Genomic DNA, 57,671 nt, shown 5'->3' with positions numbered 1-57,671 from the left:
TCAGGCATGAATCAACTGTTCTATGTGTACGCGGTGGCCCGGCCCGTCGGCGACGCGGCGACCTTCGCGGCAGCGGGCGTCGGCGGCGCTCCGGCGCGGTTCGTCGAGCACCGCGCTCTGGCCGCCGTGGTGAGCCACGTGCGGGTCGAGGACTTCGAGGAAGCGCCACTGCGCGAGCACCTGGAGGATCTCGCCTGGCTGGCGGACACGGCCCGCGCGCACGAGTCGGTGGTCGGCGCCGTCAGCGGCATCACGAGTGTGGTGCCGCTGCGGCTGGCCACCGTGTGCCGCGACGAGAGCGGGGTGCGCCGGTTGCTCGACGAGGGGCACGACCGCTTCACGGCGAGCCTCGCCAGGCTCGACGGCAGGGTCGAATGGGGCGTGAAACTGTACGCCGACCCCGATACGGAACCAGAACCGGAGCCGTCCGCCGCTCCCGCACGCCCGGAGGTGGCATCTTCCGGCCGCGACTATCTGCGGCGGCGGCTGCGGAGCCGGCAGACCCGGGAGAAGAGCTGGGCGCACGCGGATGCTCTCGCGCAGCGACTGCACGCGGAGCTGGCCCGGTGCGCGGAGGGGCAACGGCTGCATCGGCCGCAGAGCGGCCAGTTGGCCCAAGCGCCCGGCGTCAACGTCCTCAACGCCGCGTTCCTCGTGCGGCGCGAGGAGAGCGACGCCTTCGTCGGGCTCTTCGAGCAACTCGCCCCGCAGGAGGCGGGCGTTCGTGCCGAACTGACCGGCCCGTGGGCGCCGTACTCCTTCGCCGACGAGCCTGAACGGCAGCAGCGGGACAGCCGGGAGCAGCAGGGAGTACGCGAGGGACGGACAGGGACATGACCGTGGCCGACGACACCTCGCCCCTCGCCCGTCGGGAGCTCGCCCTCGTCGACCTGCTGGACAGACTGCTCGCCGGCGGCGTGGTCATCGCGGGGGACATCACGCTGCGGATCGCGGACGTGGATCTCGTACGGATCGACCTGAAGGCACTGATCACTTCGGTCGGTCCCCGGGTGCCCTCACCGTGGTCTTCGTGGGAGGAGGACGGATGAGCGGGACGGCGCGCCGCCGGGTGGAGCTCGACCCGGACACCGTGGAGCGCGACCTCGCCAGACTGGTGCTGACGGTGGTCGAACTGCTGCGGCAGCTGATGGAGCGGCAGGCCCTGCGGCGGGTCGACACCGGAGAGCTCACCGAGGACCAGGAGGAACGCATCGGCATGACGCTGATGCTGCTCGAGGACCGGATGGACGTGCTGCGGGACAAGTTCGGCCTGGAGCCGGGCGACCTGAACATCGACCTCGGCCCTCTGGGCCCCCTTCTCCCCCGCGGCGGATGAAGGCCGGCCGGTGGCCGACGGGTCATCAGTTCCGTGTCCCGCAGCGTCCGCGTGCGGCGCTCACGTCAGCAGGAACGCCATGGCCGTGGCAGCGCCGACGCCGGAACCGGCGGCGGTCCGGGCGACGGAGTGGTGGCTGAGCGCGACGCGTGACCAGCACACGGCGAGGACGAAGACGTACGCGGTGATCCACCACGGGGTGTGCACGGTCGCGAGCAGTGCCGTGACGGCGGAGGCGACCGCCGAGTCGACGCTGATCTTCCAGGCGCTGTTCACCACGAGGAGAACGACGGTCATCACCCACAGTGCCGGAATCGCGAGGAGATTGCCGGCGGGGGCGTTCCCGAGGACCATCACCAGGGAGCGGAGACCGATGGAGCCGAGGATCACGATGAAGATCGGGGCGCGCTGTCCGCGGTCCACGACATGCGGGTCGCCCCAGGTGCCCCTCTCCGGCGTTCCCGCTCGATGCAGGCGGCGGGAACGATTCCCGCGCACAGCGTCCAGCAGGCCCCACGGAAGACCCGTCCAGTTGCCGGCCGCGGCGAATCCCAGGCCGAGCATGCCGGCGAGCAGGACGTTTGCGGGGCCGCAGCACATCCGCGATCCACCGGGCGACGTCGGTGGTCTTCTGCGTGGCGCCGGCGGACGTGCCGGTTCCTTCAGGGCGGGGGCGGGAGGCCGTCTGCCGTCACAGCCGGCGGCCAGGATCGTAACCGCCGCCCCGGTGCCGTATCGGCTCCGGTCAGGGCAGCGGCGACACGCGCAGGCGCCGCCTGCTCACGCCTCCTGAGGCCCGACCCGCTGCAGACGCGGTAGGCCGCGAGCTGCGAAATCCGAACTGTTGATTCGGAAGATTTCGGGCACTCGACCGCTATGAACAGTCACACCCCGGATCCCGACCCGAGGAACACATCCGGCATCCCCCCAGGCAGCGGCGTGCCACCGGGCGAGACGCCGCCCGGTGAGGGCAGTACCGGCTCCGAGACCGGCCCGCGCGGTGACCTGTCCCGCGGCTGGGCCAAGGGGCCGCTGATCGCCATCGGAATCGTCGTCGCGCTCTTCGCAGCGTTCTTCCTCGCCTATGCCCTGATCATGATCCTTTGACGGGCGCCCCGCGCGCCCCGCCGGGTCCGGTACTCCGCGATGCTGCGCCCGAGCACGCCCGAAGACTCCCCAGAAAGGTAAGACGCCATGTCCGACGAAGCAGCTCAGCGTGACCAGGCGCGGGGTGACGACGTCTACCAGCCGGAGAACTCCGACGTGCAGAACCGCCCGAGCGGTGATCTCGACCTGGAGAACGTCATCGGCGAGCGCGGGCTGGACGACACGATGGCGGAGGGGTACTCACCGCCGGAGCGTCCGCTGGGCGTGGAGAAGTACGGCACCACCGGGGAGGAGCAGATGCGCGGCGAGACGCTCGACCAGCGCCTCGCCCAGGAGGACCCGGACGTGGAGGTGCCCGACGGCAACGGCATCGGCGATCTGGTGGACGGCGACGGCGAGCCGGTCGACAAGGAGGCGGGGGAGACGCGGGCGGGGCGTCTCACTGCCGCGTACGACCCCGCCCCCAGGCGGCCCAGCGACGTGGTGGCCGTTGACGTGGGCATCGACGGCGGTGCCGCCTCGGCCGAGGAGGCCGCGATGCACGTCACCTACGACACGGACATGGAGGACCGGTAGTCGGCGCCGTGGTCCTCGCCGGAATCCTCCGACGACGCAGCGCCTGACCAGCGACGGAAGGTGCGAGGCATGCTTTTCCACGACCGCAGGGAGGCGGGCCGGGAACTCGCCGGCCATCTCGCCCGGCGCATGGACGAAGGAACGCTCGCCAGCCCCTTCGTGCTGGCGCTGCCCCGCGGCGGCGTACCGGTCGGCGACGAGATCGCCAGAGCTCTCGGCGCGCCACTGGACGTCATGGTGGCGCGGAAGATCGGCGCGCCCTACAACCCCGAGGTGGGCATCGGCGCGCTGGCCGGCGAGGGGCCTCCGCTGTTCGACGAGCGCTCGCTCGCCATGCTCGACCTGACGGCCGACCGGCTGGCTCCGCAGGTCGCCAGGGAGCGCACGGAGATGCACCGGCGCGAGGATCTCTACCGCGGAGGACGCCCCGCCCCGGAGGTGAGCGGCAGGACGGTCGTCGTCGTGGACGACGGACTGGCGACGGGCGTAACGGCCCGTGCGGCGCTGCGCGCGGTCCGCGGCATGGGGCCCGGCAGGCTGCTGCTCGCCGTTCCGGTGGGTTCGCGGGAAGCCGCCGACGCGCTCGCCGCGGAGGCGGACGAAGTGCTGTGTCCCCACCGGCCGCCGCTGTTCCACTCGGTGGGGCAGTGGTACGAGGACTTCGACCAGGTCGGTGACGAGGAAGTAGTCGCCATACTGCGGGGATACGCCGCAGCTCGCTGATGGCGCAGGGCGGTACGGGAAACGAAGGAGCGGGGCGGTTCAAGTAACAGGCCCACGGTCGCGGGCTTGTTCCCGTATGCCAGGTTGTCAAACGCGCCCTTGGACACGGACTTCGGGGACATTGCCCCCATCCGGCCCGCAACGCCCGCCCGGCGGGGATTTCTGATCCCCCCGAATTCATCAAAGGCCTTGGGCATCATCATCTGCATTGGCATGCTTGAGCGACCCGCGGTCCGGTTGGGCGCATGATGGTCCACGCCCCTGCTTTGCGCGGTTCGCCCAGCTCATGGCGGAGGTGTAGAAAGAGCTTATGGCCGGACGCTACGGCCGCCCGCGCTCGGTTCTTCGGATGCGAACTGTCGCAGGTCAGGTCTTTCTCCTGCAGGTGGCGATCGTGGTGTTGCTCGTCGCCGCGGCCATGGCGGCGCTGGTGTTCCAGTCACGCGCCGACAGCGAGCGCGAGGCCCGCAACCGGTCGGTCGCCGTGGCCGAGACCTTCGCCCACTCCCCCGGGATCGAGGAGGCGCTGGCAAGTCCGGATCCCACCGCGGTGCTTCAGCCGAAGGCCGAAGTCGCCCGTAAGCGTTCCGGTGTGGACTTCATCGTCGTGATGAGCACCGAGGGCATCCGCTACACGCACCCGCTGACGGACCGGATCGGGAAGAAGTTCGTCGGCAATCTCGCCCCGGCCCAGGACGGCAAGGTCATCACCGAGAAGATCATCGGCACGATCGGGCCGCTCGTCCAGGCCGTCGTCCCGGTCACCGACAGCAAGGGAACGGTGGTGGGCCTGGTCTCGGCCGGCATCACCATCGAACGCGTGAGCGGTGTGGTGGAGGAGCAGTTTCCTCTGCTGTTCGGCGCTGCGGGCGGCGTGCTGCTGCTGACCACGGGGGGCACGGCGCTGGTGAGCAGCAGGCTGCGCCGCCAGACGCATGGGCTCGGCCCCGCCGAGATGACCCGGATGTACGAACATCACGACGCTGTGCTGCATGCGGTGCGCGAGGGGGTCATCATCGTGAGCGGCGACGGCCTGCTGCTGCTCGCCAACGACGAGGCGCGCAGGCTGCTGGACCTGCCGCCGGACGTGGACGGCTCCCCGGTCAACGAACTGGGTCTCGATCCGCTCACGTCGCATCTGCTGTCCTCCGGAAGGAACGTGACGGACGAGGTGTTCCCCGTGGGGGAGCGTCTGATCGCCGTCAACCAGCGCTCGACGGACCAGCACGGCGGGCCGCCGGGCAGCGTCGCCACCCTGCGGGACACCACGGAGTTGCGGTCCCTGACCGGTCGTGCCGATATTGCACGGGGGCGGCTCAGGCTCCTGTACGACGCGGGCACGGAGATCGGCACCACCCTCGATGTGGTGCGCACGTGCGAGGAGCTCGCCGAGTTCGCCGTGTCCCGGTTCGCCGACTTCGCGACCGTGGACCTGGTGGAGGCCGTGCTGCGCGGCGAGGAGCCGACCGCCGCGGGCGCCGACACCGACATGCGGCGTACGGCGTTCGCCGGCCCGGCGGAGACGGCGCTCTACCCGCTGGGGCAGGTGATCCGCTTCGTGCCGACCACGCCGATGGGTACCGGTCTCGGCAGGGGCGAGGCGGTCCTGCAGGCGGATCTCACGGCCCTCGGAGGGTGGCAGGAGCAGGATCCGGTACGGGCGCACAAGCTGCTCGAGTACGGAATCCACTCCATGATCGCGGTTCCGCTCCGGGCTCGAGGCGTGGTTCTGGGCGTGGCCATGTTCTGGCGTGCGCAGCACCCGGAGCCGTTCGAGGAGGAGGATCTTTCGCTCGCGGAGGAGCTGGTCGCCCGCGCCGCGGTCAGCGTCGACAACGCCCGCCGCTACTCGCGTGAGCACACGATGGCGGTCACGCTGCAGCGCAGCCTCCTCCCGCGGACTCTGCCGGAGCAGAACGCCCTCGACGTCGCCTACCGCTACCGCCCCGCGCTGGCCGGACTCGGCGGGCTGGGCGGCGTGGGCGGGGACTGGTTCGACATCATCCCGCTGCCCGGGGCCCGGGTGGCGCTCGTCGTCGGGGATGTCGTGGGCCATGGGCTGCACGCCGCCGCGACCATGGGCCGGCTGCGTACCGCGGTCCACAACTTCTCCAGCCTGGACCTGCCGCCCGACGAGCTGATGTTCCACCTCGACGAGCTGGTGGCACGCATCGACCAGGACGAGACCGACGACGCTGCGGACGCCGGCGTCACTGGCGCCACCTGCATCTACGCTATCTACGACGCGGTGTCGGGGACCTGCAGCATGGCTAGGGCCGGTCATCTGCAGCCGGTCGTCGTGCACCCGGACGGCACGGCCGAATTCCCGGACGTGCCCGGTGGGCCGCCGCTGGGTCTGGGCGGTCTGCCGTTCGAGACGCTCGAAGTGCGGCTGCTGGAGGACAGCCGCCTGGTGCTCTACACGGACGGCCTCGTCGAGGACCGGGAGCGGGAGATCGACGAGGGCCTGGAGCTGCTGCGCCGCACTCTGGCCGAGCATGCCGGTTCCGACCCCGAGGAGACGTGTGAGGCGGTGCTCGGCGCGCTCGTGCCCGAGAATCCCCGCGACGACATCGCGCTGCTCGTGGGACGTACGCGTGTGCTGGACTCGGGCCAGGTCGCGGAGTGGGACGTGCCGCCGGACCCGTCGGCGGTGCGGCGGGTACGGGCCGCGGTGGCGGAGAAGCTCGCGGAGTGGGGTCTGGACGAGGAGGCCTTCACCACGGAGCTGATCCTGAGCGAGCTGGTCACCAACTCGATCCGTTACGCCTCCGGAGAGATCCGGGTGCGGCTCATCCGCGACAGGGCGCTGATCTGCGAGGTCTCCGACCAGAGCAGTACATCGCCACATCTGCGGCAGGCGGCCATCACGGACGAGGGGGGCCGCGGGCTGTTCCTGGTCGCCCAGTTCGCCGAACGCTGGGGGACGCGGTACACGGCTGACGGGAAGGTCATCTGGACGGAACAGCCCCTGCCCGCCGAGCCGCCGCCTGCTCGGGCGCCCGACCCCGTCGAATGACGTGCGTCCCGCGGGCGGCGGGACACGCACGTGCGACGGCTCAGCTCCGGCCGGCCCGGAAGCGGCGGTGGAGTTCGTGCACCTGCTCTGCGAGCTCCGGCACCGGTCCGGCCATCTCGAGGCCGGGGACGACGTCCTGGTCGGCAGGGCGGCCACCGGGGACGGCCCGACTCCCAGGTCGGCGAGCCAGCCGCCGAGCTGTACGGAGGAGACGGCGTACACGATGCGTCCGAGGCCGACCCAGCCGTGCGCGGCGCTGCGCTCCGGTGCTCGGCATGGCCGCTCCCTTCACCCTTCACCCGGCTGCTGCGCGCCGGCAGGCACCGACCCGCTTTGTCAGGTTACGCCGCATTTCTGGGCGTCGGGAACTCGCCGGGAGATCGGCAGGGTGGCGAGGGGGCAGGCATGTGACCTGCGAACGGCTGTACAGCGTGAGGGACTTGGACGGATACCGTCGCCGGTCACCGGTCTCCGGTCTCCGGGTGCCGGTCACCGAGGACGACATCGCGGCGGACTTCACTCGATCGGAAACAGCAGCTCCGGGCGGTCCCACATGACGGCCGGCGGTCGGGCCTCGACCGTGCCGGTGCGATGCGCGCCCACGCTCAGGTAGAAGCCCTCCGCGGGCGGGTGGGCGACGACCCGCACCGCGTCCAGACCGGCCGAGCGGGCCCGGTCGGTCATGTGCTCCACCAAGAGCCGGCCGACGCCCCGCCCCTGGGCGTCGTCGGCGACGAACATGAGGTCCAGCTCCGGAGGCGACAGCACCAGGGCGTAGAAGCCGAGCACCTTTTCGCTCCCGTCCGCGGCAACGAACACGTCGTGGGTCTCGATGTAGTCCGGACCCACCCGGTATCCGGCGATCATCGGGGCGTAGCGCCCCTCATAGGCGCTCGACCCACGCACCAGCCGGGTGAGCCGCTTCGCGTCCCGCGCGACCGCACGCCGGATCCGCGGGGCGTCGGGGCGCATGGGCGGCCGCTGGGGCCCGTCCGCCGATGTAAGGGCTGAACTCATACATGGAGTATGACGCACCACCGGTCCGAACGGGATTCCCCGGCGATGCCGACCGCCGGGTCACGCCACGACGGGGTAGGCCCCCTGGAACTCCAGCCGGGCATCCGCCCCTTCGCCGATACGGGTGAGGACGTCGTCGAGTGCCATGAACTCCTGCCACACCTCCCGGCCGCTCGTCCCGGCCAGGTGTGTGACCAGCAGATCTTCGAGGTCCGGGACCCGCTTGTTCTTCCACACCTTGTCGGCGACCGCGACCACCAGGTCCTCGACACCGGACCCCGTCGGCAGCTGGGACCAGCTTGCGTGGGTCGCCGCGAAGCGGGCCAGGTCGGGGGCGACGCCGTGGTCCAGGAGCAGTTGCCGGCCGACCTCCTCGTGCCGGCCGCCGGCACCTGACAGCTCCGCGGTGTGGACCGCCTTGCCCACGTCATGGGTGGCGGCACCGAAGAGGACTGCCCGCCGGTCGTAGCGCAGCCGCCGGTGGTGTCCGTCCAGCCAGTCGGCCAGCTGGTACGCCACGTCGTGGACGGCGCGCAGATGCGCCGCCAGTCTTGGAGGCGCGGCCAGTTTCCGCAACAGGTCGGCCGCCTCCGGCGGCAGGGGACGCAACGGCGGGTCGCGGGGGTCATGGAGGGCACGGGCCAGCAGGTCGTCAGCGGTCACCGCGACAGATTACGCGCAGACCGGGAAGCGGGCGGGGCTCGCATTCCGCAGCCGGGCCGGTGCGGCCCACGTTCCACTCGACACCCAGGAGTGTGGTGACCTTCTGCACGGCGGGAAGCTTGCAGGCGATCGCCCACCGGGGCGCCCGGGAGCCGGAGCCGGCGGCGGCCTGGTCCTGTGCGAGGTCCGTCTTGATCACGATCCCGTCTGTCCCGAACGGCAAGTCGGGGCGGGCCGCGGCGATCTCCTCGATCCGAGCCTGGATGTCGTCGGCCGTGACCAGGGTGCGCGGCGCGACAGCCGTGCCCGCGGCGGTGTGTGCACGCCGAGCCCGGCGATGTATTCCATGACGCGGCTGTGCGCCCACTCGCCGTCCGCCACTGACAACGCCCCGGACCACGACGCCTGCGGCATATGCCGAAGGCACCACCGGATCGAGTGTTGCCAAACGGCTTACGGCCCCTCGCTCCCTGTGCAACAGTCGTAACCGGTCCCTGTTCCAGACCCTGGCCGTGGCCCGCCTGTATCGGAGTACGACATGCCGTCCCATGTGTTCGCGGACCGTCCCGCACAGCCGCCCGAGCGCGGAACCGTAGACGCACTGATCACCCGGACGCGCAGACTGCGCGGAGACGTCGACGCGGTGCGCCCCGACCCGGAAGTGGCGGAGGACGACCCGCAGGAGCGATGGCGGCGCGCCCTGTGCGACCTGGCGCTCCATCACCTCGATGACCTCGGCGCCCACTTGGGGCAGCTGGCGGACGGACTCCCGCAGGAGACGGCGGAGGAGATCGCCGACGAACTCGCCGAGTACGAGGCGGACCGCGCCGCGGACGGCACCGGCTCGCTGCTCACCCGCGTCGGCAGCGCCGAATGGAACCTCCTCACCGACGAGGTCAGGTGGTCCGACGAGCTGTTCCGCATCCTGGGCCGTGACCCCAGAAGCGGACCGATGTCCCTGGACGAGATGCCCTCCCTCGTCTTCGCGGAGGACCAGCCGCTGCTGACCGCGATGGTGACGGACTGTCTGGTCGACGGCCGGCCCATCGACGGCGAGTTCCGTCTTGTGCGGCCCGACGGGCGCGTCCGCACCGTGCACATGATGGGCGAGCCCGTGCTCGACGCCGACGGGTCCACCGCGGCCATGTGGGCCGTTCTACGGGACGTCAGCGAGCTGCGCCGCAGCCAGCGGGCGGTGCGGGAGACCCGGGACTGGCTGCAGCGGCAGCAGCACATGGAGCAGACGGAGCGACGGCTCGCGGTCGAAATGCAGGAAGCCGTGCTGCCCCCGTGGCGCGGATCGCTGCAGTTCCCGCACGACGGCCGGACCTCACTGGACGTCGCGGCGCACTACCTCCCTTCCGCGAGCGACGCGCTCATCGGTGGCGACTGGTACGACGCCCTGCAACTGCCCGCCGGCGACTCACTTCTGAGCGTCGGCGACCTGACCGGCCACGGGGTGTCCGCGACCTCCGCCATGGCGATGCTGCTGGGTGCTCTGCGCGGGATGGCCGTGGCGGGCATCCGGCCGGGTCCGCTGATGATGCACCTCAACCAACTGCTCGAGACGGCTCCGCAGCCCGCTCTGGGCAGTGCGGTGTGCTGCCGCTACGCGCCCGGGACCAGGACACTCTCGTGGGCGCAGGCCGGACACCCTTCCCCGCTGCTGTTCCGCGACGGGGCAGGGCAGGCGCTCACGGCGCCGGACGGCGTGCTGCTCGGTGCCACCAGCGGAGCGGCCTACGAGCAGGCCGAACTGACCCTGCAGCCCGGTGATCTGCTGGTCCTGCACACCGACGGGCTGACACGCACGAGCGCGACGTCCGACGGCGGTGCGGACCGACTGACAGCTTTGGCAGCGCGGTTCGCCCGTGCCAGGGATGCTCAGGAATGCGTCCGTGTGATCGTCGAGGAGTTCGGTGAGCAGGAGCGTGAGGGCAACGCCTGTGTGATGGTGGCGAGGGTCACCGCCTGACCCCGCGCGAGTCGGTCCGAGGCAGTGTGTCGGTACGAAAGGCGTCGGTACGAAAGCCGGGTACAGGTACGAAACCCGGTGTCGAGTCCGAACCCTCTGTCGTGCGGAGCCACAGCCCCGGAGGGCTGCTAGGGCGTGTTTCGAAAGTGGCGCCGTCCGCCCGCAGGGCGGGGCTCGCGGCGTCTGGTGCGTGCAATCGCAAGGCGGAGGATCATCCTCGTACTGGACGTACTTGGATGACTCCGACAACGCAGCGAGTGTGCGTGCCAGGCGTCGTGGGCCAGGCGGGACTTTCGAAACACGCCCTAGTGCTGGGCTCTGCGCATCTTCGTCGAAGGACTGCGGGGCATCGCGACCTCGATCTCCTCCCGCAGGTCCTCGATCTTGTCGTAGCCGGCGTACTGCCCGGTCAGCCGATACATCTCCCGCAGCCTGTCCCAGGTCCGGTGCGAGGAGGTCTCCCCCATCGACACCAGCGCGAGCCGGGCGTAACGGTCGGCCTGTTCGGGGTCGTCCGCGATGAAGCACGCGGAGGCCAGCGAGATGTAGTCGAAGATCTTCGAACGCTGCCTGCCGCCCTCGCGCAGCTGAAGCGCCTGCTTGGCGTGGTTCTGCGCGATGCTCGCGGCCGAGGGGTCGTGGTCGGCGAGTGTGCGGTACGCCAGGGCCTGCATGCCGTGGAGGTCCGCCTCGTCGAACATCTGCATCCAACTGGGCGGCGGCACATCCCCCTTGTCGGAGACGAACAGCTCTTCGGCCTCGCCGAGCGTGCGGCGCATGGCCTGGCCGCGGCCCATGGAGGCCTGCGCCCAGGCCTCGATGGTGTGCAGCATCGCCCGGGTACGGGGCAGGGTCTGCTCCCCGGATCCGGACTTGGCGAGCTTCATGAGGTCCAGCGCGTCGTCGGGACGGCCGAGGTGGACCATCTGGCGCGCAGCCCGGGAGAGGGCCTCGCCCGCGCGAGGGCGGTCGCCGCCCTCGCGGGCCGCGTGTGCGGCGATGACGAAGTACTTCTGGGCCGTCGGCTCGAGGCCGACGTCGTGCGACATCCAGCCCGCGAGGACGGCCAGGTTGGCGGCAACGCCCCACAGGCGCCGCTGGAGGTGGTCGGGGTGGCGGTAGGCGAGCATGCCGCCGACCTCGTTGAGCTGTCCCACCACTGCCTTGCGCTGCAGGCCGCCGCCGCGGGCAGCGTCCCAGGCGCGGAACACCTCGACGGAACGCTCCAGCGCCTCGATCTCCTGCGACCCGATGGGGGCCGCTTCGTAACGGTCGTACCCAGCGGGGTCGGCGTGCAGGGGATCGGAGGTGCGGACGGCATCCTGGGAGATCGCCGGATCGGTCTTGAGCCAGTCGTGCATGGCGCTGCTGAGTGCTGAGCCCGCGGCGAGTGCCGCGCCCGCGCCCACCAGGCCGCGTCGGTTGAGCATGAGGTCCATTCCCGTGAATTCGGTGAGGACCGCCGCCGTACGGTCGGGCGCCCAGGGCAGACCGTCAGGGTTGTCTGCGCCCTGGACGTCCCGCCGTCTTCCCGCTCGCCCGCTTCGTGCGAACCCGAGGTCCTCGATGGTCACGACACGACCGAGTCGCTCGGTGAACAGAGCTGCCAGCACCTTGGGCACGGGATCGCGCGGGGTCTCCCCCAAGTCGATCCAGCGCCGCACCCGCGAGGTGTCGGTCGCCAGCTGCGGGTGGCCCATGGCCGCCGCCTGCCGGTTCACGAGTCTTGCGAGTTCGCCCTTGGACCAGCCGGCCAGGCCGAAGAGGTCGCTCAGGCGGGTGTTGGGTTCTCTGCTCACGTCAAGCCCCCAGGTTCTCGGCTGAGTTGACAGTAACCCGCTGTCATGGGGCGGGCGACTATTCGCCAGGGTTCGCCAGGGTCCGCCAGATGGTCTGCCACCCGCGACGCGGTGTCAGGTAGGAACGCGCCACCTCGCCCCGTCTGCCGGGGCACATTCCCCAGGGTGTTTCCTCTGGCATATGGGGCGGGGCGCGCACGCAACTTGTCGGCACACGAAGGGATCTGTATCTCCCATGTACACAGCATCGTCCTCCGTGTCCGCCCCGCCCCGGCTGCAGCAGCGCACCGCGTTCCCGGCCGGCACCGGACCGTATCTGGACCCCACTCACGCCGGCCGGGCTCGAAGGCCGGCCGGCGTGGTCGGCCAGCCCCTCAGCGGGAGAATCGACTTGTCCGGTCCCCAGGGCGCACAGCTGCGCAAGGCTGTGGCGTCGGTGCACCGGATCTGCCCGGAGTTCAATCCGGTGCAGGTGCTGCGCCGCAGCGGACGATCCGTCCTGATCGTGGGCACGACGGGGCGTACCACAGCGGTTGCCAAATGCTTACTGGACCACTCGCCGGCATGGGCCGAGCGGCTGCGGCACGAAATAGCTTCGTACCGCGCTTTCGTACGGCACCGCCCACCGGTCCGGGTCCCGCGGCTCATCGCCGCGGACCCGGAGAACTGCACCCTGGTGATCGAGCGGATGCCCGGAAGGGCCGCGGCACTGACCCGACACCCGCAGGAGGCGCCCCCGCGCGCGGACGTGCGGGCGGCGCTGGGCGCGATCGCCCGGCTCAACACCTGGCGGCCACCGGCGGGGATGTTCGACGCCCCGCTCGACTACGGCTCCCGGATCTCGCGGTACCACGAGCTGGGGCTGTTCACCGACCGGGACCTCGGTGACCTGCAGAAGCTGCTGCACGGTCTGGCGCAGGCCGGAGGCCGGCACGGCATGGGGCAGTTCTGTCACGGTGACGCGCTGCTCTCCAACATCCTGCTGTCGCCGACGGGTCCTGTGCTCGTCGACTGGGAGCACGCCGGCTGGTATCTGCCTGGCTACGACCTAGCGACGCTGTGGGCGGTGCTGGGCGACGCTCCGGTGGCGCGCCGTCAGATCAGCCAGCTGGCACAGCAGTCGGGCACCGCCGCCAGGGACGCCTTCCTGGTGAACCTGATGCTGGTGCTCACTCGGGAGATCCGTACGTACGAGACAGCCGTGCAGCGCACGATGCGCGAGGCGTCGCCGGTCTCCGGCGGGCAGACGCAGGGCACCGGTCCGACGGCGGGTGAGGAACAGCGACTGCTCCTGAGGCGGCTGCACGACGACTGCGCAATGGCCCGACGGGCCGTGCGTGCGGCGGTCGGCACACGCTGACCGGCCCGACACAGAGGGGGAAGCGCGCTGCGCGCCCGGTGCCGACACACCCGGCGCGCAGCGCCCTGTGCTCTTTGTCCCGTTCTAGGATCGGCGGCACGTGATCCAGGTCCGGACCGCTGTGGGTGCAGCGCGACGAAAGAGCCCGTATGCAGCCGCCGCATCCCCACGACCTCGCATCGCTCAAGGCATTCATCGAGCGTGAGGTCGTCAGTCTCCGGGCGGATGTGCGGAACAAGACGGACCCGGCGCCCGAGCCCGGTCCGGCCCCAGCCCCCGACACAGCGGGGCAGCCGGTGCAGTGTGCCTACGGCCAGGGCAGCGGGCGGGGGCACGCTCGCCGGGACGCGGGCGAGGACCACGGCCCCTGGGGCTGTGTTCCACGCTGCCCGCCATCCCGGTCTCCGCCGCGCTACTGGCCCCGGTGCGGGACGAGCGGAGTGAGGTCACCGACTTCACCATCCGGGCCGGTAACCACGTCCGTTCGGCTTCGTGGCTCCTCTCTCCGGATCAGCAGGTGGGCGAGCGGTCCACCGCGGCGCGGACCGGCGCCTCCTCGAGCGGACCATCGGCTGCGCTGAGCGATGTCCTGCTGCCGTACACGGACGGGGTGGTGGAGCGACGGGACAACAGGGACATCACCGACGGGATCAACGCGCTGACGCAGTCGCTGACCGCCTGCCGGGGTGTTCTCCGCAGCAGATCGTGGACCGGCTGGCGGAGAAGTCCTCCGTGCGGCCCATGACGACGACGCGTGTCTGCCGGCGGTACAAGTCGACTGAGAGGATCGGACATTGGTCCACGCCACTGACGCGCCGCAGGCCCGGCGCCGCTGTCGCGAAACTCATCGACACGCATGCTGACGTGCAAATTCCTTCGCTCGAAGCGTGATTGACGGATCGTCCGTAAGCCGATACCCATGGGTCGTGTCCCGGCCCGCAGGTCCCGTCGCGCATCACTCGTCACTGGAGGCTGCATTGCAAGGATTCGCTCCCGCACGTCAGAGAAGCGCCCGACGTCGCGCGTGGACGGCCGGTGGCGCGGTGGCGTGCGCCGCCCTGTTGCTTCCCCTGGTTTCTGCCGGGCCGTCCGCCACTGCGGAGCGGGCGTCGGCCGATGGGCTGCAGCGGGACTTCGCCGCGGCGGCCGCCGAGTACCACGTGCCCCAGAGTGTGCTGCTCGGTGTGTCGTATCTGCAGTCCCGCTGGGACGCGCACGGTGGCGCGGCAAGCGTAACCGGCGGTTACGGTCCGATGCATCTGACGGACGCGCGGACCGCGCTGGCGGAGGAGCCCCACCATGCGCACGGGACGGAGGACGCCCGCGGCGACGACAGGCGGCCCGCACGCACGGTGACCGCGGCGGCGCTGCCCGAGCCCGGTGCGCTGCCGCCGCGACTGCGGACGCTGGGGCAGGCGGCGGAGGTCTCCGGTATCGGCTCGGAGCAGCTGCGGGACAACGCCGCGGCCAACGTACGGGGCGGCGCGGCCCTGCTCGCCGCTGCCCAGCGGGAGCTGGGCGTCCCGGCGAGCGAGGACCCGGCGGACTGGTACGGCGCCGTCGCCAGGTTCTCCGGCGCGGACGACGTGGCGACGGCGACGACGTACGCCGACGATGTGTTCGACGTCATCCGCACCGGCCAGTCCCGCACGACGGACAGCGGTCAGCGCGTGGAGCTCACCGCGGACCCGGCGGTTTCACCGAAGCGGTCGCAGGTCCGGCAGCTGGGGCTGCGCACCGCGGACGCGGGCAAGGCCGAGTGCCCGCCAACGGTGGCGTGCGAGTGGGTCCCGGCGCCGTACGAGGAGTTCGGCGAGGGCGACTACGGCAACCACGACAAGGCCGACCGCCCGGCGTCACAGTCGGTCGACTACATCGTCGTCCATGACACGGAGGCGTCCTGGGACACCACTTTGCGCCTGGTGCAGGACCCGACGTATGTGTCCTGGCAGTACTCGCTGCGCTCGTCGGACGGTCACATCGCCCAGCACGTGCCGCTCGACGACGTCGCCTGGCACGCGGGCAACTGGTTCGTGAACGCCAAGTCGGTGGGCCTGGAGCACGAGGGCTTCCTGGTGTCACCGGATGCCTGGTACACGGAGGCGATGTACCGCACGTCGGCTCGGCTGGTGAAGTATCTGGCCAAGCGGTTCGACATTCCGCTGGACCGTCAGCACGTACTGGGCCACGACACCGTGCCGGGCACGACGGCGGCGACGATCCGCGGGATGCACACGGACCCGGGTCCGTACTGGGACTGGGCGCACTACTTCCAGCTCCTCGGCAAGCCGTTCATCCCGCACGGCGGCACACAGAGCACGGTGGTCACCATCCGTCCCGACTACACCGGGCACCAGCCGCTCTACACGGGCTGTGTGAAGGCCGGTGAGGCGTGTATGCCGCACGGTTCGGGTGCAGTGCGGCTGCACACGGCGCCGAGCGAGGACGCTCCGCTCGTCAAGGACGTCGGTCTGCGGCCCGGCGGCCAGGACTCGACGACGGGGGTGAACGACACGGGAGCGCGCGCGTCGACGGGTCAGCAGTACGCGGTGGCCGAGCTCCGGGGCGACTGGACGGCGGTCTGGTACCTGGGCCAGAAGGCCTGGTTCCACAACCCCCGTACGCAGCCCACCGCGGTGGGTGCGCGGGAGCCGGTGCTGACGCCGAGGGAGGGACTCGCGGATGTGCCGGTCTACGGCAGGGCGTACCCGGAGGCCTCCGCGTACCCTGCGGGGGTTCCGGTGCAGGCGGTCTCGCCGCTGCCGTACAAGCTGCTCGCGGGCCAGAAGTACGTGGTCGGTGACCGCGTGCCGGGTGAGTACCTCTACGCGACGACGTTCGACACCGCGGGCCACCAGGTGGTACGGGGTGAGGAGATGTACTACGAGATCCAGTTCGGGCATCGGGTGGCGTTCGTGAAGGCGTCCGATGTCCGGGTGCTGAACTAGGGCCTCTCAGCCGCGGGGTGCCACCGGTCGTGGGGTCCGGTGGCACTCCACCCCTTCCTCCGTTTATGCGACTAATTAGCGTAATGCGTGGGCCGTCTGGGCGAGGGGTAGGGCTGGGCCGTCATGATCCTCCGCGCCCGCGGGCGCGGCTGCTCACGAAAGGCCCTGGCGCACATGGCACAGCCCTTCGTACTGCCGGACTTCTACGTTGCCCATCCGGCACGCCTCAACCCGCATGTCGAGGAGGCACGGCGGCACACCAGAGAATGGGCTCGCCGGATGGGGATGCTGGAGGGGTCCGGCATCTGGGAGGAGAGCGATCTCGAGGCGCACGACTACGCCTTGTTGTGCGCGTACACCCACCCGGACTGCGACGCGGACGCCCTCGGTCTCGTCACCGACTGGTATGTGTGGGTCTTCTTCTTCGACGACCACTTCCTTGAGGTCTTCAAACGCAGCCAGGACCTGGCGGGCGGCAAGGCGTATCTGGACCGGCTGCCGGCGTTCATGCCGATGGACCTCTCGCAGGGAACGCCCGAGCCGACGAATCCGGTCGAGGCCGGACTCGCCGATCTGTGGGCGCGGACGGTGCCGGGCATGTCCCCGGCATGGCGTGCCCGGTTCACGGAGGCCACGGAGAACCTGCTCAACGAGTCGATGTGGGAGCTCGTCAACATCGACGCGGGCCGGGTCGCCAACCCGCTCGAGTACATCGAGATGCGCCGGAAGGTCGGCGGCGCGCCCTGGTCCGCCGGTCTGGTGGAGTACGCCGCCCAGGCGGAGGTGCCCGAGCCGGTCGCCCACTCCCGCCCGCTGCGGGTGCTGCGCGACTCCTTCTCGGACGCCGTCCATCTGCGCAACGACCTGTTCTCGTACCAGCGCGAGGTGGAGGACGAGGGGGAGAACAGCAACGGCGTGCTGGTTCTCGAGCGGTTCCTGCGCTGCTCGACACAGGAGGCGGCCGAAGTGGTCAACGACCTGCTGACATCGCGGGTTCAGCAGTTCGAGAACACCGCGCTCACCGAAATGCCCGCGCTGTGCCTGGAAAAGGGGCTGACGCCGGCGGAGTGTGCAGCGGTAGCCGCCTACACCAAGGGACTTCAGGACTGGCAGTCCGGCGGTCACGAGTGGCACATGCGCTCCAGCCGCTACATGAACGAGGGTGCGCGGGCGGCGGACGCGCCGTCGTCCGTGGCCGGTGTGCTGGGCACGTCGGCGCTCGACATCCGTACCCTGTTCGGCCGTCCGGCTGCCGCACGACTGCGCACGCTGACGCACCGGCCGCGTGCGGTGGGAGGCTCCCTGCTCCCGGAATTCGACCTGCCGTTCCCGTTGTCGCTGAGCCCGCACCTGGACGACGCACGTGCCAAGTCGATCGCCTGGGCGGGCCGTACGGGTCTGTTGAACGACATCTGGGACGAAGCGAAGGTGACGGGTTTCGACCTGGCGCTGTGCGCGGCGGGACTCGATCCCGACGCCACGCCGGAAGAGCTCGAACTCAGCGCCGAGTGGCTGACCTGGGGTACGTACGGCGACGACTACTATCCGATCGTCTTCGGAGCTCCGCGCGATCTGGCGGGCGCCAGGCTCTGCAACGAACGGCTCAAGGCCTGCATGCCGGTGGACGATCCCGAGGCCGGTGCCGCCGAGGCGGTCGCACCTCTGGAGCGCAGCCTCGCCGACCTGTGGGCGCGCACGGCGGGGCCGATGTCGGCGTACGCCCGCCGGTCCTTGCGCAACGCCATCGATGTCATGATCGACAGCTGGTTGTGGGAGTTGCACAACCAGGCCCAGCACCGGGTTCCCGATCCGGTCGACTACATGGAGATGCGCCGGCTGACCTTCGGCTCGGATCTCACGATGAGTCTGTGCCGGCTGCGCCACGAGGGCGAACTCCCGGCCGAGGTGTATGCGAGCGGTCCGGTGCGCGCCCTGGAGAACGCGGCCATGGACTACGCGTGTCTGCTCAACGACCTCTTCTCGTACCAGAAGGAGATCGAGTTCGAGGGCGAAGTACACAACGCGGTCCTGGTGGTGCAGACGTTCTTCGACTGCGACTATCCGACGGCCGCCGCGATGACCGACGATCTGATGCGGTCCAGGCTGCAGCAGTTCCTTCACGTGAAGGAGCATGAACTGCCGCTGGTGTGCGAGGAGTTCGGCCTCGACGGCAAGGCCAGGGCGACACTCGACACGTATGTGGGGGAGCTCGAGGACTGGCTTGCGGGCATCCTCAACTGGCACCGCAAGGTGCGTCGTTACAAGGAGGAGGATCTGCGGGGCGGTGCTGCCCCGCGGCGGCTCGGTGCCCCTGCGGGGCTCGGTACGTCGGCGGCCCGGCTGTCACTGTCGCTGCCGGCTCAGCAGGCGGCGGCCAAGGTGTAGCGCTGCCCGGCCCCGACCGCGAAGCACCCGCTTGCCGGCGCCGGAAGATCGTGGAGCGCAGGGCCGACCGGTGCGGCCCTCCGTGAGGACGATGCGGCGGGCCGCGCCACCTGCCCGGGTGAGGTGAGCACGCCAGAAGTCCGATGACGGATACGACAAGGCGCACAACAAAACTGCCCGGGGAGCGGCCCCGGGCAGTCGGCCGGCGGCAGGCCCTCAGCCCTGCTGGAACAGCTCCGCGGGCAGGGGCTTGAGCAGTGCGTAGAGGTCGTCGGTGATCGGCCGGTCCCAGCTGGCGATCGTGACGAGCACATTGTCGCTGCGGTCGAACTGCACGCAGGAGATGCGGCTTTCCGAGAGCTTCAGCCGGCGCACGATCAGCAGGTTGTCCCCCTGCATGACCGGCGTGTCCTCGACCCCGGTCACATGGACCGGCTCCTCGTTCTCCAGAGCAACGAGCAGCTGACCCACCTCGAAGGGGATCTCCCCCTCCTCCACCTCGCGGGCGGGCGAGCCCTCCGGCAGATTGCCGATGATCATCGCGGGGCCGCGGCCGCCGAACAGGTCGTAGCGGAGGAAGACCCCCTGGCAGCTGCCGTCCGGGGCGGGCAGCAGGCCGGCGCCGAGATTGCCGGGCCAGTCCCCCGGATCCATGGCCAGGACATCGAAGTCCGGGCCCGCGGGTGTGGCGGCGCTGCGGCGGCGGAGGAAGGACATAACCGCAATGGTACGGGTACGGCCCCACTCGTCGGAGCCAGGCCCCGGGCCCTTTGAACGCATCGGCTCCGCTCGCCGTATCCCTGTGAACACCGATGCCCATGGCACCGATGTCCGTGAGGAGCAGTGTCCGCGAGATTCCGTACCGACGTGAGGATCAGTCCATGAACGACCCCACCACTCCTCCCCTTCAGGCCCTCCCGGACGGCGAGGCGGAACTCCGTCTGGTCGTCCGGCTCCACTGGGAGGACGTCGCCGCGCTCGGGCAGGAGGCGGGCCGGCTGGCCGCACAGATGCAACGACCCGTGAGCCTCGACGAGGCCGCGGGGCACCGGCTCCGGACCCGGTCCGCCGGCCGCGCCAAACCGGCGACCGCGCCGCCGCCCGCTCCTGCCGGGAGCCAGCATCTACCGCCGACTGCGTCGTCCGTCTCCTCGCTCACGGCCCGTACACCCGGCGAGCACGCTCGGCAGGCCATCGAAAAGATCAACGGAACGGCTGGGCTCGGCCGGGACGTGTCGCCGACCTCCGCCTGAGACAGACGCCCGGCGACTCCCCCTCCCCCGCCGACGGGAGGGGGCGCGGCCCGTGACAGGCGGGCGTGGGCGCTGCCCGTGTCAGGTGAGGTCGAACTCCCCCTCACGCGCGTTGACCACGAAGGCACGCCACTCGGCCGGGGTGAAGATCAGCGACGGGCCCTCCGGGCGGCCGCCGTTGCGCATCGCGATGAAGCCTTCGACGAACGCGATCTGCACATCTCCCGCCCCCTGAGCTCCGGGCTGCCAGTCCGCCTTGCTCAGGTCCAAGTCCGGCTTCTCCCACCCCGAAAACATCTGCGTGGTAGTGGTGGTGGTGCTCTCGGCCACGTCGCTGCTCCTCCCGAGTCGTCTCCCGGGTCAGCCTAGCGACGACACCCCGTCACGGACAGAGCGCCGCACGTGACGGGGTGTCCCGAATCATGCCGTCGGCGGTTCGGCGCCCACCAGCCACATGGAGAAGAACTGCGCCCCGCCGCCGTACGCGTGACCGAGCGCCCGGCGCGCCCCGTCGACCTGGTGCTCGCCCGCCTGTCCGCGGACCTGGAGCGCGGCCTCCGCGAAGCGGATCATGCCGGAGGCCCCGATGGGGTTGGTCGACAGCACGCCGCCGGACGGATTGACGGGCAGTTCCCCGCCGATCTCGGTGATACCGGACTGGGTGAGTTTCCAGCCCTCGCCCTCGGCGGCGAAGCCCAGGTTCTCCAGCCACATGGGCTCGTACCAGGAGAACGGCACGTACATCTCCACGGTGTCGATCTCGCGGCGCGGGTCCGTGATGCCCGCCTGCCGGTAGACGTCGGCCGCGCAGTCCTTGCCGGCCCGCGGAGAGACGAAGTCCTTGCCCGCGAACATGGTGGGCTCGCTGCGCATCGCGCCGCCGTGCACCCACGCGGGCGGATGCGGTGAACGTGCCGCGCCGGGTCGGCCGGTGAGGACCATCGCGCACGCGCCGTCCGAGGAGGGGCAGGTCTCCGAGTAGCGGATCGGGTCCCAAAGCATCGGCGAGGCCTGGACCTTCTCGAGGGTGAGGTCGTGCTCGTGGAGGTGTGCGTAGGGGTTCTTCAGGGCGTTGCGGCGGTCCTTGTAGGCGACGAGGGAGCCCACGGTGTCGGGCGCGCCGGTGCGCCGCATGTAGGCGCGGACGTGCGGGGCGAAGAAGCCGCCCGCGCCGGCGAGCAGCGGCTGCTGGAACGGGATCGGCAGGGACAGACCCCACATGGCATTGGACTCGGACTGTTTCTCGAAGGCCAGCGTGAGCACCGTCGAGTGCCGGCGGGCGGCCACGAGGTTGGCGGCGACGAGGGCCGTGGAGCCGCCGACCGAGCCGGCGGTGTGGACGCGCAGCATCGGCTTGCCGACCGCGCCGAGCGCGTCGGCGAGGTACAGCTCCGGCATCATCACGCCCTCGAAGAAGTCGGGGGCCTTGCCGATGACGACGGCGTCGATGTCGGACCAGGTCAGCCCGGCGTCGTCCAGGGCCCGCAGGGCCGCCTCCCGGACCAGTCCGGCTATCGAGACGTCGCGGCGGGCGGCGACGTGCTTGGTCTGGCCGATGCCGACGACGGCCACGGGCTCCTTGGACATGCGCCTCTTATCGGACATGCGCTTCTCCTTCGCCTCGGTGTGGGCCTTCGCCTCGGTGCGGGCCTCGGGCGCGCCCTGCGCCTTCGCCCTCCAGAACAGCGACCAGGTTCTGCTGCAGACACGGCCCGGAGGTCGCGTGCGCGAGCGCGCGGTCGGACTCGCCGCACTGGATGCGGGCGGCGGCCTCGCCGATCCGGACGAGTCCCGCGGCCATCACCGGATTGGCGGCGAGTGCTCCGCCGGACGGGTTGACCCTCACGCTGTCGTCGAGGTCGAGAGTCCGGCGCAGGACGAGTTCCTGGGAGGTGAACGGAGCGTGCAGCTCCGCCGTGTCGACGGGCCGGTCGAAGGCGCCCGCGTGTTCGGCCGCGAGCCGGGTGGAGGGCGACGTGGTCAGATCCCGCACGCCGAGGCTGTGCGCCTCGATCCGGTGGTCCATGCCGCGGATCCACGCAGGTCGTTCGCACAGTTCACGAGCCCGGTCCCCGGCCGCGAGGATCACCGCGGCCGCACCGTCGCCCACGGGCGGACAGTCGGAGACTCTCAGCGGCCGGACGAGGTGGTCGCCGCGCGGTGTCTCTCCCTGCAGTTGAGCGTGCGGGTTGGCCGCGGCGTCGCGGCGGCTTCTGGCCGCGACGCCGGCGAACTCGGGTTCGTCGCCCCCGCCCGCGTCGATGAGTGCCTGGGCCTGGAGGGCCGCGAGGGCGACGGAGTCCGGCCACAGCGGGGCGGTGTAGTACGGGTCGAGCTGGCGGGTCAGTACGTCACGTACTTCACCGGGCGACGACTTTCCGTAGGCGTAGACGAGCGCGGTGTCGGCCTCGCCGGTCAGCAGCGTCACCCATGCCTCGTACAGCGCCCATGCACCGTCCATCTCCACATGGGACTCGGAGATCGGCGGCCAGGCCCCGACTCCGTCGAGTGCCATGGTGAAGGAGAAGGCCCGGCCGGCGAGATAGTCGCTGGATCCCGAGCAGGTGAAGCCGATGTCGCCGGTCTGCAGTCCGGTGCGGGTGAGGACCTGGTGGAGGACCGGCATCACCATCTCCACCTCGGAGAGCTCGTCGCTGCGGCGTCGGTGGTCGGTCTGTGCGAAGGCGACGATCGCCACGTCGCGAAGCACAGCAGCGCCGTCTCGCATCACAGCAGCTCCTTGTAGGTGTCGTAGTCGGCGTCGGGCTCGCCGGTGGGCCGGTAGTGGTCGGGATGGCGGGCCCCCTCGGTCCACACCGGTTCGACGCGCAGGCCCATGCGCACCTGGTCGTACGGGATGCCGCCGATGCGTCCGTGGAGGGCGAGGTCGGCACCGTCGAGCGCGATGTGGGCATAGACGTACGGCACCTCGATCTCCAGGCCCCGCGCCTTGATGTTGACGATGCAGTACGTGGTGACGGTGCCGCGCGGGCCGACCTCGACCCGTTCGTCGGTGGCCACCCCGCAGGTGGGGCAGGCGCCGCGGGGCGGGACATAGACCTTGCGGCAGGAGGGGCATCGCTCGCCGATCGTCCTGCGCTGCGCGAGTGCGGCAAGGTGGGCGCTCTGGGCGCGGCCGGGCGAGTAGGTGTAGTCGAGCCGGGCCGGGGCCACGATTCCGGTCACCGGCTGCGGGAAGTCGCCGCTGTGTGCGCGGCCCGGGCCGGTGGGCTCGCTCTCGTACGGTTCGAAGCAGGCGATGTCGGTGATCGCGCCGGTGCGCTCCGCCGCCCAGCGGATACGCACCCGCATCCCGGTGCGCACGGCGTCGGCTCCGGGGGCGTCGAGGACGTGGAGCAGGGAGCTGTCGGCTCCGTCGAGCCGTACCAGCACCCAGGCGAAGGGTGTGGCGAGCGGCTGGTGGGGACGCGGGTGCTCGTTCCACGCCCAGGTGGTGACGGTGCCGGTGGCGCCGACCTCGACGAGGTCGCGGATCTCGTCGGCGGTGACGGGGTCGTATTCGACGGGCGGTACGAGGATCTTGCCGTCGCCGGTACGGACGCCGAGCACGGTCCGCTCGCGCAGGCCGGTCAGGAACGCGCTCTGCACGGGCCCGAGGGAACGGGTGAAGGGGAACTCGACGACCAGCGGAGCGCGGAGCACTTCGGGCATGGGGGCTCTCCTTGTCAGGCGCGTCGGTAGACGGGGTCGCGCTTCTCCGCGAAGGCGCGGGCGCCTTCCTTGGCATCGGCCGTGTCGAACACGGGCCAGCCCCGCTTCAGTTCGGCGGCGAGCCCTTCGGTCTCGGTCATCTCTGCCGTCTCGTACACCGACGCCTTGACCGCTTCGACGGCGAGCGGACCACACGCGTTGATCCGCTCCGCGATGCCGAGCGATGCCTCGAGGGCGGAACCGTCGGGGACGACACGACCGACAAGGCCGATGCGCTCGGCCTCCGTCGCACTGTAGGGGCGGCCGGTGAGCAGCATCTCCAGAGCGTGGGTGCGCGGGATCTGGCGCGGCAGCCGTACGGTCGAGCCTCCGATCGGGAAGAGTCCGCGCCGGACCTCGAAGAGTCCGAAGGTGGCGCTCTCGCCCGCGATCCGGATGTCGGTGCCCTGCAGGATCTCGGTACCCCCGGCGACGCAGTGCCCCTCGACGGCGGCGATCACCGGTTTTCGCGGCCGGTGATGGCGCAGCATCGCCTTCCAGTGCAGGTCGGGGTCGTCCTTCATTCTCTCTCGGTACTGCTCGCCCTCCATTCCCCCGCCTGCGAGGGCCTTGAGGTCCATGCCGGCGCAGAAGGAACCGCCGGCTCCGGTGAGCACGACGCTTCGGACGGTCTCGTCCGCGTCCGCCTTGAGCCAGGCGTCGTACAGGCCGACGAGCATCGCGATCGAGAGGGCGTTCTTCGCCTCCGGTCTGTTCAAGGTGAGCACCAGCGTGGCTCCCTCGCGTGTCACGGTGAGGTGCTCGGTGCCCGTGTGGCCACTGCGTCGTTCCATGTGCGGAACCTCCCGTCCCCAGATCTGGAACAGGTTGCAGTAGCCGGGCGGCCAGTTCAATAGTTTTCTGACAGACAGTCAGATTTCCTGTCGCGAGCTCTTCCCAGTTGCGCCGACCGGCGCTCTAATGACCGCCGGGCGCAAGCCGGGACAAGCCGGGTTCTCGCCGGGGTCAGGAGGAACGGTGGAGTACAACCTTGCCGACCTGTTCGAATCGGTGGTCGATGTCGTGCCCGGCCGCGAGGCACTCGTGTACATCGACCATCCGGGCACGGGCGAGGAGCGCCGGCTCACCTACGCGGAACTCGACACCGCCGCCAACCGGATCGCCCACCATCTGCTCGACGCCGGCATCCGGGCAGGCGAGCACCTGGGGCTTCATCTCTACAACGGCGTGGAGTACCTGCAGACCGTGCTGGCGTGCCTGAAGGCACGCATCGTCCCGGTGAACGTCAACTACCGGTACGTCGAACAGGAGCTGGTCCACCTCTACCGCGACGCCGACATGGCCGCGCTCGTCTTCGACGCGGAGTTCACGGAGCGGATCGCCGCGGCACTTCCACGCACCGAGAAACTGAGGCACCTGCTGCGGGTCGGCACACCGCCCGAGGGAGCACCCCACCTCCACGCCGTGGACTTCACGCGGGCCGAGGCCGCCGGCTCACCGCTCCGCGGCTTCGCCCCGCGATCGGGCGACGATCTGTTCATCATCTACACCGGCGGCACCACGGGCATGCCCAAGGGCGTGATGTGGCGCCAGGAAGACCTGTTCTTCGCCGGGCTCGGCGGGGGCGCGCCGACCGGCGAGCCGGTCGGCGCGCCTCAGGAGCTGGCCGAGCGGGTGGCCGCGGGCGGCGACGGGATCACCTTCTTCCCCACTCCCCCGCTCATGCACGGCACGTCGACGCTCACGGCCTTCATCGGGTTCAATTTCGGACAGCGGGTCGTCGTCCACCGCAAGTTCGTGCCGCACGAGGTGCTGCGCACCATCGAGCGGGAGAAGGTCACCAGCGTCTCACTGGTCGGCGACGCGATGCTGCGGCCCCTGATAGACGCGCTGAACGGCACCCTGAAGGACTGCGACCTGTCCAAGCTGTTCAGCGTCTCCAGCTCGGGGGCGATCATGTCGGAAACCGTCCGCGCCCAGTTCGCCGCCCTCGCGCCCAACGTGCTGCTGCTGAACAACTTCGGCTCCTCCGAGTCCGGCTTCAACGGCACCGCGACCGACGACTCCGGCCCCGACCGCGGCTTCCGGCTGCGCGTCAACGCCCGTACGACCGTGGTGGACCCGGCAACGCACGAGCCGGTGAAACCGGGCGAGGCCGGCCGTGTCGCACAACGCGGTCACGTACCGCTCGGCTACTACAACGACCCGGCCAAGTCTGCGGAAACCTTCTTCTGGCGCGACGGCGAGCGGTGGGTGCTGCTCGGCGACATGGCGACCGTGGACGAGGAAGGCATCGTCACGGTGCTCGGCCGCGGCTCGCAATGCATCAACACCGGTGGGGAGAAGGTGTATCCGGAGGAGGTCGAGCAGGCGCTCAAGTCCCACCCCGACGTGTACGACGCACTGGTCGCGGGCGTGCCGGACGGTACGTGGGGCAACCAGGTGGCAGCCGTGGTCCAGCTCCGCGGGGGCGCCGACGCGCCGACGCTGGAAGCCATCCAGTCCCACTGCCGCACGCGCCTCGCCGGCTACAAGATCCCCCGCCGAATGGTGATCGCCGAGGAGATCCAGCGCTCACCGAGCGGCAAGGCGGACTACCGCTGGGCGCGATCGGTGGCGGCGCAACCGCGGGGCTCGGCCTGAAGACGCGGGCCGCGGGACTCGGCTCGGCGGCGGGGACGCGGCCCGGAACCGGGGCGCCGCTTCCCCGCCCGGACCCTTCGCGAACCGGGAGAAGGACAGCCGGCTGACGCCGGGGGCCGGCCCCGACAAGAGCGTGCGATCAGCCGACGTCGCCCGGCAGGATGCGCTCACCGTTGAAGACGCCGAGGCGCTCGCGGTACAGCTCCAGAGGGACCCCGTTCGGATCGTGGATGTAGAGGCTGTCCTCGACGCCCCGGTCCGGGCCGACGTACTGAACGCCCGCCTCGTCCAGCGCCTTGCGGGCGGCGGTGAACTGCTCGGCGTCCACCGACAGGGCCAGGTGCTGCACGCCGCCGATCGTCTCCTCGGCGGGCGGGTGGTCGTGGCCCGGGAAGTCGAAGAAGCCGAGCAGATTGCCGTTGCCGATGTCGAAGAAGAAGTGGGTGGAACCGCGGTAGTCCCGGTTCTCCACGATCTCCACCAGCGGGAACCCCAGGGACTCCTGGTAGAAGCGAATGGTTTCCTCCACGTCGCGGCAGATGAAGGCCACATGGTGGACGCCTCGCGCGGTCGCCGCGGGCCGGTCGCCCGGTTCGCGCAGGTAGCGCCTGCGCAGCTCCTCGCGGCGGACGCGCACGGCCTCGAGTTCGGCTCCCTCGGGCTGGGGCATCACGGGCTCCTTCAGGGATTTTGATTGCGGGTTTCAACTGCTGTCCCGCATCTTCCCCGCTCCGGGCCGATCGCGCTGCCCCACGGTTCGCGGCAGCAGGTCGGCGGCGAAGGGAGCAGCCCTCTCGTCGATGCCTTGACGGACGGCGGGAGGGGCTGAATTACTGATCCCGAACGGGTCGACCGAATGATCGGTCGTCCGGTTCGGGATGTTCGGAGTGTGTGGGTGCGGGACGGGAGTATGCGGATGACGGATCTGCTGGATGCGGCGGAGCGGCTCGACCGCGAGGAACTGGAGGCCCTGCAGCTGGAGCGGCTGCGCGCCACCCTGAGCCATGCGTATGAGAACGTCCCCTTCTACCGCGAGTCGTTCGACAAGGCGGGCCTGCGGCCGGAGGACTGCCGTACGCTCGCGGACCTCGCGCGCTTCCCCTTCACCGCCAAGACCGACCTGCGCGACCACTACCCGTTCGGGATGTTCGCCGTCGACCAGTCGCAGGTCCGCCGTATCCATGCCTCCAGCGGTACGACGGGCCGGCCCACCGTCGTCGGTTACACGCAGCGGGACCTGGACACCTGGGCCGACGTGGTGGCGCGTTCCCTGCGCGCCGCCGGCGCCCGGCCCGGTCACAAGGTCCATGTGGCCTACGGCTACGGCCTGTTCACCGGCGGCCTCGGCGCGCACTACGGGGCCGAGCGGCTCGGCTGCACGGTCATTCCCGCGTCGGGCGGCATGACGGCCCGCCAGGTGCAGCTGATCAACGACTTCCGGCCCGAGATCATCATGGTCACCCCGTCGTACATGCTCACCATCCTCGACGAGTTCGAGCGCCAGGGTGTCGATCCGCGCGCGACATCACTCAAGGTGGGTGTCTTCGGCGCGGAGCCGTGGACCGAGGAGATGCGCCGCGAGATCGAGGAACGATTCGCGATCGACGCGGTCGACATATACGGGCTCTCGGAGGTGATGGGCCCGGGTGTGGCGCAGGAGTGCGTCGAGACCAAGGACGGCCTCCACATCTGGGAGGACCACTTCTTTCCGGAGATCGTCGACCCGTTCACCGGTGAGGTGCTGCCGGACGGCGAGGAGGGTGAGCTGGTGTTCACCTCGCTCACCAAGGAAGCCATGCCCGTGATCCGTTACCGCACCAGGGACTTGACGCGGCTGCTGCCCGGCACCGCGCGTGTCTTCCGGCGGATGGAGAAGGTGACCGGGCGCAGCGACGACATGGTGATTCTGCGTGGGGTGAACCTTTTCCCGACCCAGATCGAGGAGATCGTGCTGCGCACCGAGCATGTCGCACCGCACTTTCAGCTCCGGCTGACCCGCGAGGGCCGCCTGGACGCGCTCACCGTGCGTGCGGAGGCTCGCGCGGAGGCCACCGGGGAGCAGCGGGCAGCCGCGGAGCGGGCCGTCGCGGCAGCCGTCAAGGACGGGGTCGGCGTGTCGGTCGGAGTGGAGGTGGTCGACCCCGGGACGCTGGAGCGGTCGGTGGGCAAGGTCAAGCGGATCGTCGACCTCAGGGAGCGGAAGGAGGGCTGAAGCGGTCCCGGAGCTCGCGCTTGAGGATCTTGCCGCTCGCGTTGCGTGGGAGGCCGTCCACGAACAGGACCTTCTTCGGGGCCTTGAAGTGGGCGAGCTTCTGTCTTGTGTGGGCGATCAGTTCGGCCTCGGTGACCTCCTCGCGTGCCACGACCACCGCGGTGACGGCCTCGATCCAACGCTCGTCCGGCAGGCCGACGACCGCTGTCTCGGCGACCGCGGGATGCGTGTAGAGGGCGTCCTCGACCTGCCGGGAGGCCACCAGCACTCCCCCGGAGTTGATGACGTCCTTCACCCGGTCGACGACGGTGAAGTAGCCCTCGCTGTCGCGGACGGCGAGGTCACCGGAGCGGAACCAGCCGTCGCGGAAGGCTTCTTCGGTCTCCTCCGGTTTGTCCCAGTAGCCCTCGCACAGTTGCGGTGAGCGGTAGACGACCTCGCCGGGCGCGCCGTCCGCCACCTCCTTGCCGTCCTCGTCGACGACCTTCGCCTCGACGAAGAGCACCGGCCGGCCGCAGGACTCCATCCGCCCCTCGTGCTCGTCGGGTCCGAGGACGGTGGCGAGGGGGCCGATCTCCGACTGGCCGAAGCAGTTGTAGAAGCCGAGCCCGGGCAGGCGGGCCCGCAGCCGCTCCAGCACGGGCACCGGCATGACCGACGCGCCGTAGTACGCCTTGCGCAGTGCGCTCAGGTCACGGGTGGGGAAGTCGGGGTGGTTGGCCAGGCCGATCCAGACGGTCGGCGGGGCGAAGAGGCTGTCGGCGCCGCCCGCCTCGACGAGGTCGAAGATCTGACCGGCGTCGGGCGCGTCGAGGATGGTGTTCTCCGCGCCGACCGCGAGGTAGGGCAGCAGGAAGACGTGCATCTGGGCCGAGTGGTAAAGCGGCAGCGAGTGGACGGGCCGGTCCGCGGCGTCCAGCCCGAGGGCGGTGACGGCGCTGACGTACTCGTGGACGAGCGCTCGGTGGGTCATCATCGCGCCCTTGGGCAGGGCGGTCGTGCCGGACGTGTACAGCAGCTGCACCAGGTCCTCGGCGGCCGCTTCGCGGTCCGGGGCGAACGGGCGGGGACGGGCGAGCGCCGTGAACAGGGAGTCGTCGCTGTCGCGCAGCGCACGTACGGGAGTCGTGGCCGGCAGCCGGGGTGCGAGGTCCGGGTCGGCGAGGACGAGGGAGCTCCCCGACTGGCCGAGGATGTAGGCGAGATCGTCACCGGTCAGGTTCTGGTTGACGGGTACGTGGACCAGCCCGGCCCGTGCGCAGGCGAGGAAGGCGATCAGGTAGGCGTCGGAGTTGTGGCCGTAGGCGGCGACCCGGTCGCCCGGTTGCAGGCCGTGATCCATGAGGGCGGCCGCCGCGGTGGAGACGGCCGCGTCGAGTTCGGCGTAGGTCCACGTGCGGTCGGCGTACCGCACGGCGGTGCGGCCGGGGGTGCGCCGGGCACTGCGGCGTACGAGGGCGTCGACCGTGTTGCTGTGTGCACCTGTCATGACGCGATCCTGTGCGGCCTGTGACGGGACGTCAAGAACCTGGATACCGACCGGACGGTTGACGGCCCGCCTGGGTCTCACGGGCCCGCCGGGCTCACGGCCTCAAGGACGCACCGGCTCAAGGACGCACCGCCTCAGGCTCACAGCCTCACGGGCTCACCGCGAGGAAGACGAACGCGGCGAAGATCGCCAGATGCACCCCGCCCTGGAGCAGCGTGGCTCTGCCGGGCACCACGGTCAGGGCGCCGACGACGACGGTGAGCGCGAGCAGCACCATGTGGGTGGCACCGAGACCGAGCAGCAGCGGTCCCTCCAGCCAGACGGTGGCCAGCGCGATCGCCGGGATCGTCAGCCCGATGCTGGCCATGGCGGAACCGAGCGCCAGATTCATGCTCGTCTGCACCCGGTTGCGGCGGGCGGCCCGTAACGCGGCCAGCGTCTCGGGCAGCAGGACGAGCAGGGCGATGACGACGCCGACGACGGCGTGCGGCAGGCCCGCCGACTCGACGCCGGACTCGACGGTGGGCGACACCGCCTTGGCGTCGCCGACCACGGCCACCAGCGCGACAAGGAGCAGGACGAGACTGAGCAGAGCGGCCGAGCGTCCGGGCGCGTGCGCGGACTCGTGGTCGTCCGGGTCCTTGATGTCGCCGTCGTGGGTGACGGACAGGAAGTACTCGCGGTGGCGCACGGTCTGCACCGCGACGAACAGTCCGTACAGACCCAGGGAGGCGACGGCCGCGAAGGTCAGCTGAGCCGAGGAGAACTGGGGGCCGGGTCTGCTGGTGGTGAAGGTCGGGAGCACCAGGCTGAGCGTGGCGAGCGTCGCGACAGTGGCGAGCGCGGCGCCCGACCCCTCCGCGTTGAAGACGGCGACCCTGTTGCGCAGCGCGGCCACCAGAAGGGACAAGCCGACGATCCCGTTGCAGGTGATCATGACGGCGGCGAAGACGGTGTCCCTGGCCAGGGAGGACGACTTCGCTCCTCCGTCGGCCATCAGGGTGACGATGAGGGCCACCTCGATGACGGTCACGCTGACGGCGAGGACCAGCGACCCGAAGGGCTCCCCGACCCGGAGCGCGACGACCTCGGCATGGTGCACCGCCGCGAGCACGGCGCCGGCGAGGCAGAGCGCGACGACCACGACCGCGGGCGGCGGCAGGGCGCGGCCCCAGCTGAGCCCCAGGGCGACCACCGCGACCAGCGGCACCCAGACGGTCCACCGGCCCACGATCGACTTGATGTTCACCGCGCTCATACGGGCCAGGCTGCCAGCGGCGGGCGGCTCTCGCGCGATGAGTGGCCTTGCGGCCCGGCTCGTCGGTCACATGACGCGTTCGTGTCCTTCCCAGTACGGCGCGCGCAGGCGTCGCTTGTAGAGCTTGCCGTTGGGGTCGCGTGGCATCGAGGTGATGAAGTCGACTGACTTCGGGCGCTTGTAGGCGGCGAGGTGCCGCTCGCAGTGGGTGAGGATCGTGGCGGCGAGGGCTTCTCCCGCCGTGTGGCCGTCCGCCGGTTCCACCACGGCCTTGACCTCTTCTCCCCAGTCGGCGTGCGGGATGCCGAAGGCTGCGGCGTCGGCGACGGCCGGGTGGGTGAGCAGGGCGGCCTCGATCTCGGCCGGGTAGATGTTGACGCCGCCCGAGATGATCATGTCGATCTTGCGGTCGTGCAGGAAGAGGTAGTCCTCCTCGTCGAGATGGCCGAGGTCGCCGACGGTGAAGAAGTCGCCGATGCGGTTGTTCCTGGTCTTGGTCTCGTCCTTGTGGTAGCTGAAGCCGCCCGTCGACATCTTCATGTAGACGGTGCCGATCTCCCCGGCCGGCAGCCGGCGGCCTTCGTCGTCGAAGACGGCGAGTTCGCTGATGGGCCAGGCTCTGCCGACCGTGCCGGGCTTCTTCAGCCATTCGTCGGCTGTCGCGAAGGCGCCGCCGCCTTCGCTGGCCGCGTAGTACTCCTCGACACAGCCGCCCCACCAGTCGATCATGGCTCGTTTGATGTGGTCGGGGCAGGGGGCCGCGCCATGGATGGCGTGCCGCATCGACGAGACGTCGTAGCGCTTCCTTGCCTCGTCCGGGAGAGCGAGCAGCCGGTGGAACTGGGTCGGCACCATGTGGGTGTGCGTGCACCGGTGGGTGTCGATGAGGCGCAGCATCTCCTGCGGGGTCCACTTGTCCATCAGGACGAGCGGATGGCCGATGTGCAGGGCCGCGGCCGCGAATTGCAGCACGGCCGTGTGGTAGAGCGGCGAGCATACGAGGTGGACGTTGCCGTCGTGGGGCCGGATGCCGAAGATGCCGAGGAAGCCGCCGAGGTGGGTCTCCTCGGGGAGCTTGCCGGGCAGGGGACGGCGGATGCCGCGGGGCCGGCCGGTGGTGCCGGAGGTGTAGTTCATGACCCAGCCGAGCGTGCGCCCCTCGGGCGGGGTCTCCGGCTGCCCGTCGAGAAGGTCGCCGTACGGACGGAATTCGGCCATCGGCCCGACGGCGTACCGGTGGCTCGGTGGCAGGCCCGCCTCGTCGGCGGCGAGAGCGGCCGCGGCGGCGAAGCGTTCGTGCGCGATGAGCGCCTTGGCTCCCGAGTCGGAGACGATCCATGCGATCTCCGGCCCGAGGAGGTGGTGGTTGACCGGGACGAGGTAGAAACCGGCCTGGGCAGCTGCGAGGTAGGCGGTGATCAGCTCCGCGCAGTTGGGCAGGACGACGGCGAAGGCGTCCCCACGCTCGAGGCCCGCGGCGCGCAGCCCGTGGACGATCCGGTTGACGGCGGCGTGCAGACGTCCGGCGGTCCACTGCGTACCGTCGGGGCAGGTCAGTACGGTACGGCCGGGGTCTTGGGCGGCCTGGGCCCAGAAGCCGCTGGTGGGGGCGTCTGCGGTCATGAGCCGCTCCTTCCGGCGATGCGGTTGATCCGGTCCACGGCCTGTTCGAAGCCGCGGGTCAGGTCGTCGAAGACCTCGCGCACGCTGCGCTCGCTGTTCATCCGGCCGACGACCTGGCCGACGGGTGTACCGAGCAGCGGTCCCACCTCGTACCGCTGGATACGGGACACGGCCTCCGCGACGAGCAGTCCTTGCAGTGGCATGGGCAGGGTGCCGGGGCCCGCCGGGTCGTCCCAGGCGTCCGTCCACTCGGTGCGCAGCTGGCGGGCGGGTTTGCCGGTGAGGGCGCGGGAGCGGACGGTGTCGCCGGAGCCGGCGGCCAGAAGTTTGGCGGTGAGGGTGCGAGAGCCGAGGGACGCCTCCGTGGTGGTGAGCCACAGGGAGCCGAGCCAGACGCCCTGGGCGCCGAGCGCGAGCCCGGCGGCGATCTGTTCGCCGCTGCCGATGCCTCCGGCGGCGAGGACGGGCAAGGGTGCGACGGCGACGGCGACTTCGGGCGTGAGCACCATGGAGGCGATCTCGCCGGTGTGGCCGCCGGCCTCGTACCCCTGGGCGACGACGACGTCGATGCCCGCCTCGGCGTGGCGGCGGGCATGCTTGGCGCTCCCGGCGAGAGCGGCGACCAGGACGCCTTGGTCGTGGGCGCGTGCCACGACGTCGGCGGGCGGCGGGCCGAGGGCGTTGGCGAGGAGTCTGACGGGGTAGTCGAAGGCGACGTCGAGCTGGTTGCGGGCGACCTGTTCCATCCAGCCGGTGATGCGCCAGCCGGAGGCCTCGCCCTCCCCGAGTTCGGGAACGCCGTGCTTGTCGAGGGTGTCGGTCACGAACCTGCGGTGCTCTTCGGGGATCATCGCCTCGACGTCCGCCTCGGTGACGCCTTCGACCTTCTTGGCGGGCATGACGACGTCGAGGCCGTACGGCATGCCGCCGGTGTGGTCCTGCATCCAGTCGAGGTCGCGCTTCAGGTCGTCCGGCGCGGTGTAGCGTACGGCGCCGAGCACGCCGAAGCCGCCCGCGCGGGTGATGGCGGCGGCCACCGCGGGGAACGGTGTGAAGCCGAAGATGGCGTGTTCGATACCCAGTTGTCTGCTCAGCTCCGTCTCCATGGGCGGCAGGATGCCGCAGGGCGCCGGACGAGGGAAGACATTTTCTGATGCTGCGTCAGATTCTTTGCGGTGGTTGACAGGACTCCCGCACGGCAAGAAAGTTTCACCTGTCGCGGAAGATCCGAAAGATACTTTCAAAGACGCGCAGAGAGGGGTCCGAATGACCGACGACTCGGGGGGCAGAGGGATCAGCAGGCGAAGACTGGGCGGCGGGATGCTGGCACTGGGCGGCACACTCGCCCTTGCGCCGATCCCCTTCGCGGCGGCGGCCGAGCCGCACGACGGCCCGGCCGGGGGCGGCTCCGGTGCCGGCAGCGGCTCCGGACACCGACCGGCCCTGCGGCACGGCACTCCCCAGCGGGCGGGTCTGCTCCCCCACCCTCTCGACCAACTGGTCGGCGACGCCGAGAAGTTCCTGGCCCCCTCCCCCAAACACCCCTGGTACGCGGGGGCCGTGCTGCTCGCCGGCCGGGGCGGCACGGTCGCACTGCACCGGGCGATCGGCAAGGCGCTGCGCTACTCGGCGTACGACGAGAAGACCGACACCGCCGTCGAACTCCCCGCGGACCAGCAGATCGCCATGGCCGAGGACACCGTCTTCGACCTGGCGTCCGTCTCCAAGCTGTTCACCTCGATCCTCGCGGTGCAGCAGATCGCGCGGGGCACGCTGGAGCTGGAGGCGGCGGTCGCGTCGTACGTGCCCGAATTCGCGGGCGCGGGCAAGCAGGACATCACGGTGCGCCAACTGCTGACGCACACCTCCGGCTTGCGCTCCTGGATTCCTCTGTACAAGGAGCCGACACAGGAGGCACGGCTCCGGCGGCTGTGGGACGAGACTCCGGCGACCACGCCCGGCACCGGCTGCCTCTACTCGGATCTCAATCTGATCGCCCTCCAACTCGTCCTGGAGAAGATCACCGGTCACCGGCTGGATGAACTGCTCCACGACGAGATCACCGCTCCGCTGGGGATGCGCCGTACGCGGTTCAACCCGCCCGCCTCCTGGAAACCCAAGATCGCGGCCACCGAGGACGCCCGGCTGCCCTGGTCAGGCCTCGAGCGCGGCATGGTGTGGGGCGAGGTCCACGACGAGAACGCCTACAGCTTCGGCGGTGTCGCCGGCCACGCCGGGGTGTTCTCCTGCGCCTGGGACCTCGCCGTCCTCGCCCGTACGCTGCTCAACGGCGGTGTCTACGGCCGGTCCCGCATCCCGAGTCCCGCCTCCGTCGACCTGATGTTCTCCGACTTCAACACGGACTTCCCGGGCGACGAGCACGGCCTCGGGTTCGAGCTCTACCAGCACTGGTACATGGGTGCGATGGCGACGCCGCGGACCGCCGGCCACACCGGATTCACCGGCACCAGCCTTGTCCTCGACCCGACCACCGACTCCTTCCTGATCGTGCTGGGCAACTCCGTGCACCCCGTGCGCAGCTGGCGCTCCGGAAACGCACCCCGGGTGGCAGCCGCCAACACCATGGCCAGGGCCGTCGCCGTCCGTCCCGAGCACGGCCGCACCGCCTGGTTCTCGGGCATGGCCGGCTCCACCGCGGCGACGCTCGCCCTGCCCGCCCTCACCCTCACCTCCGGCCGGCCCCTGCTCAAGTGCTCCCTGTGGTGGGACACCGAGCCCCGCGCCGACGCCCTGTGGCTGGAGGCGTCCGCCGACGACGGGGCGACCTGGCGTCCGCTCCCCTTCACCACCGCCCGCCCGGACGGCACGGAGGAACCGCACCCGGCGGGCTCGGCCACCGGCTGGTCCGGCCGCCTCTGGCACCGGCTCACCGCCGACCTCACGGCGTGGCGGGGTGCGCCGGTACGGCTGCGCTGGCGGTACACCACCGACCAGCTCTACGTCGGCCGGGGCGCCTACGTCGACGCGATCCGGGTCGAGGACGGCAACCGCCGCACGGTCTTCGACGAGGCGCGGCCCGCGGATGCCGCGCGGATCGAGGCCAAGGGCTGGACCGCGTCGCGGGACTGACGACCGGTTCCGGCGCAGGGCGGGCGTCGGCCGGGAGCCGACGCCGTTCTCCTCAACGGCCGAGCGCCGCCATGGCCGCGTTGTGCCCCGGCACACCGCTGACGCCGCCACCGCGGGCCGCGCCCGCGCCGCACAGCAGTACGTTGGCGTGCGCCGTCTCCACACCCCAGCGGCCCGTGGACGGCGTGGCGTACGGCCAGGACAGATCGCGGTGGAAGATGTGGCCGCCGGGCAGCCGCAGTTCCCTCTCCAGGTCGAGTGGTGTCTTCCCCTCGATGCACGGGTTGCCGTTCTCGTCGAGCGCGAGGCAGTCGGCGATCGGCTCGTCCAGGTGGGAGTCGAGCTCGGCGAGAGTCGCCGCCAGCAGGTCGGCACGCGCCCGGTCGTTGTCCGCGGCGAACAGCCGGGCCGGGGTGTGCAGGCCGAAGAGCGTCAGTGTCTGGTAGCCCTGCGCCACCAGCTCCGGCGACAGGATCGAGGGGTCGGTCAGCGAATGGCAGTAGATCTCGGACGGCGGGGCGCTCGGCAACCTGCCGGACGCCGCCTCGCGGTAGGCGGCCGCCAACTGCTCGTAACCCTCGGAGACATGGAACGTCCCGGAGAACGCGTCCTTGGGGTCCACGGACCGGTCCCGCAGCCTCGGCAGCCGGCGCAGCAGCATGTTGACCTTCAGCTGCGCGCCCTCCGCGGGCTCGGGAGCCTCTTCGCCGAGGAGCCCGGCCAGTGCCTGAGGCGACGCGTTCACCAGCACGTGGCGGGCGGCGACGGTGCCCTCACGCCCGGGGGCACGGAAGGTGACCTCGGCCCCCTCCCCGTCGGTCTCGACGGCGGTGGCCTCGTGTTCGAGCACGATCTCGGCGCCGGCGGCGCGTGCCGCCGCGGCGAGTGCGTCCGTGAGTGCTCCCATCCCGCCGACCGGCACGTCCCAGTCGCCCGTGCCGCCGCCGATGACGTGGTAGAGGAAGCAGCGGTTCTGCACCAGGGACGGGTCGTGGGCGTCCGCGAACGTGCCGATCAGCGCATCGGTGAGCACCACTCCGCGGACCAGGTCGTCGGCGAACCTCTTCTCGATGGCGACGCCGATCGGCTCCTCGAAGAGCATGCGCCAGGCCTGTTCGTCGTCGACGCGGGCCCGTAGCCCGTCCCGCGTGGGCAGCGGCTCGGTCAGCGTCGGGAACACCCGCCGGGCGACATCAGCGGTGATGCCGTAGAACTCCTGCCAGGCGGCGTACTCCCGATCCCCGCCGGTGATCTCCGCGAAGGACCGCCGGGTGCGGTCGCCGCCGACGACAAGGCCCCCGCGGCCCTTCGGCGTGTAGGAGGAGACGGTGCGCTTGCGCACGGCGAAATCCAGCTCCAGCTCGCGCACGATCTTGTCGGGGAGCAGCGAGACGAGATACGAGAACTGGGACAACCGGGCATCGACACCGGGGAAGGGACGCGTGGACACGGCCGCTCCCCCGGTGCGCGGCATGCGCTCCAGGACGAGGACCGAGCGTCCGGCACGAGCCAGATAGGCAGCGGCGACCAGGCCGTTGTGGCCGCCGCCCACGATCACGACGTCGTACGAGGCATGTGCAGGCATGGCGGGACCTTAGCGTGTCTCCCCCGCGGCGGTCCTGGGCATCGGCGACCCTGGGGTGTCTCCCCACCGCGGTCCGGGCCATCTCAGCGCGCCCCCACCACGCTCCGGGCCATCTCAGCGCGCCCCCACCACGGTCCGGGCCATCTCAGCGCGTCTCCCCCACCGCGGTCCGGCGCAGGTCGGCGACCTGCCGGTACAGCTCGACGGCCTCCGTGTGCCGCCCCAGCTGCTCCAGGCAGTGTGCCTCGTCGTTGCGGCTGGACAGCGTGTCGGGATGGTCCGGGCCGAGGACCCGCGCGCGGGCCCCCGCCACCTGCTGGTAGACGCTCAGAGCCTCGGGCCAGCGGGCCAGCCAGCCGAGCGCGACGGCCACCTCGCGGTGACTGACGAGGGTGTCGGGATGGTCGGGGCCGAGCACCCGCTCGCGCAGGGCGCTCACCTCCCGTGCCTCGGCCAGCGCTTCCGGCCAGCGGGCGAGCCGGCCGAGGTTCACTCCGAGGCCGTGCCGGGCGCGCAGGGTTTCGGGGTCGTCGGGGCCGTGGAGGCGCGTACGGTCGGCGACGAGGTCCCCGTAGACGTCCAGCGCCTCCGCGCCGCGGCCGAGCCGGCCGAGGCAGATCCCGATCTCGTAGCGCGAGGCGAGCGTGTCGGGATGGTCCGGGCCCAGCGTTCGGGCGCGGGCGGCGGCCACGTCCTGGTAGGTGCCGAGCGCCTCGGACCAGCGTCCCAACAGGCCGAGCGCGTAGGCCACCTCGTAGCGGGTCACCAGCGTATCGGGGTGGTCGGCGCCCAGTACCCGTGCGCGGGCCGCGGCGACACCGTCCGCCATCCGGTACGACTCCTCGATCCGGCCCATGCGGCTGAGGTTGAACGCGAGGTTGTGACGGCAGCGGAGGGTGTCGGGGTGGTCGGCGCCCATGGTGCGCTCGCGTGCCTCGAGGACCGCCGCGTACACGCGGTCGGCCTCCGTGTGCCGTCCGAGGCCGCCGAGCACGAAGGCGGTCTCCTGACGGGCGGCGAGCGTGTCGGGGTGGTCGACGCCCAGGGCGCGTTCGAGGCCCGCGGCGACGCGCCCGAACTCCTCGAGCGCGTCCGCGCCGCGGCCGGTGCGGCTGAGGCTGAAACCGACCTCGTAACGGCTGGACAGGGTCTCGGGGTGGTCGGGTCCGAGCAGCTGCTCGCGCTCCGCGGCGACCGCGCGGTGCACCTCGCCGGCCTCCTCCCAGCGGCCCAGCCGGCCGAGACTCAGGCCCGCGTTGTGCCGGGTGGCGAGGACGGCGAGCAGCTCGGGCGACGGGGTCGGCCGTTCCGGTCCCTGCGCGGGCACACGGGAGTCGCCGGGCACGGCGGGGTGCGTCGCCGGGCGGGTGGTCCACTCTCCGGTCAGCGCGGCCACGTGGTCGTCAGGACCGTGGCCCGGCGGGGTGAAGTGCGCGGTGAGGGCCCCGGTCGCCTTGTGGCCGGTGGTCATGCCGCGCGTCCAGTACGGCAGGGCGGGCTCGCGTGAGACGTCCGGCAGGGCGGCGCGCTGCAACGGCACGGCTGCGGTGGTGTGGCGCGAGTGCCCGGCCGCGCCGATCCGCCGACGCAGGTCGCCCGCCGCCGTGGGCCTTTCCTCGGGTGTCTTGGCGAGCAGGTCGAGCACCATCAGGTCGAGGAATTCGGGGATCTCCTCACGGTGCTCGCGCAGCGGCCGGGGCTCGGTGTCCCTGTGCCCGACGAGGATCGACCAGGTGTCGCCGACGTCGAACGGCGGGGCGCCGGTGGCGAGCTCGTAGAGCACGCACCCCAGCGAATACAGATCGCTCCGATGGTCGACCTCGCCGCCGCCGATCTGCTCGGGCGACATGTAGTGCGGGGTGCCCATGGCGATTCCGGTGCCGGTGAGCTTGGACGTGAAGCCGATGTCCGCGCCCAGGCGGGCTATTCCGAAGTCGCAGATCTTCACGCCGCCGCCGGTGAGCCGCATGATGTTGGCGGGCTTGAGGTCCCGGTGCACGATGCCCTGCTCGTGGGTGTAGTCGAGGGCGTCCGCGATCTGGTCGGCGATGTCGACGACTTCACCGACGGGCAGCGGCTGCTGTGCGTTGTCCTCGAGGAGCTGGCTGAGATTGCGGCCCTCGAGGAGCTCCATGACGAGGTAGAGCACGCCCTCGTGCTCGCCGAAGTCGTGGACGACGGTGACACCCCGGTGCTGGAGCGCTGCGGCAACACGGGCTTCGCGGCGGAAACGTTCCCTGAGGACCCCGGTGAAGGACTGGTCGGGCTGGGAGCCGATCGGCTTCAGGCACTTGACGGCCACATGCCGCCCGAGCGATTCGTCGTGGGCCCGCCACACCTCGCCCATGCCGCCGCGCCCGATGAGATCGAGCAGTCGGTACCGGCCTTGGATCAGCCTGGTGTCCGCCATCTCGTGCTGTCGCCCCCGTCGCTCTGCTGCGCCCTCCCCGGCCGGTCCAGTATGGCGGCCCGTCTGCGTAGTTTGTACGGGGCCGGAGGTGAGCCGGGCCCGAGGGCGCCCCACCGCTGCATGAATGTGACCGGGCGGGCAGTGGTTGCCAGCGTATACGGGAGGGAATGCGGCGCAGCCCTCAGTCCCACGGCTGCGGACGGCGAACCGCTCCCCGTGGCCCCGCAAGCCGGTCCCCTCGGCCCGGTCGGCCGCCGGCCGTCACCCGGCCGACCCGGTTCCGGATTCCGCACCGTCCCGATTCATGGCCGTCGTAGTACCTGTCGTAGAAGCCGGAGTACTTCTCCACGGAGAAGCACTCGAATTCCTTCCAACCGTTCGCCCCGGCATACGGCATGGGATCGGGTGAGCGAAGAAACGTGCAGAACGGCTGTTACCAAGATCGGCGCCTCCGTCGGGGTGGGCCTTGGGGTGGCGTACGGGGTGGTGCGCCGGGCGAGCAAGGGCTTGCTGTTGATCGTTGAACGGATGGGTGCAGCAGTCAGTGAATGTCGGCGCCACGCCCCCCGAGGTGCTTGAACCCCACATCCGACAGTTACGGAAATGTCCGCAATTGGTAATTGCGCCCGGTCCGCGCGCCGACCGGGTTCACCGAAGTCCACAGTTCGGGCTCTCGGCCCACACCTGGGCCGGGAAGCCGCAACTGCCGTCACCAGCCGTATCGGCCGGTGGGGCACTGTTCTTCGAGGGGACATCACCTATGTCTGCTTCTTCGACCGCCCGTCGCATCGCCGCGACCGTCCTCGCGACCGGAGCCGTCGTCTCGGCCGCCGCCCTGCCGGCCGCCGCCCACGACGGCGACCGTGACCGCGACCGTCGGCACCACCGCCAGGCCCCACGGGTCGAGATCAGCGACGTGAAGGCCGGCAGTTCCGGACGCCACCACCACCGCTCCAACAGGTCCCTGAATGCCGAATGGGTCGAGATCACCAACAACACCCGCCGTTCGGTGAACCTGGACGGCTGGACCCTGCGCGACCGCGACGGCAACCGCTACCGCTTCGACGACTTCCGTCTCGCCGGCCGCGCGACCGTCCGCGTCCACACCGGTCGGGGCCGTGACACCCGCACGGACCTCTACCAGGACCGTCGCGACTACGTGTGGGACATCCGATCGGACAAGGCGACCCTGCGGGACCACCGCGGCAACACCGTGGACACCGAGTCCTGGAACCGCCGCCGCTGACCCGAGACTGCGAGCGGGCCGTCCGGCCGTCCACACCGGACAGCCTGTATCGCGTGAACTCGTGAACCCGTGTGCGCCGGGCGGCCCGACCGCCCGGCGCACACCTGCGTCACGACGGGGTTCGGGCCGGCTGGCCGGTGGAGTCGCGCGTCAACCCGACTCGACCATCCCACCAGGCAAATCGCCCTAAATGGATGATTGCGGGCACAGGAACTGTCGATCATAATCCATGTCAGTTTCGAGGCCCGCTCCAACGCCGTGACCGAGGAAAGAAGTTGACCAGGGTGCAGAGCAGTCGTTGGTACTCGGCCATGGTGAGGACCGCATTCGCGGCGACGCTGCTCCTCGCCGGCTTCGCAGTCGCCTCATGCGGCGGAGTCGGGAGCAAGGCTGACGCGGACGGCAAGGTCACGGTCGTCTACGAGGACAACACGATCAAGCCAGAAGACCGGCAGGCCGTGGACGTGATCCGGAAGTCCCGCGTGCTCGAGCAGGTCGCCGGCTGGGTCAACGCGTCGGTCGCCCTTCCGAACGACCTGGTCGTGAGAGTCACCGACAGGGTCCCACCGGGGGTTACGGATGCGGTCACCCAGCCCGACGGCAGAACGGTCTTTGTACCCCCCGCGTTCCTCACCCAGATCGAGGAGGTCCTCGGCAGGGTCGTCAAGACCGTCGAGCGTCCCGCCCTGCTTCCCGAGGCGAGTTACAACGCCGCCGATCTGACCGCTTTGTCGACCCAGTTCATCTTCGGCCACGAGATGGGCCATGCCCTGCAGCGTCAGCTTCTGCTGCCGAACCTCGGCCTCGAGGAGGACGCCGCCGACGGGTTCGCGTCGTTCTACACCGTCAACGAGGTCGGGCCGAATCCGTCGTTGGCGGCAGCGATCCTTTTCGACGAGATCGCCCGCGAGGAGGGCAAGCTGACGCTGGAAGGGCTCTCGAGCGATCACCCCGTCACCCAGCAGCGGGTCTTCAACTTCCTCTGCTATCTGGAGGGGAGCGACCCGAAGAAGTTCCACGAGCCCCTGGTCGGTGCGGGATACCTGCCGAAGACGCGCGCCCCGCTGTGCCCACAGGCATGGGCGATGCTGGACCACGGCTGGTGGACCCAGCTCAAGCCGCATTTCAGCGCGGCGTTCAAGGACGAGGGCGACAAGACCCAGGAGAACGCACGCGAGAATCTGATCGCGGAGACAAAGGCCTTCGAGAAGGAGCTCGACAAGATCCGCCGCGGGCAATGAGCACTCGAGCCATCGGCCCGCATCCGTCAGCGTCGGACCCGCGGCATCCCCAGTCCGATCCACGAGATGATCTCGCGCTGGATCTCGTTGTTGCCGCCGCCGAAGGTGAAGATCACGGCGGAGCGGTAGCCGCGCTCGAGTTCACCGCCGAGGACCGCCCCTGCCGAGTCCTCCTTGAGGGGCCCCGCCGCGCCGACGACCTCCATGAGCCAGGCGTAGGCGTCACGGCGTGCCTCGGAGCCGTAGACCTTGACGGCCGAGGCGTCCTGCGGGGTGAGGGTGCCGTTCTGCACGGCGTTCACCATCTGCCAGTTGAGCAGTTTCATCGCGTCGAGGCGTGTGTGGGTACGGGCGAGCCGGCCGCGCACCCAGCCGAGGTCGATGACGCGGCGGCCGTCGGCGAGTTTGGTGTCCGCCGCCCAGCGCTGGACGTCCCGCAGGGCGCGGATCGCCATGGTGCCGTGGGCGGCCAGGGTGACGCGCTCGTGGTTGAGCTGGTTGGTGATCAGCCGCCAGCCCTTGTTCTCCTCGCCGACCCGGTGGGAGACGGGAACACGCACGTTCTCGTAGTAGGAGGCGGTGGTGTCGTGGGAGGCGAGGGTGTTGATGAGGGTGCAGGAGTAGCCGGGGTCGGACGTCGGTACGAGCAGCAAGGTGATGCCCTTGTGCGGCGGCACGCCCGCTTCCACGGCGGCAGTGCGGACGGCGAGCCAGACCCAGTCGGCTGTGTCGCCGTTGGTGGTCCAGATCTTCTGTCCGCCGACCACGTAGCTGTCGCCCTCCCGCACGGCCCGGGTGCGCAGGGCGGCGAGGTCCGTGCCGGCGTCGGGTTCGCTGTAGCCGATGGCAAAGTCGATCTCGCCGGAAAGGATCTTCGGCAGGAAATATGCCTTCTGCTCATCGGTGCCGAACCGCATGATCGTCGGGCCGACGGTGTTGAGCGCCATCAACGGCAGTGGCACTCCGGCCTGTGCCGCCTCGTCGAAGAAGATGAACTGCTCCATGGGGCTGAGCCCCCGGCCGCCGTATTCCTTCGGCCAGCCGACCCCGAGCCAGCCGTCGGCGCCGAGCCGGCGGATCGTCTCGCGGTAGAAGCGCTTACGGGCGGCCGGCTCGGCGTATCGCGCATACGCGTTGTCGGGGACGAGCCCGGCAAAGTAGTCACGGAGTTCGGCGCGCAACTGCTCCTGCTGCGGCGTGTATTGAAGGTGCACGGCCCCTCCAGGCGTCTCACGGTCCGTCCCTGCGCGGCGGCGCACACAGTAGAACGTGTTGCAAGAATCCGGAAGGGTCGTGCGGTGGTGGGTGCCGGCGGGGCCGAGGGTGCACAGGAGCTAGCGACAGGCGTACACAGCCGCGATCAGGGCCATCTTGCGCGGGTCGTCGGCGATGTGCGGGCCCATGCGGTTCATGACGTACCCCATGGCGATGCCCGCCTCCGGGTCGGCGAGCCCGCACGAGCCGCCGAAGCCGTCGTGGCCGAACGCCCTCGGGTTCGGCCCGTACGAACCGTTCTTGCCGCTCAGCCAGAGCCCGAGGCCGACCTCGGTGTCGTGCTCGAAGCCGGCCCCGAGCACCAGGTCACGGCAGGCTCCCTGCCCCTCGCGCACACGCTCCGCCGCCTCCGGCGTCATGACGGGGTGGCCGTCGATCTCGCCGCGCCCTGCGAGGATTCCGTACAGCGCGGCGACGGCGCGGGCCGTGCCGTGGCCGTTTGCCGCGGGAATCTGAGCGGCCCGCCAGTCGGCCGAGTTGGCAGCCCCCACCCCGGCGGGCGGATTGGTCAGCGCGGCGAGCGCGACCGGCTCCAACTGGGCGGAGATCGCCGCCTGTTCGCTGCTGTCGGGGGCCCGCGGGTGCACGAGCTCGGCCACCCGGTGGGCCTCCTTCTCCGGCAGGCCGATGGTGAAGTCGATCCCGAGCGGCCCGGTGATCTCCTGCCGCAGGAAGTCACCCGGCATCAGGCCGGTGACCCTGCGTACCACCTCGCCGACGAGATGCCCGTACGTCAGGGCGTGATAGCCGGAGCATGTGCCCGGCTCCCACCACGGTTCTGTGGCCGCCAGCCGTGCACAGGTCAGCTCCCAGTCGTAGAGCTGCTCGAGCGAGTGCGGCTGGCGCAGCCCGGCGAGGCCCGCCCGGTGGGACAGCAGATGGCGCACGAGGACGCGCTCCTTGCCGGCGGCCGCGAACTCGGGCCAGTAGTCGGCGACCGGCGCGTCCAGGTCGAGGAGACCGCGGTCGGCGAGCAGGTGGGCGCAGAGCGCCGTCGGGCCCTTGGTCGTTGACCACACGTTCACCAGCGTGTCCCGCTCCCAGGGACGGGTCCTTCCTCCGTCGGCCCAGCCGCCCCACAGGTCGACGGCCTTCGCGCCGTCGACCAGGACGGTCACGGATGCGCCGAGCTCTCCCCGCTCGCGGAAGTTCTCCTCGAAGGCGGCACGAACCGCCGAGAAGCGCTCGTCGCAGTGGCCTTCGATCGTGATGGGTTGCTCCGCCATGTCCGGCAAACCTCCGTCGCCCTGTCCCGCCCGCCCGGCATTCAGTGAACATACCGACTGGTCGGACCGCCGGGAAGGGGGCGTGCGGCTGTTCCTTGCGGGTGAGCGAGGATGGGCTCCGCGCGGGGCCGGAGCCGCGGGCCTCGGGCTGCGGACACCCGGGCGGTCACCGCGGGCGAGGACCCGCCCCCAAGGCCTTCAGGGGCCTCCAGCAAGGGGCGGGGCGGCGATCCCGCCCCTTGCTGGCCGGGTTTTCCGCCTCACGCCGCCCTGTCGCGGGCCGTCACCACGCTGGCACGCACCTGAGTCGTCGTGCCGTTGACCGTCACCGCCAGCGTGAACGCGCCCGCGCGCAGCCCGGTGACGCGGCCCGTGGCCGGGTCGAAGGCCGCGACGTGGCGGCCCCGCGCGGTGTCCGCCGTGCCGATGTGGAGGTTCGGCGAGCCTGTCCAGTCCGCGCTGACGGGGAACGCAACCGGTACCCGCCGCTCGCCCTGGAGGACGGTCGCCTCCGCATCCCCGCTCTCGCCCGGCCGAAGGACGACGGGCGCGTGCAGCTGGAGCGTGTCGACGTGCGTGCGGGTCTGGACGGAGACCCAGTCGGGCCGCGCCTCCCACGGTGCCCGGCGGGCAGCCGCCCGCTCGGCGTGCGAGATGCCGTCGACGCCCACGAGCGACCAGCCGGTGAAGCCGCCCTCGTCGGCCGGCCCGGCCGGGGCCTTGCCCGAGTTGCCGTTGACGAGGTACGGCACGCCCTCCACGTGGGCGGCGTGGAAGACGCCGACGTGGCTGCCGATCATCCCCGCGCCCTTGCCCGTCGTGCGGCGAAAGTCCGCGAGCCAGTCCTCGAGCACTGCCGCCTCCTTCCGGTCGCCGAGCCGGCTGGCCTGCTGGACGGTGGGGTCCCGCGGCGGGACGTGCTCGATGACCATGACGGAGCCGATGCGCGGGTCGTCGGCCGCCGCGTCGAGCTGTGCACGGAGTTGCATGATCTGGGCGAGTCCGCCTCCGCGGAGGCTCAGGCTGGATGTGTCCAGGGTGATGAATCGGGTGCCGCGGTGGTCGAAGGTGCGGTGCGCGGGGCCGAATTCGGCGACGAAGTTGTCGATCTTCCCGCCCATCACCTCGTGGTTGCCGGGCACGTAGTACCAGGGCAGTTCGTCGCCGAGCTCCTCCGTCAGCACGCGGCGCGCGAACGCCAGGTCGGCTGATGAGCCCTCGTCGACGAGATCACCGTTGACGACGAGGAAGTCGGGCCGCGCGGCCTTGACCTCCCGCAGCGTCCGCCTGGCCTGGGCGACAAGGGGGCTGTCGGGTGCACGGGCGACGAACTGCGCGTCGGACATCACGGCGAACTGCCAGTCACGCCGCTCGGTCGTGGCCGCGGGGTCGATGAGCGGGTCGACGGTGGTCGGTGGCTCCGGCAGGTCGACCGCGGGCGGCACCTGCGCCTCGAGGCCGTCGATCACGATCCGGCCGGTGTACTGCCGGTTCGCGGCGGTCTCCGCGAGATAGAACCGGTGGACGGACAGCGGCGTCGCCGCACCTTGCGGCACGGGGAACTTCACCTGCTGCCAGCCGATCCAGGTGATGTAGGGGCCGCGGAGCAGCTGGTCGGACCCAGCGGCGTCCTTGAGGTGCAGCGTGGGCCAGGCTCCGTTGCCGTCGCCCTTGATCCAGATCGTGAAGGACTGCGGCCGTCCGGCGACGGCGATCCGCTGCGGCGGGTTGGCGTATGCGGCCCTGGTCGCGGTCGACTGCGTGAAATCGTAGGTGAGTTCGAGCCCGGTGCCGCTGCGTCCGTCCGGTGTCGCCGCGACGGAGCCGCTCGCCCGGGCTTGGCCGAAGGTCCAGGAAGCCGCATCGTCGAAGCCGGTCACCGCCTGTTCGGCGAGGCCGACACTCACGGCGAGGGTTGTGGTGACGCCTTGGGCGGTCGCGGTGATCCGGCCGGCCGTGCCGCTTCCGGTGCGCGCGGTGACGGTGAACGAGCCACTGCCGTCGTCGAGGATGGCGAACAGGCCGTGATCGTAGTCGAGTTGTACGTCGCGGGGCTCGATCGGCGCGCTGTTGCCCTGGGCGTCGAGGCCGAGGATGCCGAAGCTGCCGACGGCGGCCGGGTCGGCGAGTGAGACGCGGCGGGTGGTCGGCTCGATGCGCGCCAGATCGTCGAGCACGGTGAGCCGGATGCTGCCCTGCGCGCCGGCGCGTTCGGCACGGATGTCCGTGGCGCCGCCGCGCCACGCGCGGAAGACGCCGTCGGAGTCGATGCTGCCGATGGACGGTCGCAGGGAGCGCCAGCGCGGGACGCCGGCGGCGGGACCGTACGTCTCGTCGTAGCCGGCGGCGGTCAGCCGGCGGGTCAGACCCGGGAACACCCGTTCCGGATGGCCTCCCTTGACGGGGTCGGCCGTGGGCGCGGCGGCCGCCGGTACGACGGTCTCGACCCAGTAGCCGCGCAGTTTCCCGCTGCCGTCGGGAGCGGTCAGGGCGAGGCCGTTGGGGACTTCGCGCTCGCTGCCGTCGGAGGGGCTGTTCTCCACCTGGAGTGCGTCGGTGCCCGGTTCACGGGCGACGAGGGTCGAGGAGCCGCCGCCGTCGAGGTTGAGGGCGTTGTGCGCACCGGCTTCCTTCATCATCCGGCCGAGCTCGGTGAGGGTGACGCCGCCGCTGTCGGCCTGCCGGCCGTCGACGGTGATGATCTGCATGGCGCGGCCGTCTTCGGAGAATCCGACGGCAGTGCGGGGCGCGGGCGTGTTGTTGCCCGTGCCGTCGTGGTTCTGCGCGACGCCGTCGACGACGAGGAGTTCACGGCCGCCGACGGCCGTGCGCGGCACCGGTCCGCCGTCCGTGCGGGGCCGGTACTCCACCTCGACCGGGTCTCCGGGCCGCAGCGCGGAGAGGAGGGCCGCCCCCGCCTCACGGCCGACGAGCACGGTGGTGCCTGCCGTGACGGGGCCGGCACCGGGCCGGTCGAGCACCGTGACGACCTTGCCGTCGCGTACGACGGCCTCCGCGACGGGGGTGGCGGCGTCGACCGTGAGGGCACGGTCGGCCTCGCCCCAGGCCGAGGTGTAGGCGCCGATCCCGCCCGCCGGGACGTCGGCGGCGTTGTATGCGCCGAGAGCGTGCTGTCCGCCGGGGACGGTGAGTGTGCCGTCGAAGTACAACTGCAGGACGCGGCCCGCCGCGTCGGGTCCGATGCCCACGGCGCGGCCCCTGCCGGGCGCGGGCGAGTGCGCGACGGTGCCGTCCTTGATGCCGGGTCCCAGCGGGGCGCCGGTCTGGTTGATGTCGAAGAAGTCCCCGTTGATGGCGGCAACGGTGCGCCGGCCCTCGCCCGGGTCGTGGCGGGCGGCGAGTTCGGAAACGCTGCCCCGGTGGGCGACCTTGCCGGACGACAGGTAGTCGGCCCGTATCCCACTGCCGCCGAGGTCGACGGCGAGCGAGTCGACACGCAGCCACTTGTCGGCTTCGAGCCGGTCGTACGAGGTGAGCCGCACGCCGGGGGCGATCGCCCGGGAACTTCTGGCGGTCTCGATGCCGTCCGGGTCCGCCACGGCGGCCTCGCCGCTGCCGGAGTCGCTGGCGGGCGGCGGGGCGATGGGCCGCAGTATCTCGGCGGACTTCCGCGGCGGCGGGACGGGTTGGGGATCGGCGACTGCGGGGGCGGTGGCCCCTGCCGTGAGTGCGGAGAGCGCCGCGACCAGCGCGACGGTGTGTCTTGCTCTGCCAAGGCCCACAAGTTCTCCTGAAGGACGGCTGGTTGAGCACGTAGTAAGCGCTGTCGGCGGACAGCATCGCCGGGCCGGGAGGATCGCGCCAGAGGGTCGGAGTGAAGGACGGAGGAACGGGTGACGCCCTGATCATCTTGGCGCGGCACGCCTCCCGTATCCGTTGTCACCACGCATCGGTGTGTGCCGCCCCACCGTTCGGCGCAAGAAATCTGAATCACAGGCCGCCTACGGCGGCTTCTACGTCACACGGACCGGCCCCCTGCGCCCACCGCGCCGGTCCGCGCCGCGGAGCGCGGCACAAAGACGGCCGGGGACGGCGGGCGGGAACGCGAAAGGGCGGGCGGGCCGTCACGGCCCGCCCGCCCCGTATCAGATCAGTGCTGGGCGCTGCGGCGCTTGCGTGCGGCCCACATGATGCCACCGCCGGCTGCGATGACCAGTGCTGCCGCACCCGCGATCAGCGGGGTCGCGCTGGAGCCGCCGGTCTCGGCCAGGCCGCCGCCCGGCGCGTCGGTGCTCGGCTGGGCCGAGGGCGTGGCGGGGGCGCTGGTGCTCGGCGTGGCGCTGGGCACGGGCGAGGACTCGCTCGGCGTCGGCGAAGGGGACGTCGTCGACGGCGAGGGGCTCGGCGTGCTGTCCTCGCACACCGGAGCGGTCTTGGTCTCGTCGCGCGAGAACTTGTCGTCGTCACCGGCCTTGACGATCAGACGGACGGTGACGTCCTTGGTGTGCTCGGGAAGCTCGAGCTTGTCGTGGAATTCGCCCTTGAACGTCTTCGCCGGAAGCAGGTCCTTACCGTCCACCGTGATCGTCACGGTGTTGTCCTTGGTGGGGCTGTACGCGGTCAGGTCGACGCTGACCTCGTCGCAGGTCACCGACCACACCGGAGTGTGCGCGATCGCCGGTGCGGCGGAAAGGCCGACGCCGAGCGCGCCGGCCGACGCGACGGCTATGAAAGCTCCCGTGCGCCGCCACGATCTTCTGATTTCTGTCACTGAGTCCTCCACAATTGCCGCGCCATTCCTCTGGCGGTGCGCGCACAGTACCGCCAGAGCCTCATGGCTCCGCAATCGCCCCATCCGACGCACGAGTACGGCGGCTGAAAACGCGTCAGTCATCGCCCGCGTCGAGTGAGGCGGGTCCACGCGGGCAGAACGAACCAGCACACCACGAACCACACCACCATGGCGATGACCAGCCACAGCGCGATCGTGTCGTCGAGAACCACGCGGAGTATCAGCAGCAGGGCGGACGCCATCGTGCACAGCAGCAACACCAGTCCGAGGACGGTCAGACGCGACGCCCAGGAGACCGTCTGCGGTTTGAGCCGGCGGCCGGTGAGCATCCGGTGGAACGCGACGGGGCCGATCAGCACCCCTGTCGTCGCCGCGCCGAGCACGACGGTCACGGCGTAGATGGTCTGGTCCGTCTGCGACAGTTCGACGAAGCGTGGCTGAAACGCCACGGTCAGCAGAAATCCGAAGAGGATCTGCACCCCGGTCTGGGCGACGCGCAATTCCTGGACCAGGTCGGCCCATCTGCGGTCGGCCCTTTCCTCTTCTGTCTCGTCCCGCCCCGGCCCGCCGTCACCCTTTCCATTGCCCTTCCCTCTGTCCGGGTCCATTGCGCTCAGGCTCCATTCTGTCAAGCGTCGGATTCGCGGAGGGCTCCCGGGCGTTTCCGCCGCTCCTCCTATCGGAGTGCGGCGAGCCGGCGGCCGGCCGGCCCGACGGCCCGCCGACTGCCGAGCGCGTCCCCCCAGGGATCGGTCCGTGCCTGTTCGAGGGCGTCGGCAACGGTCCAGCGGCCCGCGGTCGGTTCCGGGTCCTCCAGCTGCTCCCAGCTGATCGGCGTGGCCACCGGCGCCCCGGGCCTGGCGCGCACGGAGTAGGGCGTCACCGCGGTCTGGGCGTAGCCGTTGCGCTGCACGTCCAGGTAGAGGCGATCCCCGCGGGCGTGTTTGCGCACGGCTGTGGTCAGCCGGTCGGGGTCCCGGCCGGCCAGTGTCTCGGCCACCTCCTGCGCGAAGGCACGGACGCCGTCGAAGTCCGTGTCCCCGGCGAGCGGCACGATCACATGCAGTCCTCGGGAGCCTGTGGTCATCAGCACGGACGGCAGCTCGAGTTCGTCGAGGAGTTCTCCGAGCTGCCGCGCGGCCCGGCACACCGGCCCGAAGTCGTCGCCCGTCGGATCAAGGTCGAAGACCAGCCGGTCGGGCCGCTCCAGGCGGCCCACCCGGGACTGCCAGCGGTGGAAGGTGATGCATGCCTGGTCGACGAGGTGCATGAGGGTGGCGGTGTTGTCGCAGACGGTGTGGTTCACCGTCCCGTCGGCCTTGGCGACCTCCACCCTGCGTATCCAGTCGGGGTAGTTGTCCGGCGGGTTCTTCTGCATGAAGCGGGGGCCGTCGATGCCGTCGGGGTGGCGTTCCAGCATCAAGGGCCGGCCGCGCAGGTGCGGCAGCATGTGGGGGGCGATCGCGCGGTAGTAGTCGGCGAGATCCGCCTTGGTGATCCCGTCGTCGGGAAAGAGCACCTTGTCGGGCCGCTGGATCCGTACCGTTCGTCCGCCGGCCCGCACGTTGTGCGTCCTGCTCTCCGTCACGGGCGCACCATCGCTTCCGCGACGAGCAGGCGCACCGCTGCCGCGATCGACTCGGCGTCGATACCGGACGCGTGCAGTTGTTCCTCTGGCGTGGCGGACGCGGGCATGTTCCGTACCCCGAGCCGTACCAGCCGGGGCATCGGCCGCCCGTCGGAGAACGCCTCCGCCACGGCGTCGCCGATGCCGCCCTCCGGGCGGTGGTCCTCGACGGTCAGCAGGCAGCCGGTGTCGGAGGCGGCGCTCTGCAGCGTCCCGCCGTCGACGGGCTTGACCGAGTAGAGGTCGACGACGCGCACCGGGATGCCCTCGCGCTCCAGCAGGGCCGCGGCGGCGAGCGACTCGTGCACGGTCACACCGGCGGCGACGATGCACACCCGGTCGCGGTGGGAGGAACGCAGCACCTTGCACCCGCCCACCGGGAAGTCCTCGTCGGGTCCGTAGAGCACCGGCATGTCGGCGCGGCTGGTGCGCAGGTAGCTGACGTTGGGCAGGTCCGCCATGGCCGCGACGAGCCGGGCCGTCTGGTGGGCGTCGCACGGGTAGAGGACGGTGCTGCCGGGCACCGAGCGGAACATGGCGAGGTCCTCCAGGCCCATCTGGGAGGGCCCGTCCTGGCCGATGGCGACCCCCGCGTGGGAGCCGACGAGGTTGATGGAGGCGCGGCTGACGGCCGCCATGCGCACGAAGTCGTGCGCGCGGGTCAGGAAGGCGGCGAACGTCGAGGCGAAGGGCACGTAGCCCCTGGCGTACATGCCCACGGCCGCGGCGACAAGCTGCTGTTCGGCGATGTAGCACTGGAAGTGGCGGCCGGGGTGCTCCTTGGCGAAGTACTCGGTGCGTGTGGAGTCGCCCACTTCGGCGTCGAGTGCCACGACGTCCGTGCGTGCGAAGCCCAGGGCGGCGAGCGCCTGGCCGTACGCGGTGCGGGTGGCGACCTCGTCACCGACCTCGTACACCGGCAGGGTGAGCCCGGCGGTGCGGCGGGCGTGCAGGACGCGGGCCTGTGGCGGCGGCTGGACCTCGACCGTGGTGCCGCGTACGCCGCCCAGTTCCTCGATCGCCTCCTGGGCGTCGGGCAGCGGCTTGCCGTGCTTGCCTTCCTGGTCCTGGACCGTGGCGACTCCACGGCCCTTCTCGGTGCGGGCGATGACGGCGGTGGGCCGGCCGGCGGTGGCCGCCGCTTCGGACAGGGCGTCGTCGACGGCACGGACGTCGTGTCCGTCGATCTCGACGGTGTGCCAGCCGAAGGCCTGAAGCCGGCGGGCGTAGGCGTCGAGGTCCCAGCCGAAGCGGGTGGGACCCCGCTGGCCGAGCCGGTTCACGTCGAGGATGAGCGTCAGGTTGTCCAGCCGCTCGTAGGAGGCGTGCTCGACGGCCTCCCACACCGCCCCTTCCGCCATCTCGCTGTCACCGGACACCACCCATACGCGGTACGGGATCTGGTCCAGCCTCTTGCCCGCGAGGGCCATGCCGACGCCGACGGGCAGTCCCTGGCCCAGCGATCCTGTGGCGACGTCCACCCAGGGCAGTCGTGGAGTGGGGTGCCCTTCGAGGCGGCTGCCGCGTTGGCGGAAGGTGCGGAGTTCCTCTTCGTCGATCGCCCCCGCGGCCCGGTACAGGGCGTACAGCAGCGGCGAGGCGTGGCCCTTGGAGAGTACGAGCCGGTCGTTGCCGGGGTGCTCGGGGCGGCTGAAGTCGTAGCGCAGATGGCGGGCCAGGAGTACGGCCCCGAGCTCGGCCGCGGACATGGAGGACGTCGGATGTCCGGAGCCCGCAGCGTCGGCGGCGCGCACAGCGTCCACGCGCAACTGCTGTGCCAGATCTGCGAGTTGTTCGTCCTGCATTTCACTGCTCCTTGGAGGGTGCGCCGACGACCCGGGCCAGTTCGGGCGAGGCGGTGTCCAGCGGGACCGATCCGGAACGTACGAGGCCCAGTTGGACCGCCTGGCGTGGCAGTACGGCGTCCAGGACCCAGTCGGCGGCGACGCGCACCCGGTTGCCGGGCATCGCGGCAAGGTGGTAGCCACGGGTGACGGCGCCGGCGAGCGGGCCGGAGAGTGTCACCCCGAGGGGGTTGGCGGCGGCCTTGACGCCGCCGAGGTCCACGGCGAAACCCAGGTCGTGATGGACGTAGGCACGCCGGATGCCCCGGCCGAGGGAGGCCGCGACGTTGTGTCCGGCCGTCTTGCCCTGGCGGGCGGCGTGTTGGGCGGTCATGGGTGTGTACTCGCCGGGCCGGGTGACGTCGGGGACCGCGGCGGCGTCCCCGCAGGCGAACACCTCGGGGTGACCGGGCACGGTGAGAGCGGGGTCGACGACCAGCCGGCCGCGCTCGACGGGCAGCCCGACGTCGGAGACCAGCGGGTCGGGGCGTACACCGACGCACCAGACCAGTGTGCGGGTGGCGATGTCGTCGCCGTCGTCGAGGAGCGCTCCGGTCGCGGTGGCCTCCTTGACGGACGTCTTCGTGCGTATCTCGACGCCGCGTTCGCGCAGTACCCGGTCCGCGGTGCCGGAGAGCCTGTGGTCGAGTTCGGGGAGCACCCGGTCCGCGATGTCCACCAGCAGCCAGCGCGTCCGGCCGTCCGCGTTCCCGGCACGCTGCCTGCACGCGAGCGCCTTGGTGAACATGGCGCCGTGGGCGGCCACTTCGGTGCCCGTGTATCCGGCGCCGACGACGACGAAGGTGCGGCGGGCGGCACGCTCCTCCGCGCTGCCCGCCGAGGCGGCGAGCTCCATCTGCCGGGTGACGTGGTCCCGCAGGTAGAGGGCTTCCGGCAGGCCCCGGAAGCCGTGCGCGTGCTCGGCGATGCCAGGCACCGGAAGCAGCTTGTTGACGCTGCCGACGGCGAGCACGAGCCGGTCGTAGTCGAGCCGGCCGCCGTCACCCTCCGGCCCTTCGTAGTGGACGTGCCGTTCGGCGAGATCGACCCCGGTGGCCGTGCCGAGGACCAGACGTGCCTGGGGAAGGGCGCCGGGGAGCGAGACCGTCACACGGCGCGGTTCGAGGATGCCCGCCGCGACCTGGGGGAGCAGCGGCAGGTAGAGGAAGTAGTCGGTCGGGTTGAGCAGGATCACCTCTGCCTGATTGCGCAGGGTCCGCACGAGTGTGCGGGCGGCGTGGAATCCGGCGAATCCGGCTCCGACGACAACGACTCGGGAACGGCTCACGATCGGCTCCGTTCGCGTACGGGGGCGGGTACGGCGAGCGGCATCCGGGTGCCCCTGGCCTCGGCCGCCAAACCCGGCGGCGGCGGGGCCCGGACGGGCTGCCCTACTCGTACGTGCGGTGGTTCGGCCGGTCCTCGACCACCGGCGTCGCCGGGGGCACGACCACGCGACGGCGCCGGGCGATGCTGGTGAAGGTGGCGACTCCGATGATGCCGACGGCCATCAGGATCAGGCCGATCACGTCGAGGTTGGCGCCCTTCACCTCCCAGTCGGTGGCGAACGTGAGGATCGCTCCGGCCGCGATCAGGATGATGCAACCACCCAGACCCATATGACTCACCTTTTCTCTTGTCGTCGGCTTCTTCGATTCCGTCGTGGTCGCGTTGCGGGTACCCGCCCGAGGTAGTGACATGCATGTGCCCCCGGGCGGTGGGCCCGCGACGGCGGTTCTGGATAGGGCACGGCGCGCAACGGATCAAGAGCGGGCCGGGGAGTGCAAGGTCACAGCGGTCAGCACTGCTGTGACTCTGGGTGTCTGTCCTAACATCCGGAGCATGACGGTCCTCCCCGATGACGGGTTCTCACTGGCCGCCGAGTTCCCGGATGCGACCCATGAGCAGTGGCAGCGCCTGGTCGAAGGCGTGCTGCGCAAGGCAGGCAAGGACGTGACGGGCACGGCGGCCGAGGACGCGCTGTCCACGGCTCTGGAGGACGGGATCGCCACCCGTCCTCTCTACTCCTCCCCCGGCACGCCCCACGGTGGTGCGGACGCGGCCGGTTTCCCCGGCTTCGCCCCGTTCACCCGCGGCGGCAGGGCACAGGGCGCTTCGCTCGCCGGCTGGGATGTACGCCAGCGCCACGACAGGCCTGATCCGGTCCGTACCAACGAGGCGGTCCTGACCGACCTCGAGAACGGCGCCGCGTCCATCTGGCTGGCGGTCGGCGAATCCGGTGTGCCTCTCGACGGTCTCGGCGCGGCGCTGGAGGGCGTCTACCTGGACCTGGCTCCTGTGGTGCTCGACGCGGGCGATGCCTTCGACGCGGCGGCACGGGAGCTGCTCGCGCTGTACGAGAAGAGGGGCGTTGCCCCGGAGGCGGCGCTCGGCAACCTCGGCGCAGACCCGTTGGGGCATGCCGCGCGCACCGGCCGTTACGCCGGCCTCGACGACCGGACGGCCGCGGCGGCCGAGCTCGCCACCCTCTGCGACGGCACCTATCCGGGCCTGCGGGCGGTGGCGGTCGACGCGCTGCCGTACCACGAGGCGGGGGCGACGGCCGCCCAGGAGCTGGGCTGCTCCTTGGCCACCGGCGTCTCCTGGCTGCGTGATCTGACGGCAGCCGGCCTGGACGCGCAAGCGGCCTGCGGTCAGCTGGAGTTCCGGTACGCCGCCACCGCGGACCAGTTCCTGACCATCGCCAAGCTCCGCGCGGCCCGCCGGCTGTGGGCACGAGTGGCCGAGGTGTGCGGGGTGACCGGTGGCGCCGGAGCACAGCGGCAGCATGCCGTGACCTCCTCCGTGATGATGACGCGGCGCGACCCGTGGGTGAACATGCTGCGCACGACGGTCGCCTCGCTCGCCGCGGGTGTGGGCGGCGCCGACGCGGTGACGGTCCTGCCCTTCGACCACGCCCTGGGCCTCCCGGACGCCTTCGCGCGCCGCATCGCCCGCAACACCTCCACGATCCTGCTGGAGGAGTCGCACCTGGGCCGGGTCGTCGACCCGGCGGGCGGCTCCTGGTACGTCGAACAGCTCACGGACGAACTCGCGCAGGCGGCCTGGGCCTGGTTCCAGGAGATCGAGGCGGCCGGCGGTCAGGCCGCCGCGCTGGAAAGCGGGCTGATCGGAGAACGCATCGGCGCCGCTTGGGCGAACCGCAGCAGGAAGCTGGTGACGCGCCGCGAACCGGTCACCGGAGTCAGCGAGTTCCCGATTCTCGGGCAGCCGGCCGTGCAGCGTGACCCGGCGCCGCGACGGCCCGGCGGCGGGCTGCCCGTGGTCCGCCGCGACGAGGCCTTCGAAGCGCTGCGGGCCCGTTCCGACGCGCATCTGACGGCGACCGGGGCGCGGCCCAAGGTGTTCCTCGCGGCCCTCGGCCCGGCGTCGGCGCACACCGCGCGGGCGGGTTTCGCCGCCAACCTCTTCCAGGCCGGCGGCTTCGAACCCGTCCACGACCCGGTGACCGTCGACGCGGCCTCCGCCGCGGCGGCGTTCGCCGCGAGCGGCGGGTCCGTGGCGTGCATCTGCTCCAGCGACACGCTCTACGCCGAGCAGGCCGGTCCGGTGGCACAGGCCCTGAAGGCCGCGGGCGCACTGCGGGTGTTCCTCGCCGGGCGGCCCGGCGAACAGCGTGAGACGTACGAGAGGGCCGGTGTCGACGAGTTCGTCGTCGCGGGCGGCGACGCGGTCGCCGTGCTGGCCTCGGCCCTCGACCGGATCGGAGTGGCGTGATGGGCATCCCGGATTTCACGGGTATCGAGCTGGGGCCCGCTGCCGCGGGCACGGCCGGTGAGGAGCAGTGGCGGGCGGCCGTCGAGGCGGCCACCGGGAAGGACGCCGGCGAGCTGGTGTGGGAGACACCAGAAGGCATTCCGGTGAAGCCTCTGTACACGGACCGTGATCTGGCGGGCGTCGACTTCCTCGGTACGTATCCGGGCGTCGCGCCGTATCTGCGCGGCCCGTATCCGACGATGTACGTCAACCAGCCCTGGACCATCCGTCAGTACGCGGGTTTCTCCACGGCCGAGGAGTCCAACGCCTTCTACCGGCGCAATCTCGCGGCCGGCCAGAAGGGCCTGTCGGTCGCCTTCGACCTGCCGACGCACCGCGGATACGACAGCGACCACCCCCGGGTGACCGGCGATGTCGGCATGGCCGGTGTGGCGATCGACTCGATCTACGACATGCGGCAGCTGTTCGACGGCATCCCGCTGGACCGTATGAGCGTGTCGATGACGATGAACGGCGCGGTCCTGCCGGTCCTCGCTCTGTACATCGTGGCCGCGGAGGAGCAGGGCGTACCGCCGGAC

The 57,671-nt window shown here is 70.9% G+C and carries 46 protein-coding genes and 3 pseudogenes (2 of these 49 cut by a window edge); 20 read left to right on the top strand and 29 right to left on the bottom strand.

Annotated features, from left to right (window positions below; genetic code table 11):
* The 4 genes in view from ACZ4SA_RS21470 to ACZ4SA_RS21455 are tightly spaced (each overlapping or abutting the next) and all read left to right on the top strand, a layout consistent with a single transcriptional unit that may run on beyond the window.
* On the top strand, positions 1-10 hold the end of the coding sequence (locus ACZ4SA_RS21470) for a gas vesicle protein (protein WP_468276827.1). 365 nt of this gene lie to the left of the window's left edge; only the last 10 of its 375 coding nucleotides appear in the window; its start codon lies off the left edge, out of view; the stop codon is at positions 8-10.
* Positions 7-837: a GvpL/GvpF family gas vesicle protein gene (locus tag ACZ4SA_RS21465; protein ID WP_468276824.1), complete on the top strand. Its 831-nt coding sequence runs from the start codon at positions 7-9 to the stop codon at positions 835-837. Before ACZ4SA_RS21470 ends, ACZ4SA_RS21465 begins: the two co-directional genes overlap by 4 nt.
* Positions 834-1,049 carry a gas vesicle protein gene (locus ACZ4SA_RS21460; RefSeq protein WP_468276821.1) on the top strand — a complete coding sequence of 72 codons (216 nt, stop codon included), beginning with the start codon at positions 834-836 and terminating at the stop codon, positions 1,047-1,049. The genes ACZ4SA_RS21465 and ACZ4SA_RS21460 overlap by 4 nt, the downstream gene beginning before the upstream one ends.
* Positions 1,046-1,336, top strand: coding sequence for a gas vesicle protein K (locus ACZ4SA_RS21455; protein ID WP_468276819.1), 291 nt, complete (start codon positions 1,046-1,048; stop codon positions 1,334-1,336). The genes ACZ4SA_RS21460 and ACZ4SA_RS21455 overlap by 4 nt, the downstream gene beginning before the upstream one ends.
* Positions 1,337-1,396: 60 nt before the next feature.
* Here the strand turns inward: ACZ4SA_RS21455 and ACZ4SA_RS21450 are convergent.
* Positions 1,397-1,943: pseudogene (locus ACZ4SA_RS21450) on the bottom strand (hypothetical protein).
* Positions 1,944-2,212: 269 nt separating this feature from the next.
* Here ACZ4SA_RS21450 and ACZ4SA_RS21445 point away from each other — a divergent pair.
* From ACZ4SA_RS21445 to ACZ4SA_RS21430, 4 genes are all read left to right on the top strand, one after another.
* Positions 2,213-2,443: a DUF6480 family protein gene (locus tag ACZ4SA_RS21445; protein ID WP_468276818.1), complete on the top strand. Its 231-nt coding sequence runs from the start codon at positions 2,213-2,215 to the stop codon at positions 2,441-2,443.
* Between the two features lie 87 nt (positions 2,444-2,530).
* Complete coding sequence (locus tag ACZ4SA_RS21440; protein WP_468276815.1) at positions 2,531-3,019, top strand: DUF5709 domain-containing protein; 489 nt, start codon at positions 2,531-2,533, stop codon at positions 3,017-3,019.
* Positions 3,020-3,088: 69 nt separating this feature from the next.
* Positions 3,089-3,742 carry a phosphoribosyltransferase gene (locus ACZ4SA_RS21435; protein ID WP_468276813.1) on the top strand — a complete coding sequence of 218 codons (654 nt, stop codon included), beginning with the start codon at positions 3,089-3,091 and terminating at the stop codon, positions 3,740-3,742.
* A gap of 310 nt (positions 3,743-4,052) precedes the next feature.
* A complete protein-coding gene (locus ACZ4SA_RS21430; protein WP_468276810.1) occupies positions 4,053-6,761 on the top strand; it encodes a SpoIIE family protein phosphatase in 2,709 nt (902 codons plus the stop codon).
* 40 nt (positions 6,762-6,801) lie between these two features.
* On the opposite strand, the pseudogene ACZ4SA_RS21425 reads toward ACZ4SA_RS21430, so the two are convergent.
* The 4 genes and pseudogenes from ACZ4SA_RS21425 to ACZ4SA_RS21410 all read right to left on the bottom strand — a co-directional run.
* A pseudogene (locus ACZ4SA_RS21425) lies at positions 6,802-7,028 on the bottom strand (nucleoside deaminase); the annotation flags it as partial.
* Between the two features lie 249 nt (positions 7,029-7,277).
* Entirely contained in the window at positions 7,278-7,778 is a 501-nt protein-coding gene (locus tag ACZ4SA_RS21420; protein WP_468276808.1) for a GNAT family N-acetyltransferase, read from the bottom strand.
* 60 nt (positions 7,779-7,838) lie between these two features.
* The gene (locus ACZ4SA_RS21415) at positions 7,839-8,441 is read right to left on the bottom strand and encodes an HD domain-containing protein (RefSeq protein ID WP_468276806.1); all 603 of its coding nucleotides are present in this window, start codon (positions 8,439-8,441) and stop codon (positions 7,839-7,841) included.
* On the bottom strand, positions 8,431-8,808 hold the full coding sequence (locus ACZ4SA_RS21410) for a hypothetical protein (RefSeq protein WP_468276803.1): 378 nt from the start codon (positions 8,806-8,808) through the stop codon (positions 8,431-8,433). Before ACZ4SA_RS21410 ends, ACZ4SA_RS21415 begins: the two co-directional genes overlap by 11 nt.
* Before the next feature lie 171 nt (positions 8,809-8,979).
* Here ACZ4SA_RS21410 and ACZ4SA_RS21405 point away from each other — a divergent pair, with 171 nt between their 5' ends.
* On the top strand, positions 8,980-10,416 hold the full coding sequence (locus ACZ4SA_RS21405) for a PP2C family protein-serine/threonine phosphatase (protein ID WP_468276801.1): 1,437 nt from the start codon (positions 8,980-8,982) through the stop codon (positions 10,414-10,416).
* 305 nt (positions 10,417-10,721) lie between these two features.
* Here the strand turns inward: ACZ4SA_RS21405 and ACZ4SA_RS21400 are convergent, their stop codons facing one another.
* Positions 10,722-12,215, bottom strand: a complete 1,494-nt coding sequence (locus ACZ4SA_RS21400) for a DNA-binding protein NsdB (RefSeq protein ID WP_468276799.1) — start codon at positions 12,213-12,215, stop codon at positions 10,722-10,724.
* Between the two features lie 235 nt (positions 12,216-12,450).
* Between ACZ4SA_RS21400 and ACZ4SA_RS21395 the strand changes: the two genes are divergently transcribed.
* Positions 12,451-13,575, top strand: a complete 1,125-nt coding sequence (locus tag ACZ4SA_RS21395; protein ID WP_468276796.1) for an aminoglycoside phosphotransferase family protein — start codon at positions 12,451-12,453, stop codon at positions 13,573-13,575.
* 510 nt (positions 13,576-14,085) lie between these two features.
* On the opposite strand, the gene ACZ4SA_RS21390 is transcribed toward ACZ4SA_RS21395, so the two are convergent.
* Complete coding sequence (locus tag ACZ4SA_RS21390; RefSeq protein WP_468276794.1) at positions 14,086-14,214, bottom strand: hypothetical protein; 129 nt, start codon at positions 14,212-14,214, stop codon at positions 14,086-14,088.
* A gap of 338 nt (positions 14,215-14,552) precedes the next feature.
* Here ACZ4SA_RS21390 and ACZ4SA_RS21385 point away from each other — a divergent pair, with 338 nt between their 5' ends.
* Both ACZ4SA_RS21385 and ACZ4SA_RS21380 read left to right on the top strand, forming a co-directional pair.
* Entirely contained in the window at positions 14,553-16,523 is a 1,971-nt protein-coding gene (locus ACZ4SA_RS21385; RefSeq protein WP_468276792.1) for an N-acetylmuramoyl-L-alanine amidase, read from the top strand.
* A gap of 174 nt (positions 16,524-16,697) precedes the next feature.
* Entirely contained in the window at positions 16,698-18,908 is a 2,211-nt protein-coding gene (locus ACZ4SA_RS21380) for a terpene synthase family protein (protein WP_468276791.1), read from the top strand.
* 216 nt (positions 18,909-19,124) lie between these two features.
* Here ACZ4SA_RS21380 and ACZ4SA_RS21375 read toward each other — a convergent pair whose 3' ends face one another.
* The gene (locus ACZ4SA_RS21375; protein ID WP_468276788.1) at positions 19,125-19,625 is read right to left on the bottom strand and encodes a hypothetical protein; all 501 of its coding nucleotides are present in this window, start codon (positions 19,623-19,625) and stop codon (positions 19,125-19,127) included.
* 164 nt (positions 19,626-19,789) lie between these two features.
* Between ACZ4SA_RS21375 and ACZ4SA_RS21370 the strand changes: the two genes are divergently transcribed.
* On the top strand, positions 19,790-20,161 hold the full coding sequence (locus tag ACZ4SA_RS21370) for a hypothetical protein (RefSeq protein ID WP_468276785.1): 372 nt from the start codon (positions 19,790-19,792) through the stop codon (positions 20,159-20,161).
* Between the two features lie 81 nt (positions 20,162-20,242).
* On the opposite strand, the gene ACZ4SA_RS21365 is transcribed toward ACZ4SA_RS21370, so the two are convergent.
* The 5 genes and pseudogenes from ACZ4SA_RS21365 to ACZ4SA_RS21345 form a co-directional block, all read right to left on the bottom strand.
* Entirely contained in the window at positions 20,243-20,458 is a 216-nt protein-coding gene (locus ACZ4SA_RS21365; protein WP_356633297.1) for a DUF397 domain-containing protein, read from the bottom strand.
* Positions 20,459-20,581: 123 nt separating this feature from the next.
* The gene (locus ACZ4SA_RS21360; protein ID WP_468276879.1) at positions 20,582-21,748 is read right to left on the bottom strand and encodes a thiolase domain-containing protein; all 1,167 of its coding nucleotides are present in this window, start codon (positions 21,746-21,748) and stop codon (positions 20,582-20,584) included.
* Between the two features lie 82 nt (positions 21,749-21,830).
* A pseudogene (locus ACZ4SA_RS21355) lies at positions 21,831-22,889 on the bottom strand (thiolase domain-containing protein); the annotation flags it as partial.
* Positions 22,889-23,833, bottom strand: coding sequence for a Zn-ribbon domain-containing OB-fold protein (locus ACZ4SA_RS21350; RefSeq protein WP_468276782.1), 945 nt, complete (start codon positions 23,831-23,833; stop codon positions 22,889-22,891). The pseudogene ACZ4SA_RS21355 and the gene ACZ4SA_RS21350, both read right to left, overlap by 1 nt.
* Before the next feature lie 14 nt (positions 23,834-23,847).
* Positions 23,848-24,666: a crotonase/enoyl-CoA hydratase family protein gene (locus ACZ4SA_RS21345; protein ID WP_468276780.1), complete on the bottom strand. Its 819-nt coding sequence runs from the start codon at positions 24,664-24,666 to the stop codon at positions 23,848-23,850.
* 184 nt (positions 24,667-24,850) lie between these two features.
* Here ACZ4SA_RS21345 and ACZ4SA_RS21340 point away from each other — a divergent pair, with 184 nt between their 5' ends.
* Positions 24,851-26,476 (top strand): acyl-CoA synthetase, encoded by a 1,626-nt coding sequence (locus ACZ4SA_RS21340; RefSeq protein WP_468276778.1) that lies wholly within the window; start codon positions 24,851-24,853, stop codon positions 26,474-26,476.
* Between the two features lie 139 nt (positions 26,477-26,615).
* Here ACZ4SA_RS21340 and ACZ4SA_RS21335 read toward each other — a convergent pair whose 3' ends face one another.
* Positions 26,616-27,146, bottom strand: a complete 531-nt coding sequence (locus ACZ4SA_RS21335; RefSeq protein WP_468276776.1) for a VOC family protein — start codon at positions 27,144-27,146, stop codon at positions 26,616-26,618.
* A 246-nt stretch (positions 27,147-27,392) separates the two neighbouring features.
* Here ACZ4SA_RS21335 and paaK point away from each other — a divergent pair, with 246 nt between their 5' ends.
* A complete protein-coding gene (gene paaK / locus ACZ4SA_RS21330; protein ID WP_468276774.1) occupies positions 27,393-28,688 on the top strand; it encodes a phenylacetate--CoA ligase PaaK in 1,296 nt (431 codons plus the stop codon).
* On the opposite strand, the gene ACZ4SA_RS21325 is transcribed toward paaK, so the two are convergent.
* The 4 genes from ACZ4SA_RS21325 to ACZ4SA_RS21310 form a co-directional block, all read right to left on the bottom strand.
* A complete protein-coding gene (locus ACZ4SA_RS21325; RefSeq protein WP_468276772.1) occupies positions 28,666-30,177 on the bottom strand; it encodes an acyl-CoA synthetase in 1,512 nt (503 codons plus the stop codon). The genes paaK and ACZ4SA_RS21325 overlap by 23 nt on opposite strands.
* 148 nt (positions 30,178-30,325) lie before the next feature.
* Complete coding sequence (locus ACZ4SA_RS21320; protein WP_468276769.1) at positions 30,326-31,435, bottom strand: calcium:cation antiporter; 1,110 nt, start codon at positions 31,433-31,435, stop codon at positions 30,326-30,328.
* Between the two features lie 66 nt (positions 31,436-31,501).
* A complete protein-coding gene (locus ACZ4SA_RS21315) occupies positions 31,502-33,058 on the bottom strand; it encodes an acyl-CoA synthetase (RefSeq protein WP_468276767.1) in 1,557 nt (518 codons plus the stop codon).
* Positions 33,055-34,164, bottom strand: a complete 1,110-nt coding sequence (locus tag ACZ4SA_RS21310) for an NAD(P)H-dependent flavin oxidoreductase (RefSeq protein ID WP_468276766.1) — start codon at positions 34,162-34,164, stop codon at positions 33,055-33,057. The genes ACZ4SA_RS21315 and ACZ4SA_RS21310 overlap by 4 nt, the downstream gene beginning before the upstream one ends.
* A gap of 160 nt (positions 34,165-34,324) precedes the next feature.
* Here ACZ4SA_RS21310 and ACZ4SA_RS21305 point away from each other — a divergent pair, with 160 nt between their 5' ends.
* On the top strand, positions 34,325-36,148 hold the full coding sequence (locus ACZ4SA_RS21305; RefSeq protein WP_468276763.1) for a serine hydrolase domain-containing protein: 1,824 nt from the start codon (positions 34,325-34,327) through the stop codon (positions 36,146-36,148).
* Between the two features lie 52 nt (positions 36,149-36,200).
* Here ACZ4SA_RS21305 and ACZ4SA_RS21300 read toward each other — a convergent pair whose 3' ends face one another.
* A complete protein-coding gene (locus ACZ4SA_RS21300; RefSeq protein ID WP_468276761.1) occupies positions 36,201-37,733 on the bottom strand; it encodes a phytoene desaturase family protein in 1,533 nt (510 codons plus the stop codon).
* A 145-nt stretch (positions 37,734-37,878) separates the two neighbouring features.
* Positions 37,879-40,143 (bottom strand): serine/threonine-protein kinase, encoded by a 2,265-nt coding sequence (locus ACZ4SA_RS21295; protein ID WP_468276759.1) that lies wholly within the window; start codon positions 40,141-40,143, stop codon positions 37,879-37,881.
* Positions 40,144-40,903: 760 nt separating this feature from the next.
* Here ACZ4SA_RS21295 and ACZ4SA_RS21290 point away from each other — a divergent pair.
* Together ACZ4SA_RS21290 and ACZ4SA_RS21285 are read left to right on the top strand one after the other, a co-directional pair.
* On the top strand, positions 40,904-41,389 hold the full coding sequence (locus ACZ4SA_RS21290; RefSeq protein WP_468276756.1) for a lamin tail domain-containing protein: 486 nt from the start codon (positions 40,904-40,906) through the stop codon (positions 41,387-41,389).
* A 311-nt stretch (positions 41,390-41,700) separates the two neighbouring features.
* The gene (locus ACZ4SA_RS21285; RefSeq protein WP_468276753.1) at positions 41,701-42,630 is read left to right on the top strand and encodes a DUF4344 domain-containing metallopeptidase; all 930 of its coding nucleotides are present in this window, start codon (positions 41,701-41,703) and stop codon (positions 42,628-42,630) included.
* 26 nt (positions 42,631-42,656) lie between these two features.
* Here ACZ4SA_RS21285 and ACZ4SA_RS21280 read toward each other — a convergent pair whose 3' ends face one another.
* From ACZ4SA_RS21280 to ACZ4SA_RS21240, 9 genes are all read right to left on the bottom strand, one after another.
* A complete protein-coding gene (locus ACZ4SA_RS21280) occupies positions 42,657-43,844 on the bottom strand; it encodes an acyl-CoA dehydrogenase family protein (protein WP_468276750.1) in 1,188 nt (395 codons plus the stop codon).
* Between the two features lie 120 nt (positions 43,845-43,964).
* Complete coding sequence (locus ACZ4SA_RS21275) at positions 43,965-45,131, bottom strand: serine hydrolase domain-containing protein (protein WP_468276749.1); 1,167 nt, start codon at positions 45,129-45,131, stop codon at positions 43,965-43,967.
* A gap of 260 nt (positions 45,132-45,391) precedes the next feature.
* Positions 45,392-48,874, bottom strand: coding sequence for a phosphodiester glycosidase family protein (locus ACZ4SA_RS21270; RefSeq protein ID WP_468276747.1), 3,483 nt, complete (start codon positions 48,872-48,874; stop codon positions 45,392-45,394).
* Between the two features lie 368 nt (positions 48,875-49,242).
* The gene (locus tag ACZ4SA_RS21265) at positions 49,243-49,863 is read right to left on the bottom strand and encodes an LAETG motif-containing sortase-dependent surface protein (protein WP_468276744.1); all 621 of its coding nucleotides are present in this window, start codon (positions 49,861-49,863) and stop codon (positions 49,243-49,245) included.
* 119 nt (positions 49,864-49,982) lie between these two features.
* A complete protein-coding gene (locus tag ACZ4SA_RS21260) occupies positions 49,983-50,492 on the bottom strand; it encodes a DUF6328 family protein (protein WP_468276742.1) in 510 nt (169 codons plus the stop codon).
* Between the two features lie 68 nt (positions 50,493-50,560).
* On the bottom strand, positions 50,561-51,472 hold the full coding sequence (ligD, locus tag ACZ4SA_RS21255; RefSeq protein ID WP_468276740.1) for a non-homologous end-joining DNA ligase: 912 nt from the start codon (positions 51,470-51,472) through the stop codon (positions 50,561-50,563).
* Positions 51,469-53,316, bottom strand: a complete 1,848-nt coding sequence (locus ACZ4SA_RS21250; protein ID WP_468276738.1) for a transketolase — start codon at positions 53,314-53,316, stop codon at positions 51,469-51,471. Before ACZ4SA_RS21250 ends, ligD begins: the two co-directional genes overlap by 4 nt.
* Before the next feature lies 1 nt (position 53,317).
* On the bottom strand, positions 53,318-54,643 hold the full coding sequence (locus ACZ4SA_RS21245; RefSeq protein WP_468276736.1) for an NAD(P)/FAD-dependent oxidoreductase: 1,326 nt from the start codon (positions 54,641-54,643) through the stop codon (positions 53,318-53,320).
* Positions 54,644-54,746: 103 nt separating this feature from the next.
* Positions 54,747-54,974 carry a DUF6458 family protein gene (locus tag ACZ4SA_RS21240; protein ID WP_356634084.1) on the bottom strand — a complete coding sequence of 76 codons (228 nt, stop codon included), beginning with the start codon at positions 54,972-54,974 and terminating at the stop codon, positions 54,747-54,749.
* A gap of 223 nt (positions 54,975-55,197) precedes the next feature.
* On the opposite strand from ACZ4SA_RS21240, the gene ACZ4SA_RS21235 reads away from it, so the two are divergent.
* A complete protein-coding gene (locus ACZ4SA_RS21235; protein WP_468276734.1) occupies positions 55,198-57,093 on the top strand; it encodes a methylmalonyl-CoA mutase family protein in 1,896 nt (631 codons plus the stop codon).
* Positions 57,093-57,671, top strand: partial view of a methylmalonyl-CoA mutase gene (scpA, locus tag ACZ4SA_RS21230; protein ID WP_468276732.1) — the start only. Its footprint extends 1,629 nt past the window's final position; 579 of the gene's 2,208 nt are visible here — the first part of the coding sequence; it begins with the start codon at positions 57,093-57,095; the stop codon falls past the right edge of the window. The genes ACZ4SA_RS21235 and scpA overlap by 1 nt, the downstream gene beginning before the upstream one ends.

This window comes from Streptomyces sp. NPDC027962, from assembly GCF_055566095.1.
This window is presented reverse-complemented; position numbering and strand designations above follow the sequence as displayed.

Coding starts and splice junctions, on each gene's coding strand:
- ACZ4SA_RS21465 (WP_468276824.1), top strand. CDS start 7: ATGAATCAACTGTTCTATGTGTACGCGGTGGCCCGGCCCGTCGGCGAC.
- ACZ4SA_RS21460 (WP_468276821.1), top strand. CDS start 834: ATGACCGTGGCCGACGACACCTCGCCCCTCGCCCGTCGGGAGCTCGCC.
- ACZ4SA_RS21455 (WP_468276819.1), top strand. CDS start 1,046: ATGAGCGGGACGGCGCGCCGCCGGGTGGAGCTCGACCCGGACACCGTG.
- ACZ4SA_RS21445 (WP_468276818.1), top strand. CDS start 2,213: ATGAACAGTCACACCCCGGATCCCGACCCGAGGAACACATCCGGCATC.
- ACZ4SA_RS21440 (WP_468276815.1), top strand. CDS start 2,531: ATGTCCGACGAAGCAGCTCAGCGTGACCAGGCGCGGGGTGACGACGTC.
- ACZ4SA_RS21435 (WP_468276813.1), top strand. CDS start 3,089: ATGCTTTTCCACGACCGCAGGGAGGCGGGCCGGGAACTCGCCGGCCAT.
- ACZ4SA_RS21430 (WP_468276810.1), top strand. CDS start 4,053: ATGGCCGGACGCTACGGCCGCCCGCGCTCGGTTCTTCGGATGCGAACT.
- ACZ4SA_RS21420 (WP_468276808.1), bottom strand. CDS start 7,778: ATGAGTTCAGCCCTTACATCGGCGGACGGGCCCCAGCGGCCGCCCATG.
- ACZ4SA_RS21405 (WP_468276801.1), top strand. CDS start 8,980: ATGCCGTCCCATGTGTTCGCGGACCGTCCCGCACAGCCGCCCGAGCGC.
- ACZ4SA_RS21395 (WP_468276796.1), top strand. CDS start 12,451: ATGTACACAGCATCGTCCTCCGTGTCCGCCCCGCCCCGGCTGCAGCAG.
- ACZ4SA_RS21390 (WP_468276794.1), bottom strand. CDS start 14,214: ATGTCCCTGTTGTCCCGTCGCTCCACCACCCCGTCCGTGTACGGCAGC.
- ACZ4SA_RS21380 (WP_468276791.1), top strand. CDS start 16,698: ATGGCACAGCCCTTCGTACTGCCGGACTTCTACGTTGCCCATCCGGCA.
- ACZ4SA_RS21375 (WP_468276788.1), bottom strand. CDS start 19,625: ATGTCCTTCCTCCGCCGCCGCAGCGCCGCCACACCCGCGGGCCCGGAC.
- ACZ4SA_RS21370 (WP_468276785.1), top strand. CDS start 19,790: ATGAACGACCCCACCACTCCTCCCCTTCAGGCCCTCCCGGACGGCGAG.
- ACZ4SA_RS21365 (WP_356633297.1), bottom strand. CDS start 20,458: ATGTTTTCGGGGTGGGAGAAGCCGGACTTGGACCTGAGCAAGGCGGAC.
- ACZ4SA_RS21360 (WP_468276879.1), bottom strand. CDS start 21,748: ATGTCCAAGGAGCCCGTGGCCGTCGTCGGCATCGGCCAGACCAAGCAC.
- ACZ4SA_RS21350 (WP_468276782.1), bottom strand. CDS start 23,833: ATGCCCGAAGTGCTCCGCGCTCCGCTGGTCGTCGAGTTCCCCTTCACC.
- ACZ4SA_RS21345 (WP_468276780.1), bottom strand. CDS start 24,666: ATGGAACGACGCAGTGGCCACACGGGCACCGAGCACCTCACCGTGACA.
- ACZ4SA_RS21335 (WP_468276776.1), bottom strand. CDS start 27,146: ATGCCCCAGCCCGAGGGAGCCGAACTCGAGGCCGTGCGCGTCCGCCGC.
- paaK (WP_468276774.1), top strand. CDS start 27,393: ATGACGGATCTGCTGGATGCGGCGGAGCGGCTCGACCGCGAGGAACTG.
- ACZ4SA_RS21325 (WP_468276772.1), bottom strand. CDS start 30,177: ATGACAGGTGCACACAGCAACACGGTCGACGCCCTCGTACGCCGCAGT.
- ACZ4SA_RS21320 (WP_468276769.1), bottom strand. CDS start 31,435: ATGAGCGCGGTGAACATCAAGTCGATCGTGGGCCGGTGGACCGTCTGG.
- ACZ4SA_RS21315 (WP_468276767.1), bottom strand. CDS start 33,058: ATGACCGCAGACGCCCCCACCAGCGGCTTCTGGGCCCAGGCCGCCCAA.
- ACZ4SA_RS21310 (WP_468276766.1), bottom strand. CDS start 34,164: ATGGAGACGGAGCTGAGCAGACAACTGGGTATCGAACACGCCATCTTC.
- ACZ4SA_RS21305 (WP_468276763.1), top strand. CDS start 34,325: ATGACCGACGACTCGGGGGGCAGAGGGATCAGCAGGCGAAGACTGGGC.
- ACZ4SA_RS21300 (WP_468276761.1), bottom strand. CDS start 37,733: ATGCCTGCACATGCCTCGTACGACGTCGTGATCGTGGGCGGCGGCCAC.
- ACZ4SA_RS21295 (WP_468276759.1), bottom strand. CDS start 40,143: ATGGCGGACACCAGGCTGATCCAAGGCCGGTACCGACTGCTCGATCTC.
- ACZ4SA_RS21290 (WP_468276756.1), top strand. CDS start 40,904: ATGTCTGCTTCTTCGACCGCCCGTCGCATCGCCGCGACCGTCCTCGCG.
- ACZ4SA_RS21285 (WP_468276753.1), top strand. CDS start 41,701: ATGGTGAGGACCGCATTCGCGGCGACGCTGCTCCTCGCCGGCTTCGCA.
- ACZ4SA_RS21275 (WP_468276749.1), bottom strand. CDS start 45,131: ATGGCGGAGCAACCCATCACGATCGAAGGCCACTGCGACGAGCGCTTC.
- ACZ4SA_RS21260 (WP_468276742.1), bottom strand. CDS start 50,492: ATGGACCCGGACAGAGGGAAGGGCAATGGAAAGGGTGACGGCGGGCCG.
- ACZ4SA_RS21250 (WP_468276738.1), bottom strand. CDS start 53,316: ATGCAGGACGAACAACTCGCAGATCTGGCACAGCAGTTGCGCGTGGAC.
- ACZ4SA_RS21240 (WP_356634084.1), bottom strand. CDS start 54,974: ATGGGTCTGGGTGGTTGCATCATCCTGATCGCGGCCGGAGCGATCCTC.
- ACZ4SA_RS21235 (WP_468276734.1), top strand. CDS start 55,198: ATGACGGTCCTCCCCGATGACGGGTTCTCACTGGCCGCCGAGTTCCCG.